Source organism: Marinagarivorans algicola, assembly GCF_001292705.1.
Taxonomy (GTDB): Bacteria; Pseudomonadota; Gammaproteobacteria; order Pseudomonadales; family Cellvibrionaceae; genus Marinagarivorans; species Marinagarivorans algicola.
In genome coordinates this window covers 1-57671 of record NZ_LGAK01000005.1, presented here as the reverse complement: position 1 = coordinate 57671, position 57671 = coordinate 1, and the positions used below count along the sequence as shown (strand labels likewise).

The 57671-nt window shown below is 43.7% G+C and carries 36 protein-coding genes (1 of these 36 running past the window's edge); 14 read left to right on the top strand and 22 right to left on the bottom strand.

Annotated elements, in window-relative coordinates; translation table 11 throughout:
* The 3 genes from AC438_RS02620 to AC438_RS02610 all read left to right on the top strand — a co-directional run.
* Nucleotides 1-1569 carry the 3' end of a response regulator gene (locus AC438_RS02620; RefSeq protein ID WP_053979729.1) on the top strand. Its footprint begins 2043 nt before the window's first position, so the window shows 1569 of its 3612 coding nt (coding positions 2044-3612); its start codon lies beyond the left edge, outside the window; the stop codon is at nt 1567-1569.
* 46 nt (nt 1570-1615) lie between these two features.
* A complete protein-coding gene (locus AC438_RS02615) occupies nt 1616-4594 on the top strand; it encodes a hybrid sensor histidine kinase/response regulator (protein ID WP_162230681.1) in 2979 nt (992 codons plus the stop codon).
* A gap of 184 nt (nt 4595-4778) precedes the next feature.
* Nucleotides 4779-5231 carry a response regulator gene (locus AC438_RS02610; protein WP_053979727.1) on the top strand — a complete coding sequence of 151 codons (453 nt, stop codon included), beginning with the start codon at nt 4779-4781 and terminating at the stop codon, nt 5229-5231.
* A gap of 62 nt (nt 5232-5293) precedes the next feature.
* On the opposite strand, the gene AC438_RS02605 is transcribed toward AC438_RS02610, so the two are convergent.
* From AC438_RS02605 to rnr, 5 genes are all read right to left on the bottom strand, one after another.
* The gene (locus tag AC438_RS02605; protein ID WP_053979726.1) at nt 5294-5626 is read right to left on the bottom strand and encodes a DUF4870 domain-containing protein; all 333 of its coding nucleotides are present in this window, start codon (nt 5624-5626) and stop codon (nt 5294-5296) included.
* Complete coding sequence (locus AC438_RS02600) at nt 5623-6258, bottom strand: YceI family protein (RefSeq protein ID WP_053979725.1); 636 nt, start codon at nt 6256-6258, stop codon at nt 5623-5625. The genes AC438_RS02605 and AC438_RS02600 overlap by 4 nt, the downstream gene beginning before the upstream one ends.
* Before the next feature lie 37 nt (nt 6259-6295).
* Nucleotides 6296-7579, bottom strand: coding sequence for a GNAT family N-acetyltransferase (locus AC438_RS02595; protein ID WP_053979724.1), 1284 nt, complete (start codon nt 7577-7579; stop codon nt 6296-6298).
* Between the two features lie 125 nt (nt 7580-7704).
* Nucleotides 7705-8442, bottom strand: a complete 738-nt coding sequence (gene rlmB, locus AC438_RS02590; protein ID WP_053979723.1) for a 23S rRNA (guanosine(2251)-2'-O)-methyltransferase RlmB — start codon at nt 8440-8442, stop codon at nt 7705-7707.
* Between the two features lie 228 nt (nt 8443-8670).
* Nucleotides 8671-11250, bottom strand: coding sequence for a ribonuclease R (gene rnr / locus AC438_RS02585; RefSeq protein WP_420798144.1), 2580 nt, complete (start codon nt 11248-11250; stop codon nt 8671-8673).
* A gap of 378 nt (nt 11251-11628) precedes the next feature.
* Between rnr and AC438_RS02580 the strand changes: the two genes are divergently transcribed.
* Nucleotides 11629-12426, top strand: a complete 798-nt coding sequence (locus AC438_RS02580; RefSeq protein ID WP_053979721.1) for a TSUP family transporter — start codon at nt 11629-11631, stop codon at nt 12424-12426.
* Nucleotides 12427-12487: 61 nt separating this feature from the next.
* Here the strand turns inward: AC438_RS02580 and AC438_RS02575 are convergent, their stop codons facing one another.
* The 8 genes from AC438_RS02575 to AC438_RS02540 form a co-directional block, all read right to left on the bottom strand.
* On the bottom strand, nt 12488-12820 hold the full coding sequence (locus AC438_RS02575) for a hypothetical protein (RefSeq protein ID WP_053979720.1): 333 nt from the start codon (nt 12818-12820) through the stop codon (nt 12488-12490).
* On the bottom strand, nt 12813-13451 hold the full coding sequence (locus AC438_RS02570; RefSeq protein ID WP_156316973.1) for a hypothetical protein: 639 nt from the start codon (nt 13449-13451) through the stop codon (nt 12813-12815). The genes AC438_RS02575 and AC438_RS02570 overlap by 8 nt, the downstream gene beginning before the upstream one ends.
* A 140-nt stretch (nt 13452-13591) precedes the next feature.
* On the bottom strand, nt 13592-14275 hold the full coding sequence (locus AC438_RS02565; protein ID WP_053979718.1) for a PspA/IM30 family protein: 684 nt from the start codon (nt 14273-14275) through the stop codon (nt 13592-13594).
* A gap of 3 nt (nt 14276-14278) precedes the next feature.
* Nucleotides 14279-14707 (bottom strand): DUF2170 family protein, encoded by a 429-nt coding sequence (locus tag AC438_RS02560; protein ID WP_053979717.1) that lies wholly within the window; start codon nt 14705-14707, stop codon nt 14279-14281.
* Between the two features lie 316 nt (nt 14708-15023).
* Entirely contained in the window at nt 15024-18644 is a 3621-nt protein-coding gene (locus AC438_RS02555) for an ATP-binding protein (protein WP_053979716.1), read from the bottom strand.
* 2 nt (nt 18645-18646) lie between these two features.
* Nucleotides 18647-19345 (bottom strand): DUF4194 domain-containing protein, encoded by a 699-nt coding sequence (locus tag AC438_RS02550; protein WP_053979715.1) that lies wholly within the window; start codon nt 19343-19345, stop codon nt 18647-18649.
* Complete coding sequence (locus AC438_RS02545; RefSeq protein ID WP_053979714.1) at nt 19338-20804, bottom strand: Wadjet anti-phage system protein JetA family protein; 1467 nt, start codon at nt 20802-20804, stop codon at nt 19338-19340. Before AC438_RS02545 ends, AC438_RS02550 begins: the two co-directional genes overlap by 8 nt.
* A gap of 493 nt (nt 20805-21297) precedes the next feature.
* A complete protein-coding gene (locus AC438_RS02540; protein WP_053979713.1) occupies nt 21298-21798 on the bottom strand; it encodes a lactoylglutathione lyase family protein in 501 nt (166 codons plus the stop codon).
* Between the two features lie 95 nt (nt 21799-21893).
* Here AC438_RS02540 and AC438_RS02535 point away from each other — a divergent pair, with 95 nt between their 5' ends.
* Both AC438_RS02535 and AC438_RS02530 read left to right on the top strand, forming a co-directional pair.
* Nucleotides 21894-22772, top strand: a complete 879-nt coding sequence (locus AC438_RS02535) for a LysR family transcriptional regulator (RefSeq protein WP_053979712.1) — start codon at nt 21894-21896, stop codon at nt 22770-22772.
* A gap of 465 nt (nt 22773-23237) precedes the next feature.
* Nucleotides 23238-25172 (top strand): acyltransferase family protein, encoded by a 1935-nt coding sequence (locus AC438_RS02530; RefSeq protein ID WP_053979711.1) that lies wholly within the window; start codon nt 23238-23240, stop codon nt 25170-25172.
* Nucleotides 25173-25203: 31 nt separating this feature from the next.
* Here the strand turns inward: AC438_RS02530 and yghU are convergent, their stop codons facing one another.
* Complete coding sequence (yghU, locus tag AC438_RS02525) at nt 25204-26070, bottom strand: glutathione-dependent disulfide-bond oxidoreductase (protein ID WP_053979710.1); 867 nt, start codon at nt 26068-26070, stop codon at nt 25204-25206.
* Nucleotides 26071-26167: 97 nt separating this feature from the next.
* Entirely contained in the window at nt 26168-26908 is a 741-nt protein-coding gene (locus AC438_RS02520; RefSeq protein WP_053979709.1) for an SDR family oxidoreductase, read from the bottom strand.
* A 191-nt stretch (nt 26909-27099) separates the two neighbouring features.
* Between AC438_RS02520 and AC438_RS02515 the strand changes: the two genes are divergently transcribed.
* From AC438_RS02515 to AC438_RS02490, 6 genes are all read left to right on the top strand, one after another.
* Nucleotides 27100-27753: a TetR/AcrR family transcriptional regulator gene (locus AC438_RS02515; protein WP_053979708.1), complete on the top strand. Its 654-nt coding sequence runs from the start codon at nt 27100-27102 to the stop codon at nt 27751-27753.
* A gap of 214 nt (nt 27754-27967) precedes the next feature.
* Nucleotides 27968-28615 carry an adenosylmethionine decarboxylase gene (gene speD, locus AC438_RS02510; protein ID WP_053979707.1) on the top strand — a complete coding sequence of 216 codons (648 nt, stop codon included), beginning with the start codon at nt 27968-27970 and terminating at the stop codon, nt 28613-28615.
* Between the two features lie 9 nt (nt 28616-28624).
* Entirely contained in the window at nt 28625-29629 is a 1005-nt protein-coding gene (locus AC438_RS02505) for a hypothetical protein (RefSeq protein ID WP_053979706.1), read from the top strand.
* A 150-nt stretch (nt 29630-29779) separates the two neighbouring features.
* Nucleotides 29780-30658 (top strand): DUF350 domain-containing protein, encoded by an 879-nt coding sequence (locus tag AC438_RS02500; RefSeq protein ID WP_053979705.1) that lies wholly within the window; start codon nt 29780-29782, stop codon nt 30656-30658.
* Nucleotides 30659-30681: 23 nt separating this feature from the next.
* Nucleotides 30682-32394 (top strand): polyamine aminopropyltransferase, encoded by a 1713-nt coding sequence (locus tag AC438_RS02495; protein WP_053979704.1) that lies wholly within the window; start codon nt 30682-30684, stop codon nt 32392-32394.
* 57 nt (nt 32395-32451) lie between these two features.
* Nucleotides 32452-33363, top strand: a complete 912-nt coding sequence (locus AC438_RS02490; RefSeq protein WP_202904690.1) for a DMT family transporter — start codon at nt 32452-32454, stop codon at nt 33361-33363.
* Between the two features lie 58 nt (nt 33364-33421).
* Here AC438_RS02490 and AC438_RS02485 read toward each other — a convergent pair whose 3' ends face one another.
* The 3 genes from AC438_RS02485 to pulA form a co-directional block, all read right to left on the bottom strand.
* Complete coding sequence (locus tag AC438_RS02485) at nt 33422-34468, bottom strand: D-alanine--D-alanine ligase family protein (protein WP_082353897.1); 1047 nt, start codon at nt 34466-34468, stop codon at nt 33422-33424.
* A 407-nt stretch (nt 34469-34875) separates the two neighbouring features.
* A complete protein-coding gene (locus AC438_RS02480; RefSeq protein WP_053979702.1) occupies nt 34876-36537 on the bottom strand; it encodes an alpha-amylase in 1662 nt (553 codons plus the stop codon).
* A gap of 207 nt (nt 36538-36744) precedes the next feature.
* Complete coding sequence (pulA, locus tag AC438_RS02475) at nt 36745-42681, bottom strand: pullulanase-type alpha-1,6-glucosidase (protein WP_053979701.1); 5937 nt, start codon at nt 42679-42681, stop codon at nt 36745-36747.
* A gap of 752 nt (nt 42682-43433) precedes the next feature.
* Here pulA and AC438_RS02470 point away from each other — a divergent pair.
* Nucleotides 43434-44093, top strand: coding sequence for a DsbA family oxidoreductase (locus AC438_RS02470; protein WP_053979700.1), 660 nt, complete (start codon nt 43434-43436; stop codon nt 44091-44093).
* A 66-nt stretch (nt 44094-44159) separates the two neighbouring features.
* Here AC438_RS02470 and AC438_RS02465 read toward each other — a convergent pair whose 3' ends face one another.
* Nucleotides 44160-50702: a PKD domain-containing protein gene (locus AC438_RS02465; RefSeq protein WP_053979699.1), complete on the bottom strand. Its 6543-nt coding sequence runs from the start codon at nt 50700-50702 to the stop codon at nt 44160-44162.
* Between the two features lie 815 nt (nt 50703-51517).
* Here AC438_RS02465 and AC438_RS02460 point away from each other — a divergent pair.
* Nucleotides 51518-52450, top strand: a complete 933-nt coding sequence (locus AC438_RS02460; protein WP_162230680.1) for an MbnP family copper-binding protein — start codon at nt 51518-51520, stop codon at nt 52448-52450.
* Between the two features lie 90 nt (nt 52451-52540).
* Here the strand turns inward: AC438_RS02460 and AC438_RS02455 are convergent, their stop codons facing one another.
* The 3 genes from AC438_RS02455 to AC438_RS16925 form a co-directional block, all read right to left on the bottom strand.
* The gene (locus AC438_RS02455) at nt 52541-54235 is read right to left on the bottom strand and encodes a M66 family metalloprotease (protein WP_156316972.1); all 1695 of its coding nucleotides are present in this window, start codon (nt 54233-54235) and stop codon (nt 52541-52543) included.
* Between the two features lie 355 nt (nt 54236-54590).
* On the bottom strand, nt 54591-56510 hold the full coding sequence (locus tag AC438_RS02445; RefSeq protein ID WP_053979695.1) for a putative bifunctional diguanylate cyclase/phosphodiesterase: 1920 nt from the start codon (nt 56508-56510) through the stop codon (nt 54591-54593).
* Between the two features lie 247 nt (nt 56511-56757).
* Nucleotides 56758-57671 (bottom strand): tetratricopeptide repeat protein (locus AC438_RS16925; RefSeq protein ID WP_338011120.1); only part of this gene is annotated, 914 nt, incomplete at its 5' end.

Below are 57671 nucleotides of genomic sequence, written 5' to 3'. Positions count from 1 at the left end.
GCTATAACATTATGCAAAAAAAATAATGTTAATGTTGTTTTATTACATATTGAATCATCATTGATCGAAGCTAATAGTATCAATATTTTTATAGAATCTGTCAGAGGTGCATATAGCTGTAATTATCTTAATCATCTAATAGGTGTTATTGCTATATGTGATGATGCTATCGATATTAAATTAAAAAATCTTAAAGTAAAAGTTGATTCAATAATCACTCGTTTATCAGTTGAATCGGTGTTATTACAAAAAATAGCGGCTTTAACGCCTGATCATTTATTAATCACGAATTATAATGATTCAATCTTATTTGATAGCGTTAACGTTCTCTTAGTAGAAGATAATAGAGTTAATATTAAAATTGCCAAAGAAATATTGCAGAAAATTGGGTGTGAGGTATCGGTATGTAATGATGGTAAATCTGCTTTAGAAAAATATAAAACAGATAAATTTGATATTATTTTCATGGATTGCCAAATGCCAATCATGAACGGTTTTGATAGCTCATCTAGTATTCGCCAGTATGAAAAATCACATAATATTAAAAATATTCCCGTAATAGCATTAACAGCCAATGCCTCAAGAGAGGATAGAGAAGAATGCTATAAAGCGGGTATGACAGATTATGCTACCAAGCCTATAAAGCGTGAAAATTTATATTCGCTATTAAAAAAATATATTAGTACTGAAAAAATTAAAATAAAAAAATATGATACGAATGATTTCAATATTTCAACTTTTGATAAAAATATAATTAAAATTAGTGGCGTTAACCCCCATGATTATTTAGATGATATTGAAAAAAATATCATATGTTTAATTGGTGAAGATGATTTTGATTGTCTAGAGGATATAGAAGATAGAATTAAGTTTATTATTTCTTTATGCGAAATTTTTCATTTTAATAAAATATTATTTTTTGTCACTAGGTTACACAGGAAATTATTGGGCTTGCATAATGAAATGATTAATCCTACGTATATATCAAAATCTATATTGCATGATGCCCTTTTAAGTATTGAAAAAACAAGACACTATCTTATTGATAATAATATTGTAGAATCTTCAGTTAGCAAAAAAAATAATTTTACAGAAGAAGTTATTTTGGATTTACCAAATCATTTTGATGATGGAGATCATAATAAATTTATTAATAAGAAAGAAGAAAGTTTAAATAACAATATTAGAGAAAATGGTAGTTGCATCGAGTCAAATAAAGGTGTCGTTGATTTTATGATTTTTAATGAAATTAGGTCAATATTTAAAAATAAATTTAATGATGTCATAACCGATTATCTCGAAGATTGTCTAGAGTATATTGATAAGATAAACAAAGGTATAGAAGATATTAATTATGAGATGATAAGAGAAAGTGCGCATCCATTGAAGTCATCATCTAATACATTAGGATTTACAGGTCTTGCTATAATATCAAAAAAAATTGAAATTTTATCTAAAGCTAAAGGATCAATAAAAGAAATTATCAAAGAGCAGGAAGAGCTTATAAATTATCACAATGAAGTATCAAATTTTTTAAATGATTTTTTATCGGTTAATTCTTCAAAATGAAACTTAGATATCCAAATATAATTTTTGGTAACAATAGATGTTATTTTTGAAAACTACTGATAGTAAAAATATTTGGTCAAATGTGATAATATTATTAGTTTTGACTGCAGTTTCTATCGCATGTGTTTTTTTGTCTTCAGCTTTTGATGATATTGAAAGTAAAAGGAGTGCTGATTTTATTTATAAGATAAGTCAGCAAAAATCTATTATTGAACATGTAGCTGTATTGTCTAAATTTTTTACCGTAAATAATAAAAAAGAAATTAAAGATTCAAATGACGAATCATTAAATAATCATAAAAATAAAATTTTTGAAATATCGCACACGCGAAGTGAAATTAGGGATTTGGTGAGTCATTTAGATCTATTAAATAAAAATTTAATAGATAATATAGATTTTTTACCAAAATCTTTTAATAAATTATATTTCGGATTTGAATTTTCCGACGATATCAAAAGCTTTAAAGTTAAAGGCTATAAATTTTCTCAAGATTCTGTTCATTATAAAATAAGAAAATATATTGATTCGGCTAATAAGTTATCGCAATTGTCACAAGATGAAAATAAAAGAATTTCTTATAATGCAGGTTATATTGAATCAATAGTACGAGAATTGTCTATTTCTCTCGATAATTCAGTGACACTTTATTATCAGTATTTAGTTGATTCAGTGCAAGATAAAACAGATAATCACTGGGTGTATGTTTTTTTTATTCTTCTTTTTTTTGTTGTGAGTTTGGTTTTATTTGTTATTAATCCGGTTCAGAATAGTCTTAAAATAGCTTATGAAGAGGCTGCTTTAGCAAATCGTATCAAAACAGAATTTTTAACCAGTGTTAGTCATGAAATACGTACACCTATGCATGGCATTATTAGCGCTAGTGAGAATTTAAGTACAACGGTATTAAATGAAAAACAATCTAGTTATGTCAAAACAGTACTCTCTTCTGCCGAATCTTTACTTGATGTTATTAACGATATTCTAGGTTATTCTTCACTCGAGTCTGGCGATACAATTGTTGAAATTTCACGTTTTAATCTTTATGAATTAATTGGTGATTTAGTTCAAATGATGGAGGAGCGAGCTCAACTTAAGAGTGTGGATCTTATTTTGCGCTATGAAGATGGCGTACCTCATGAGGTCGGTGGCGACTCCTCGCTAATTAGACAGGTATTTTATCATCTTATCAGTAATGCTATAAAGTTCACTGAAGCAGGCTATATCGTTGTTACGGTGGATTCATGTGATGCAATCGATGGCTCTGATTTTTCTTTGAAGTTCTCTATTGAAGATACAGGTATAGGTATATCAGAAAAAAACTTATCGTTAATTTTTGAGCAATTTGTACAAGGTAATGGTGGTACAACAAGAATATTTAGCGGTACAGGTTTAGGTCTTTCTATATGCAAAAAAATGGTGGCTTTAATGGGAGGCACTTTACGAGTTGGTAGTGTATTAGGTGAAGGTTCTACATTTTCATTTATATTGCCGTTAACTTTTGCAGATGATACTCAGCATAGTAAAATTTTAAAATCTATCGACTTACCAGGATCAATTTTATTTATTTGTGATGATGATGAATTAAAATCTGTGGTACTAGCAGAGCTTGGTATGAGTGGTATGCAAATTATCTGTGTAAATTCAATTGAATTTATGGGTCGCTCAATAAAATATAATAATATTGTTTTAATTGCAGTAGATTATTTCGTGAAAAATGGCTCGCCAATAAAAATTAGCCAGTATGTGAAATCTAGTGACAGTTTTTTAGATATACCTTTAGTATGTATTTCTCGAAAAAAAGATTTAGTGCTGACTCAGGAATTAATGACTCATGGTTTTTTAGAGTTTTTTCATTTTCCTAAAAATTCTTCACAATTTAAAGATTTTGCATTATCAATATTTAATAAATCTTCTGAAGATAGTTTTAACATTAATAATGCTAACCATAAATCATACGTAAATAATAAAAATAATATTAATTATTTAGAGGGTTCATCTATCTTGCTTGTTGAAGATAACCGTATTAATGCGACTTTAGCTGAGGATATGCTAAAAGATCTTGGTGCATTAGTTACTCATGCTGAAAACGGTAAAATAGCCGTAGATTATATTAAGAGCGGCATGCCATTTGATTTAGTACTGATGGATTGTATGATGCCTATTATGGACGGATTTAAAGCGACACAAGAGATTAGAAAATTATCACAAACAGTAGGAAAAACACTGCCTATTGTAGCGCTAACGGCAAACGCAATGGTAGGAGATAAAGAGCGTTGTTTAGAGGCGGGTATGAGTGCTTACCTATCTAAGCCTGTACGAAAAAAAGATTTAAAAATCATGCTGGGAAAATGGTTAAATCATCGCGAATTATACAATCAAGAAACCTCTAATATAGGCACATTAGAGCATAATCTTATAAAGTCTAAAAGTCTGAAATCAGAGCTAAATAAACCGTTAGATACTCACTCTCATAAAAAAGGCCATAAGTTTCTCACAGATAATATTAAGAGCAATAATGGCGCTAATGAACCTAGTATCGATGGTGTCAATACACAACACCAAATAGACTCAAAAAAATCCTCCCAAGCTTCTATTGATAGAAATTATATCAATGATAGTCATCAGGTCGCAGTAGAAATTGACGAGAAAAAGTCTTTAGATAATCTAAATGCATTACAGTTTTTAGATAAAGACGTTGTTGCTAAGGCGCGTAAAATGATGAAGCGCCGTTTTCCTACAATGATTGAATATTTTTTAGAAGATACGCAAGACTACATTGATCAAATTAGGGTAGGGTTAAGCCAGAAAGATACTAATTTGTTGGTGGTACCTTCTCATACGATTAAATCATCAGCACGACAAATGGGCGCATTGGAAGTATCTGATTTGGCAAAAGAGATAGAAATGCTCGCTCGCACCGAAGATATTCATTTAGCAGATATTTCAGCGTTACTTGATAAACTGCAAGAGCAATTTGATTTATCTCGTATCGATTTTAATAACCTTTTATCGGAAGTGGTGTAGTTGCTTGGTATTTATTTTATAGCCTAGCTAAACTAAATATAAGTGATTTAGATACCTTTCATTGCCAATTTATTTTATTGTTTGATAGTGTCATTAGTCAATAATGTTATTCATTGATGTTTTTAATAGCTAAATTTTATTTAATTGAAATAATTATTGTGAGAATAGTATACAAGGTGCTTTTATGACGGTTCACAAACATTATATGGCAAAAATACTGATCGCGGAAGATAATCGTGTAGAGGCTGCCTTAATTGAAAACATGCTAGAGGACTTTGGTTGCGAGGTCTTTAAAGCGCGCGGACTCGATATTGTGGATAAACTTGATACCCCCTATGATCTAATTTTTTTAGATATTAATATGCCGGGAATTAGTGGTTTTTATATTGCTAATAATTTAAAAAAATCAAGTTCATCTCCAACGTGCGCACCTATCATCTTAGTATCTTCCGAGCCTTATACAGAGGAAATTAAAGAGCAATGCGTAGAATCTGATGTCGATGGCTATGTACAAAAGCCAATGACACAGGCATTACTTGCCACTATTTTAGACGAATATATCCCAGAAAAAGAAACATCTTTGCTTGCTACCGGCAAGGAAGAATCAAAGCTTTTTTTGCGCAAGCGACATACCTAAGTGAATATCTTGAGCATAAGAATTTCTATGACGAACCATAGAAATTCTTATGCTCTATATTTTTACATATAGCCAATCAGTAACACCGCAATACCACTAACAACAGGTAGTCTGAGTGGTTTACCTATAAAAGCAGTGACAATCTGTATAACCCATACCGCAATCATTAAGAAGGCTACGAGCCTTAGGGCTAGGGGCCCAATGATGGGCAATATTTGCAAGAGCATACCAAGTAGGCTACACGTACCAAAAAAAACAACCGATTGAGCGGCATGAAATTTTACAGCGCCACTACTCTTCTCAGAAAATAACATAACTAAACCACTTAGCCACCCAAATACATAGCAAGCGACATTCGCAATATTTTCGGGTAAGCCGGTCGATGAATGACTCATAGTGCCTTCTTATTGTTGTTAGAGGGTATTTTTTTAAGATTTAAGATGGCCGTTACAGGTACGCTGCTAGCAATTGCTTTAAGGCCAGCGAGCTCTATTAATTTTGCAATACCGCCTTCTAGGCCAAAATCTTTAGCATGAAGCATAATGGGCTTCTCAGTAATGACGTTTAGCGTATTGTCGGCTTGTTGTGTAATGGCAACGTCAGTATTGAGTATGACTTTTTTGCCATGTAACGTTATGGCAAAAGAAACATTAGATCTCAAGCTTTGGCCTACCTTAAGATGGTTATAATCAATGTGGCGGACGTTGGCGGTAATCGTTGCAGTGGCAAATTGACCGGTTTCAAACAAGTAATCTTTCATCCGTGTATTGCGAATTTCAATACCAGTTTCAACACTGGCTAAGTCAATATCCACCAATAGCTGCCCGTCTTTTAGGCTACCTTGAAGCGTTTTAAAATGATGTACTTCACCAACGCTACTATTTTTAATGCTAACAAAATTAACACTGGAATTATCGGGATTGACTGACCAATCTGCCTTACCGTGAGCTAGGGCAGGTAAAGCCAGTGTACTAGCGAGTACGAGTGCTGAGGCTGCGCTTGCAGGCTTAAAGGTTTTAAATATCATAAAATGTCCTCGATGAGCTTTTGTGATGGTTAATATTTTAGGCATGCAAATTAATGAGGCAATCGGGTTTTTGTAATACAGAATCTTCTTTAAAGGGCAGGTTTTTGCGTGCGTCTTGGCAGTAGTTTTCAATATGCTGTGCCTCTTCTTTTAAAAAGTGGGTCATTGCATGGCTAAATTCGCGGTGGCGAAGATAGTGATAGGATTGTGTGAGTACTGGTGTAAAGCCTCGTGCAATTTTATGTTCGCCCTGTGCGCCAGGGTCAAAGCGTTGTAAACCTTGCTCAATAGCAAATTCAATACCGCGATAATAACAGCATTCAAAATGCAAGCCGTCGAGTTCAGCGATGGCCCCCCAGTAGCGCCCATAAAGCGTATGGCTATCATAAAAGTATAGCGCTGCTGCAATGGGGTGTTGAGTGGGGCTTTGGGGCTGCGAGTTTTCGTCGGTGTCTTGTGCGTAGGCGCGTATAAGCAATGTTTGCTCGGGCAGTGCTTGGCCCATTAAGGCAAAACATTCAGCACTTAAATAACCGGTATGACCGCTGCGTTTAAGGTAGGTGCGTTTATAGAGCTCATAAAATTCGGCCCAGTCTTTGGGTTGCAATGCGCTGCCTTGAGTTGTGGTGATACGCACATTATGCTCAAGTACTTTAGCGCGCTCTTTCTTGATATTTTTACGCTTACGTGAAGAAAAACTGGCTAAAAAGTCATCAAAGTGGTTGTAGTCATTATTAAACCAGTGAAACTGACAGCCTAGACGCTGTCGTACAAGATCTTGCAAGCCCTGTTCAAGGGTCTCTTTCTGGCTACTCGTTTGTAGCAACGCGCGCTGCGATGATGATGTATAACTGGCGTTGATGAGCGCTGTGTTGTGCTGGCTGTTTGGGAACAAGCTATGAAAGCCAGAAAATGTAGATTCTTTAAGATGCGCTTGGAGTACTGTTAATAACTCGGCCTGTGCGCGTGTATCGATTGCTGCAAAGCGAGGGCCAGTGGCGGGTGTAAAAGGAATTGCGTTGACGAGCTTAGGGTAATAGTCTATCCCATGCTGCTGATAGGCATCGGCCCAACTCCAATCAAAGACATATTCACCGTAAGAGTGGCTTTTAATAAATAATACCATAGCGGCGGTGAGCTGTTGCTGGGTATTGCGTATTAATAAATGATAGGGCTGCCAGCCCGATGCGGTGCAGGTGGCATGGCTGTCTTCAAGGGCGCTTAAAAAGCCATGTTGAATAAAAGGGTAATCAGATTGCCATAAATCCGCCCACTCTTGAGCAGATACCTGAGCAATACGGGTAATAAATTCATACGACATAATGGCCTCCTTATTCATGCATATAATACGCATAAGAGGCCGTTACTGACTATCTTATTATTTTGTAACTATACACAGCTACTGATGATAACAGCGCTCTGGATACGTGATAGGCTAAAAATAGTTTAGCTGCTACGTTGTCTAATAGCTTCAAATAAGCAAATACCGGTAGCAACAGAGACATTGAGGCTACTCACTGAGCCAGCCATAGGGATATACGCTAAATGATCACAGTGCTCACGGGTTAGGCGGCGCATGCCGGTACCTTCTGCGCCCATCACAATAGCGAGCGGTCCGGTGAGTGGGGCTTGGTAAATATTCATATCCACTTCACCAGCGGTGCCTACAATCCATACCCCAAGCTCTTGCAGCTTTTGCAGGGTGCGCGCTAAGTTGGTTACAGTAATTAGCGGCACACTCTCGGCGGCGCCGCAGGCCACTTTACGTACAACCTCGGTTAAGCCTACAGAGTTATCTTTGGGGACGACCACCGCTTGCACGCCGGCAGCGTCGGCCGAGCGCAGGCAAGCCCCTAGATTATGCGGGTCGGTCACGCCATCTAAAACCAGTAAAAAAGGGACGTTTTTATCGTCTTCGACCATGGTGTAAAGGTCATCTTCTTGTAGCGCTTTGGCGGGCTTGGCTAATGCAATAATGCCTTGATGGTTACCATCAGCCATGGTGTCGAGTGTTTTACGGGGTTTTTCACTCACGCTAATATCGTGCATGTCGGCAATGGCTAAGATGCTTTGCATGCGCTGGTCTTGGCGGCCTTGTAAAATAATAAGCTCTAATATGCGCTCGGGCGTGTTGTCCAAGACCGATTGTACCGCGTGTAAACCAAAGAGTACTTGCTTCTTCATAGTGGATGACTTCAAAAATAATAGTGAATGACTTCAAAACAATTGCTGGGTGATTGTAAAAATACGCGCTAAAAATGACTGGCAGCAAACCTAAAATTGTCACAATAAAACAGTGAGAGTAGGCCCATGGTGTTCATTATTCATAGGCCTATCGCATTGCGAGCGCTTACCCAAAAAGGGTAAAGGGAGTCGCTGTTTTTAGTCTCAGTAAAAATGGATAAAGGCGGCTTAGCGCTTCTTGCCGACTTTCTTTTTAATGACTTTTTTAGCGCCCTTTTTTTTACCGACAGACGATTTATCTGAATTTTTAAGTTTTTTAGCATGCTTGGGTTTGGGCGTTACCTTTTTGCTTTTACTTTGCTTAACGGCCAGCTTGTCTTTGGCAAATTGCTTGGTGCTTTTGGTTTTTTGCAGGCGCTTTGGCTTCTCGGGGTCGAGTAGTACATCGTCGGGGTTGATTGGTACCTGCGTGTCACCCGCTTTAAACGAAAAAGTTTTTTTATGACGACTTGCTGGCGGAGTATTTGAATGGTTATGGCTGGCTACGCTCGTTTTGCTGGTACTTTTGGCTTTGCGTTTTCGTGGCTGCTTGGCTTCTAGTTCAAAGTCGACTTTGCGTTCATCGAGGTTTACGTTGGCAACACGCACTGTGATGGTGTCACCAAGTCGATACATTTTACGGCTATTTTCACCGACTAAGCGATGATGCGCCGGTTCAAAGTGGTAGTAATCTTGTGGCAAATTGGTAATGTGCACTAAGCCTTCGACGTATAGGTCTTTAAGCTCTACAAACAGCCCAAAGCCTGTCACCGCAGAAATAACCCCCTCAAACACATCGCCAATACGGTCGTGTAAAAATTCGCACTTGAGCCAGTTCATGACGTCGCGGGTAGCTTCGTCGGCGCGGCGCTCAGTGAGCGAGCTTTGCTGGCCAAACGCAAGCATCGCATTAACATCATACGGATAAGATTCGCTCGCGTTTTGCTGGCGGGTTTGATCATGGCGCTTAACGCGTTTTGACTCTGCACCGCTGCGTATCACACTGCGAATAGCGCGGTGAACGAGTAAATCGGGATAGCGACGAATAGGCGAGGTAAAGTGTGCATATGCAGGGTAGGCTAAACCAAAGTGGCCTTTGTTTTCGGGCTGATACACCGCTTGGTTCATACTGCGCAACATTACCGTCTGAATAATCTGCGCATCGGGGCGCTCTTTGATGAGCTCCATCACTTGCTGGTACTGTTGCGGGCCAATTTTACCACCTTTGCCGGCCGCTATTTGAATGCCTTGAGCGCCCAAAAACTCCATTAAGTTATTGAGTTTTTGCTCTTTAGGGCCTTCGTGTACGCGGTACAGTGTGGGGATTTTATGGCTATCTAAAAACCGAGCGGCACACACGTTAGCCGCTAACATGCATTCTTCGATCAGTTTGTGAGCGTCATTGCGGTGTACCGGTACAATGCGCTCAATTTTACGGTTTTCGTCAAACACAATACGGGTTTCGACGGTTTCAAAGTCAATGGCGCCACGCTCAGTACGAATACTGCGTAACGCATGGTAAAGGTTGTGTAGCTCATCAACATGCTTGACGACATGCGCGTATTGCGTGCGTAATGGTGAGTCGCTGAGTGTCTTTTCGGCGAGCATTTGGCCTACCTTGGTATAGGTTAGGCGTGCGTGGCTATGCATGACGGCTTCATAAAATTGATAACCGCTGATACGGCCGTTGGCGCTAATGGTCATTTCACACACCATACACAAGCGATCGACTTCAGGGTTTAGCGAGCATAAGCCATTTGAAAGGCCACGCGGTAGCATCGGGATGACATGATCAGGGAAGTACACCGAGTTACCTCGGACTTGCGCTTCTTGATCGAGTGCATCGTTAGGGGTCACGTAGTGCGAAACATCGGCAATAGCAACATATAGACGCCAGCCGCCACTGCGTTTTTTCTCGCAGTATACGGCGTCATCAAAATCGCGGGCGTCTTCGCCATCAATGGTCACTAAGGGCAATTGGCGCAGATCAATACGGCCAACCTTATCGGCTTCGTCAACGTCGGTACTGAGTTGACTGGCAAGCTGCTCAACCGCTGCGGGCCACACATGGGGAATATCGTGCGCGCGAATGGCTACATCGATTTCCATACCGGGCGCCATATGGTCACCGAGCACTTCTTTGATAATGCCTTCAGCGGCGCCAAACTTATCGGGCTGGCGGGTAATTTCTACACTCACAAACTGGCCTTCTTTGGCCACTAAGGTATTGTCTTTGCTGATGTAAATATCGGCCGCTATGCGAGGGTTATCGGGGCGAATACGCGGGCTACCAGGGCCTGTGACATAGCGCCCAACAACATGTGTGGTATTGTGGCTCACTACCTCGGCAATGCTACCTTCGCGGCGACCCTTGACGTCGGTACCTGTCACGCGGACTAAGACTTCGTCACCATCAAAGACTTTGCGCATTTGGCGGTTAGCGAGGTAAACATCATCGGTATCACCGGGCACTATTACAAAGCCATAGCCATCGCGGTGGCCACTGACGCGCCCTCTGACTAAGTCCATTTTGCTGATAGGACCATATGCACCGCGACGGTTGCGCATAATTTGTCCGTCACGCTCCATTGCGATTAGGCGTCGGCGCAAGCCTTCGGCTTGATCTTCGCCTTCAATGTGGAGTTGTTCGGTGAGTGCATGCTTAGACAGAGGCCCTTTGGCTTTTTCCAGTACGGCAAGAATAAGCTCGCGGCTGGCAATGGGGTTGTCATAAGTGCGAGCTTCGCGCTCGGCGGCTGGGTCTTTCATAGGGGGTTTTTGCGACAAAAGAGGTGTCCTTTGAGACGTCTTGATTAATTAGCTAAAGAGTATACCTCTAATAGCGTTAAAGTTTAATGGCGGTGTTACTTTACTCGGTTGTGATCAAAATGTAACGGTAATGGCATTGCGTTGATGCACCGGTAAAATTGAGTAGCCAGCTATTGCGTTTTATCTTTACCGCTTCTAGCAAGGTTAACGTTACTGCTATTTAACTTTACTGCTATTAAAGTGCAGATGTGCGACCCTGTGCGGGTTTTGGGTATTCGCTTGCCTAGTGCAAAAAACTACGGCATTTTTGTACGGTGTATAGGTTTCTATGTACCTTCAGTGCTGTCGATTAATATATTTCACGATAAGAGACAATCCATGGAATTAGTGTTTTCAATTGAAACGATCATCATGCTCGCGGGCATTGCTTTTATGGCAGGGTTTATCGATGCCATTGCCGGCGGCGGTGGTTTAATCACTATTCCCGCTTTACTGCTGGCACAAATGCCGCCGGTGTTGGCTTTGGCTACAAATAAGTTTCAGGCTTCGTTTGGCGGTTTTGCTGCGGCCACCACGATGGTACGCAAAGGCAAAGCAAACTTAAGTGATATGAAAGTGAGTATTGTTATGTGTTTTGTGGGGTCGGTAGTGGGTACGGTAGCTGTACTTATTTCACCGCCACAGTTTTTAACGGTGATTATTCCTTGTGTGATTGCGATAATTTGCGTGTATTTTTTATTGGCACCAGCACAAAGCAGCGCCGAGCAAAAACCGCGGGTATCGTCATCAACTTGGCATTTTTTTTGTGTTCCTGGGCTGGGGTTTTATGATGGTTACCTAGGCCCTGGAGCAGGCATGTTTTATACCTTGTGCCAAGTAACCTTACAAGGCAAAAACTTGCTAATGGCTACAGGCGGCGCCAAGGTACTTAACTTTACCAGCAATATTGCCTCACTCATTGTCTTTATCTTTAGTGGCAAAGTCGTTTGGATTGTGGGTGGCGCTATGGCCGTGGGGCAAATATTTGGGGGTTATTTAGGCGCACATACCGCCATCAAAGGCGGGCATCGTGTGATACGGCCTATTATAGTGATCATTTGCTTGGCTATGCTAGGGCAATATGTTGTGGAAAATTGGGCCGTTATGCTGGAGTGGTTTGCAGCGGTTTTGCAATAATTATTTAGAGTATGCAGATTCTGTTGTGTATTAGCTATGTGCATAACGGAGGCTTTAAGTATTATTCATTTTGATAATATTCGTGAATTGTTTGTGCTGCGTTGCGCATCCAGGCTTTTCTGTCTTTTGGGTCGGCATTGTAGTGGGCAGCGAGCTTTTCTATTTCTTCTTGGCTGAGCGATACCCCTAAACGCGGGCGTACTGGCGGTGATACAGATAAGCCCAATACACGCCGAATAATATTACTGGGGCTTTCGCCGCTTTTGGCGGCTTCTATGCGTATTTGCTGATCTACATTTTGCGCTAATTCAAAAGAAATCTGCACTTTTTTAAGGGCTGCTTTTTGTTTTTCCCATTTGGGGTTGGTGTGTGTGCTGGTGCCTTGATCAACCATTGGGCCAAATCTCCTCAATCACATTTAGCGGTACCGATTTTTGTAAAAAAACATTGGTGGTGCCATCTTCCCAAATCTCAATATTCAGGCTAAAGTCATCGGGTGCGCCTTCGCATTCGTGGTAGCGTAGCTCTTCGCTGTTATCGTCGGTTTCTACATAATCGCTGACACCGCTTGCTCTTTTATCGGCTTTGTAAAAGTAAGCGGTAGCGTTTTTAATCGCTTGTGTATAGTGCGGCGCAACCCAAGCGCATAAGGCTTCATCTATATTGCCTGTATGAGTATTTAGCTGTGCGAAGTTATCACCAAACAGCTCAGCAAATTGGTCCATATCAAACAGTTGCTCAACTTGTTCACGGCTAATTTCTTTTGATAAAACTAAATATTCATCGCCTTCTTCTTCTAGCATAAAATGAAAAGTGTCGCCGCTGGGTAGGCGTGCCTCAAACTCAGGGGCTAAGCCTTCAGAGTATTGATAGCTTTGTACGTTTTTAATGGTGACGGTTTGGCCTTGAAGCTCTGGCGGTAAAATACTGCGTGGCTTAAAAGAAAGTAAATCGCCCGGTAATAATTGCTTAGGGTGAGTGAGCTCACGCGGAGGTGTTTTTTTACCTTTAAAAAGACCAAACATAATGATGCCAAAAAGTGAAAGTGGATAGAGCATAAAGCGCACAACGCTAGGCGGCTTTTATCGCATAGCATTGTGCTGATTTATGGTGTTGCACAAAGTTTTTAGGTGGGTTCGAACAGCTTGTGCACAAGTATGGATGATTATTTCGCTTCTAGCTGCGCTAAAATGTCATCGGCACTGGTTTTACTGCTGTCTAGGCCTGCGGCAGCAATTTGAGCGTCCAAATCATTACCTTGTTCTAAGTCGTTAAGCCATTGGTCGGCCGACATTTGATTTTCGGTATCGGCTTGCTTTTGTTTAACACGGTCTAATGCACGCTGTACGCGTTTAGCGCTAGAGTCATTAGTGGGCATGGCGGCGGCAACGGCCACTTGGGTTTTTTGTAAATCTTCGTAAGTTTTGGCTTTTTGCAGCTCTATGCGATTTTTGTCTTTTTGTTTTTCGCGCACTTTAATGACTTGGTAAATTTTATTAACCTGTGCTTCGAGTGCGTCATGTTGCTCTTTAAGGTCAGTTTTAGAGCCGGTCAGTTCGGCAATTTTCTCGGCAATAGTACGTGCCAAATCGCGTTTGTCAGCGGCTAATGCAGCGCGCGCTTTTGCGGTGTAATCTTCTATATCGACGTCGATTTCGTGAATTTGCTTAGCGAGACCAATCTCTTTAGCTTTTAATTGCGATAAGCTTATTTTAGCTGTGTTAATAGCGGCATCGGCATCGCGAATTTCTTGCTCTAGAATGCGTAGTGCTTGGCTATCAACAACGGCTTCGCCGGCTTCACTGAGGCCACCGCGAACGGCAGTGACGATATCTCTTAAAAATCCCATTGCTTAAACCTCCACGGTTTCTTGAGTTGTTTCAAAGTAGTCGGTTAAAGCCACTAATACATCGTTGTAATTGTCGGCTTGGCATTCGAGCTCGTGAACAATATTATCAAATGTGCTATCGACCGGCATGGCGCCAAACAACACGCAGCTATCGTCTTGTAAACCGATGCTCGACAAGGGGATAACCGGTGAAATGCGCAATAGCGTTTCGTAGAGCTCGGCTTTGTTTTGGGCTTGCACTTCGTTGAGTTTAAATAAAGGCGTCACCGATAAAATTTGCTCATCCGACTTCACGATAAAAATCATGGCCTCAGGGTTTATGTCGCAACTCACTTGTAAAATTTCGGTATCCGCCGAGTACTCAACGGTAAAGCGCGTGCCTGCTGGAGACTCAATAGTATTTAGCTTAAAGGCCAAGTCTTCTAAGTACATTACATATCCTCGTATGGAGTGGTGTGCGACATATTATGTCGAGTAAATTCACTGTATGCCATATTATGTCGAATGGCAAGCGTATTTTATAAAAACTTTATGCGGGCGGGTATGCGCTTTAAAAGGGGGGACAGAGGGGTAAACCTGGGGCGTAAGGCAAGCTTTGGCGCGCAATACAATATTCGGCGCATAACACTACGCCCGGCGAGCAGATTAGGGGTAAAACGGCCGAGTCAGCACCAGAGCGCGTGAGGGAGGAGGTTGGAGGGTAATAAGGTTAACGTTAAGCGATATCGCTTAACGTTAACGGTTTGGGTTAGGCAATGCCATCCATAAAGTCTAGTGTTGCTTGATGCCTGATTGTACGCCGGTGTTTGGCCCACAGGTCTTTAATTTTGTCGGGGTTACAGACTTTGCGATCAACCAATACACGGGTGTTCAGCTCGCCTACAGGCTCGGTGGTAGGGCATTTACTAAACACCACTTGATGGCTAATTAGGTCCATAAAAGGGCCCGATTTGCTTGAGGGCATAATAAAAATCAACTGCAAGCCCAGTGTCTCGGTTAGGTAGTTAATTACCTCGCGCGAGCGGGTTTCATCCATTTTAGAAAAGGCCTCATCCACTAGCACCATGCGACAATGGCTTTTGCCTTCGTTAAATTTAAAAGCAGAGGTAATCGCGGCCGAGCGAATAATATAAGCTGGTGTTTCTAATTGCCCGCCCGAGCCTGTGCCGTAAGTGCTGAGTGCAATAGGCTGCTTGCCCTCGGGTTCTTTAAAAATTTCATAATGCCGATAATTGCGATAATCACTAATGCGGCGTAGCTCGGTCAGTGCGTTATGCTCGCCTTTATCTAATAGCATACTTAATAGCTTGTCGCGTACCACGGCCGATTTGTCACTGAGTTTAGAGTTAAATAAATTGGCACCTTCGCCAAGTTCTGGCGAGTTAATAATTTCTTTAAAAAAGCCCCAGTACTCTTTAAATTCGGGCACCCATGCGTAATCAAAATAAAAGCTTTCTCTATCGGCACCAAAGCGATGGTGCTTGAGCTCTTTATTCAAATCATCGAGTGTGCGCTTACCATCGTTGATTGACTGATAAATAGAGTGGCATAAACTTGTTACAAACGTAGTATTAAAGCTGTCTTTTAGGCTGACGAGTTTTTCATAGCGGCTGACTAACACATTATTTTTTAAGACACTGTAAATGCGTCCTAGCTCTTCTTGTATTTTTACAATAAAAGCAAAAAACTGTGCATCGTGTTTATATTGCGAAATAGGCGAGTAGCTAATCGCGTTAAACTCGGCACTGGTACGGTTATGCTCTACGATATGCTCGTACAGTTTACGCTCGCAAGTTTCTGAACGTTGAGCGCACTGTGCAATGGTCACTGCAAAACTATTTTTGCCTTTGGCTTCGTCGTCGGCATGCTTTAGCGCGGCTTCGGCATTAAAGTCAGCATAGATTTTGGCAATAGCATGTACTTGCGCTTCGCAGGTTTCTTGCTCGGCATGCAGTGCGTCTTTTTCGCTGGCAAGGCGCTTGATCAGACGGGCGTTTTGCTCTTCGCGTGTACGCAGGCTACCAAACTCTTCGCTGCAGGTTTTAGCTTCGTCTTCTAGCTCTTGCAGTGTGTTTTTTAAGTCCTCTAGGCGCTCTTCTAGTGCGGTAAAATCTTTTAAATCTAAGCTCGCTAATTGCGACTCTACTTTTTGTAATTGCCGGTAAATATTGAGCATGTTTTTGATGGTGGTCGAGCAATTGACTAATTGAATGTCACTAATGCATTGATGCAGCTCGAGTAGTTGCTGGTATTGCAGTGCTAGTGTGTTGGCTTGCTTTTGCAAATTTTGCAGCTGAGTTTCTTTGGCAATTAAAGCGCGCTCGCGTGCGCCTTGGCCAAACACTAAATCGGCCTCATCAATATCACAGCGAAACAAACTATAGTTGCCCGAGCCAACGCCTTCGGCAGTTAAGCCGCGCGCTGTATTTTTGAGTGCCGCATTATCTTTAACTCTAATTACCGCACCGTAGCTGGCGCGAATATAATATTCAACAATTTTGTGGTCAAAGCGCATCACATCGACAATGCTGTTTTTAGGCAGCGTTAATTTGTTGGCATCGTGTTGTGCTTTAGCGCCTTGCAATACACGTGCGTTGCTTCTTCGCCCCGGTAGCGCGCGCACAATATTAATGGCTTCGGCTTCCCAGTCGGGGCTAACGACAATACTAAACCGAGCGCCGCCTAGGTAGCCTTCAATAGCCATTTGCCATTTGGGGTCGGTCACTTCAATAAAATCACACAATACCGCAGGTTCTGCCTGCGGGCATTGATCGGTAATAGCTTTAATGGCTTGTTCGACTTGTGCTGGGTAGCTGACTTTTTGATGTTGCAGCCTTTGTACTTCTAGATTTTTTTGATTGGTTTGCTGCTTTATTTTTTCAAGTTGTTCGGCTTTGCGATGCTGCATTAAATAGATTTGATTGGCGGGGCTGTTTTCGCCAGTGTGCAGCCAGTCGGCTGTTTTATTGTGGTGCGCCTCTAACTCTACAATACGGCCGAGCTTCTCCTCTAATGCTGCGTTGTTGACCCAATCTTTGGTTTGTAGATTATTGGCATCAATACCTGTATTACTGCCTATTTTTAACACTGGCGCTAAAATAGGGTTAATTTTTTTGGATGCTAGTGCAGGTATATCAAGCTCCGAGGCTTGCTGGCTGAGGTTGCGGCTTAATCGCTCTGCGGCGTGCACGTTTTTAGTAAACTGCGCATCTTGTAGCATCAAATCAGGAATATAATCGGCAAGCTGAGTATTAAGCTTGCTAATATCGCTTTGCAATTGGTCTTTATCTTTTAGCGCACTAATGCCCTGGCGTTGTGCTAATAGTTCAATGTGCTCTTGTTGCAAATCAGTTTTTTTGTCGGCGACTAATAAGCGGTGTAGCTGGTTGTCTTTAATGGTTTGGGCAATAGTACCTTGCTCTTTTTTAGCCGCTAAATAGTCATTTTGTTTAGCGTTAAATAAACGAGCTTGCTCGGCATATTGTGCCACACAGCCTTCAATCCAGTTGTCAATGTAAATTTGCGCTTGCTGATTACCCTCCGATAAATTTTCGACCGCTTCATTCACATGGCGTGTGTCTTCTTCCATTGAGTGAATGGTTTTCATTAATTCGCTTACTTGGCGAATATCATCGGTTAAATCTTTAGGTTCTAAAATTTCGCGTGCTACAAAATCGGTAATACTCTTTACCGGTTTATAGGCCATAAAATTAGAAAAAGTACGTGCGGCGTGTTTGGCTTCGCGATCGGGTACGGCATCTTTATCGTTGCGGAATATGCCATACAAGCGGCGCAAATACGGGCCTTTTTTGTCATAAACTTCGACACTACTGTGGGTGCTAAATTTCTTTTTCAGCAAATTCGGCAAATCGTTCATTGGTACAATATATTTACCGGCGGTATCTTCGCGCACAAAATCATCTAACGCTAACGTTTCGTTAGGAATAATCAAAAACTGAAGATCTTCTTGCCGTGCTTGGCGGTTGCTACCGGCAGTATCGAGCGAGGCGCGAATGCACATTACCGCCGTAAAGGGATCGGCTGTTTCGCCACTGGTAGGGTGGAATATACCAGCAATATAACCATCGGTTGTGCGCAAACGGGCATAGCTGCCATCATCACAACCTAAGACATAAGAGGCGAGTGTGCGCACTTGCTTGCCGCCACGGCCACGCTGAGTGGTTTCGTCTTGGCCTGGGTTATAGTTAAATAAATTTTCGTGGGCGGCGGTCATTAATGACTGCAAGGCATCGGCGGCGGTTGTTTTACCCGAGCCATTCCCCCCAGACAGCAAATTAATAGGACCAAAGTCAATTTCTTGTGATGGAATATTACCCCAGTTGACCAATACTAAGCGTTTACAAAACATATTTATTGATCCTCTGCTTGGTCTTGCGTTAGCGCGTTTGTGCTTGCTTGCTGAGTGTCTTGGTCCTGCTCATCATCTTGCGGATGCAGGCTTTGCAATACTTCATCGGTGACAAAGCTTGTAATTGAGGGTTGAATACTCATCCAGCCTTCATCAAGGTTTAAATCATTGTCGCTATTAAACTGAATTAAACGCAATTGGCGAATTCGCTTAAATAAGGTGCTGCGCTCGGAGCTTTGCTCGGGCAGCGAGCGTTTGAGTAGATTTTTCATGGCAAAGGCAATGCTTTCAAAAGACACCAATACGCACCCCGAATCATCCAATAAACCTTCGCGTAATGATTTTTCGTATTCTACGCGCAAGACTAAAATCAACGATACCTCTTGCTGAGTCGGGCGGTAGCGCATCCCTTGGTTAAAGGCGCTGTTGTCGTCATCGGGTAAACCTGGCACTTGAGCACTCGGGGGGAAGACTCTAACAAAACAAAATTGCCTGTCGTGTAATAAGCGAATATTTAAAATACTCAAATAGTCCTCGACCAGTTCGGCGCATATCATGTAGCGGTCGTACAATTGGGCTTCTACTTGGCTTTCTTCGCGGCTAATGACACCGTAGTCGAGTAAGCGAATAAGCAATGCCGAAAACTCTTCTAGCGGAATATTTAAAGTGCTTAATTTGGCTTTTAAAACGTCATCAATCATTCATCGTCTCAACTAAATTAGTTGCCTCTACCAGTTCAATGGTGAACTCATCAGAGCTACTGTAATATTCATTAAAATTGTCTTTTTTACCTTGCCACTCCACATGGAAGCGCAAGTCAGAATCTAAATTATTGACGCTGCCCACTTCAATCACGTGCGCTAGCGCTAATAAATCTAACGCATTGGTAATGGGTAGCTCGCGCGTTGATACTTTGCGCTTGTCTTTAAAGGCATCGCAAATATAGGTTTGTAATTGCTGGCGGTTAAAGACAAAAGCGCGGTCGAGTAGCTGCTGTACCATCAACTCGGTGCGGGCACCTAAATCAATATCGCGCTCTTCATTAATACTGGTGTCCACAGGGCTTTTGCGTTTGCGCTCAATTAAACGCACTTGTTTTGGGTCGATCAGCCCCAGCTTCATCACCGCCATCGCATTAGAGGCATTATTGAGTCGCTCTTGATATTGTGCAGGCGGCAGGGCGGCCAGCGTTTGGCAAATATCTAAAAAGTTATCGTTTTGATGGGAGTTAAGATAACTCAGTTGGCGTATCACAATATCGGCGCGTTTGGTAAAGCCATGCAAAGCGCGGCGCAAGGCCGGCAGCATGATGTCGGCGGCATTTTTCATGCGTAGCTCAATGGTATCGAGTACATACCACAGGTAGCTTTGGCTCTCGTCACACAAGCTTGGAATACTGGCGCGCAAACGCATTTCGGCGGTGCGTTTAAATTCGGTCGATTTACGTCTTAGCCCGTAAATAACGCGGCTAATATCATCGCGATACTTCTCGACACTATCGGCCGATAACCTCACCGAAATATCTGGCTGAAAGCGCTTTTCCATATAGTCAAAAAACTGGTCAGTGGCTTTGCTGATGAGCTGCTGCGATTCGACCTCTTTTACTAGCTCGCGCTTGCGCTCTTCAAGCTCGGTGATAATGTCGGTAAAGTCGGTAATAATGCGCTCGGAGTACTCAAAGGCATCGAGCAGGTCGTACGCATCACCACGCCCAGCAAAGGCCTCCAGTGCATTAAGGGTATTGCGGGTGTTGCGGTGGCGAGTGCGAATATGACTATGATCGGCATCAAGCAGCGCCTGCGCAAAAATGCGCCCCATCCGCGAAAACGGATAAGTAGATTGGAAGGTGGCCGTATCAACCTGCCGCTCGACCCAGCCTGCTTCAATCACGGCTTTTAGCACGGCATTGGCATGCTCGCGGTGGTTTTTAAAGCGCGGTTCGTCACTGCCCTCGGTGGCATCATCAAAAACGGCATCTTTGGTGCGAGCCAAGGCCTCCTCAAACAGCTCCACTACCTGCTCACGCCGCAAAGACTGCCCATAATCGGCATTGGCGCTGTACTGGCGCTGGTATAGCAGCCCCAAGCACTGCGCAATTTGCTCGCGGTACTTGCTCGTTAAGGGCTTAAAAAAATGAAGGCGATCGTCAGTAAAAAACATGGCTGCTCAGCGAATATTTGGCGCGCCACACAACAGCGACGCAAAAAGGGTGTTTAGTCGAACGGTGGCTTGTAAATAGGGGGGCGGATGGTAGCAGAAATGGGATTGGGTGGCGATGGTTGTAGGCTGAGTGCTATGGGTGTGCGGCTTGACGGGCTGTGTTGATGAGTTTGGGCTGGTGCGCATTATGCTGGTAAATGCAGGGTGGTTTTTGTGAATAGGTTGCGATCTATCTCGGTAGCCAGTTATTCATAGCTTGTCTGACTCTCAATGCTTTAGTCAACTGTTGTGGCAAGCTCAATCTGGCCACCCATTAAAAGACATTAACATCGCTTCACTGCTAAAAAGATGCGCTATGAGTCAGTGCCACCTCGATATGATGCTGACTTGCGATTGAAGGCCGCGTTGTTGCCTAGATTGGGTGATGAAGGGCATTGCGGGCTATTTTTTTGAGTGGCTTGATGTGGATGTTATTGTCTTTTCCTAATATTTTTTAGTACGCACCTTCGCTATAAACGAGTTCATAGCTATGGCTATAAATTTCTAAGATATTTCCAAAAGGGTCTTCCATGTAGATCATGCGGTACGGTTTGCGGCCTGGGTAGTAATAACGCGGTTTTGCCATGCGTTTTTTACCTCCTGCGGCTACAATCTTTTCGGCTAACTCTTCAACATTGGGGTCTTGAACGCAAAAGTGAAAAACGCCTGTTTTCCAATACTCGAAATTATTATCGGGGTTAACCTGCCCTTTAAATTCAAAAAGCTCAACACCTATACGATCCCCCGTTGAAAGATGTGCAATGCGAAATTTATCCCAGTTATTGCCAAATACGTCTGTACACATTTCACCAATTGGGCTGTCATCTTCAACAATTTCAGTGGGTTGCATAATTAAATACCAGCCCATGACGTTTGTATAAAATTTTACGGCAGCCTCTAAGTCAGGCACTGATATGCCTATGTGTGAAAAACTACGTGGATATGATTTGCTCATAACTTATTGCTCTGTCATTGATGTTGTAAACAGATTACAAAACAGGCAGTATTAAGTGAAATTATCATTTGGAATGTATATGAGTACAAAATGTAATGATTAATCCTGTTTGGTTACGCAGTTTTTGTACACTTGTCGAGATTGGCCATTTCACACGCACTGCCGAGCATCTTCATATGACGCAGTCAGGTGTTAGTCAGCATGTGCGCAAGCTCGAGGAGTACTTGGGTCAGCCGCTTCTTATTCGGCAGGGTAAGCGCTTTACTTTGACGAGTACCGGTGACCGCTTATACCAAGAGGGCCAGAAGTTAATTCTTTCCTTGACTGACCTAGAGCTGCGAGTCGGTTTAGACCCCGCGTACGAGGGTATTGTAAAGATTGCATCACCGGGGAGTGTAGGGCTTAAACTGTATGCTCATTTTTTAGCGTTACAAAGGCAGTACCCTGCGCTGGTTGTTGAATATCGATTTGCACCTAATGAGGACGTTGAGAGGTTGATAGCCGAGCATAAGGTAGATATTGGCCTTATGACGCGCTTGTCAACGATGAGTGAAGTGAGCCTTAAACCTATTGCGCAAGAGGAGCTAGTACTGGTTACGCCCTCTGGTATTTTAGAACCTACGTGGGAGCAGTTAATTAAGCTAGGGTTTATTGGTCACCCTGATGCGGCTTATTATGCAGGTCAGTTATTGCGCGCTAATTTTCCAGAGTTCCAAAATAGCCATCAATTTAAAAGGTCGGGCTTTTCAAATCAAATCAATTTAATTTTAGAGCCTGTGAGTATGGGGCTAGGTTTTACCGTACTACCGAGTCACGCCGTAGGTGCTTTTAAAGAGCGTGAAAAAGTGGCAGTTCATCGGCTAGCTCACCCAGTGAATGAGACTATATATGTGGGTGTTCATGCGCATAAATTTAAACAAAATAGAGTTAAAACAATCATCGCCGAAGCCAAAAAATGTCTCAATACCCTGTAATACTTATACAGCGCAAAAATGTGCCTACTCATGGTCTATTGATTCGGTAATACCTGTTTAGATAACAGGTAGTTCAATACCAACGATCTCGATAACGCCTGCGCGGATATAGACTTTTATTGTAGTCACTAAGGTGCGTTTATGACTTACTGTAATAAAGTTGTGTTATGTTGTGTATCTTGTACGGGTGTGCTCTCAACGATACTCTAAACAAAATTATAGGGTCTGTGAGGCGATATTATTAGTAGTGTGCAATCTTAAGATAGTTAGGGATTGCGCTATAAGTTATGCCACGTGTGTTTTGTACTTACGAGCCAAAAAATAACAGCTTTAGGTATATGTAAGGTTTTAATAGCCGTATCATTTAAATATTTCATTTGGTAAGTCGTTTATTGGTACATCATTATTATTCTGCCCTTAATTCGTATAGAATCCTGATAGTTTTTAATTGATTGAGTATGTACTTTGCAATTTAGAAAAGATATTAATGGGCTTAGAGCTATCGCTGTTATAGCCGTTGTGCTATTCCATTTTTCAGCAGTGTGGATGCCGGGTGGCTTTGCCGGGGTAGATGTTTTCTTTGTTATTTCTGGCTTTTTGATGACAGGCATAATATTTAAAGCCATAGAGCAAGAGCAATTTTCGATAGCGAAGTTCTATATTGCGCGCGCTAACAGAATAATTCCTGCGCTGGCGGCATTGTGCGTGATATTACTGTTATTTGGTTGGCTGTATCTTATTCCCTCAGATTACAACACTCTAGGTAAGCATATAGCCGGTAGCCTGACCTTTGTGTCGAATATGGTTTATTTCAAAGAGGCGGGTTACTTTGATGCAGCCTCTAACCAAAAATGGTTACTCCATACTTGGTCGTTATCGGTAGAGTGGCAATTTTATATCGTGTACCCACTCATCTTGATGGCGATGAGCAAGTTTATGACCCTTAATTCGATGAAAATGACAGTGCTTATAGGCACTGTTTTGGGCTTTATATTATGTGTTGTTGTGAGCTACCAATGGCCTAATGCAGCTTATTACTTACTGCCTGCACGTGCATGGGAAATGTTGATAGGTGGCGTGGCATATTTGTACCCTATGGCAATAAAAGAAGACTATAAAAAGAGGCTGGAATGGTTGGGCTTTGCCTTGATTGTTGGCGCTTATTTTTTTATTTCTAAAAATAACCCATGGCCGGGTTATTTGGCATTGTTACCTATTGCTGGAACTTTTTTGATTATTCAAGTGCAGCGTAACGATAGCTTGCTAACAGGTAATGTTGTCTTTCAGAAATTAGGCACATGGTCTTACTCAATATACCTTTGGCACTGGCCAGTGGTTGTTGCTATTTATTATTTTTCGCTTAGTGAATCGTTTATTTATTTGGGGCTAGGGCTATGTGTATTACTCGGCTTTATTAGTTATCAATACATTGAAAAATACAGATTTAACAACCACTTTAGCGGGCTGCTCAGTTATTTAAAATGTCAGCCTCTCTATATGGTATTAGTGATTGGTGCAATCAGCTTGGCAGTATATCACTTTACTTTAAATGGGTATCGCTATCAAATACCGAAAAGTGTTTTAAGCTCTTTTAAGCGCGGTGATTATGAGTGTTTTAATAAAGATAATCTACACGCTAAAGTAGATAATTTTTGCACCATCACTGAAGGGCAAAAGAAAGTATTTGCCTTTGGTGATAGCCATTCATATTCCTCCTTGCCTGCACTTGAGTTATTTGCCAAAGGAAATAATTTTGCACTAACGTATGCCAGTTATAGCGCATGCCCACCTTTAATAGGAGTGTTTCCAAAACATGCGAATACAATTGACAAAAATTGCCAATTATTAAATGATAAAGTCATTAATTTTGTGATTGATAATCGCTACGACTTTGTTTTTTTGGCTGCCCGCTGGACATATTATACGCAAGGCGATTATACCGATGGGGCGATGCAATACATCGTGACTAAAAAAGATGAGCCTGCTAGCCAATTAAACTCTATAGCCGCGTTTAAAAAAGGTTTAGCGGAAACTTTTAAGCGTTATTCCGATAGTAAAATAAAAGTGATTGTCATGCTGCAAGTTCCCCAGCAAGAGATCGATTCAAAAAAAATCTACTACAATGCGCTGGTATCTAATCAAGTACAGCAAGTGTTACTCAATAAAAAAGCGATCAGCCTACAAAAGCATATGGCGTTTCAACAAGCAACGAATAAAATGATTAGGGATGAAGCCAAGCGCTATGACAATATAACGGTTGTAGACCCGACGTCATCATTGTGCGATAGCAATATATGCGCTGTTGGTGATGAGGCGGGTTCTTATTATTTTGATGACGATCATTTATCGGTTTATGGTAATCACCAATTAAAAGACTTTATTACCTCCTCTATTCAATAATTTCAACGTTTATTGAATAGAGGGGTGATGGTTACTGATCAAAGTCAACGGCGCTGTGGCGCTCGCGTAATTGCTTGGCTTCATCGCCCCAAGTTAAGTTAACGCGGCGGCCGCGTTTTACCGCTGGGCGCTGGGCAATGGTATTGGCCCAGCGTAGTACATGGGTATAGCTTTTAACCTCTAAAAATTCAGCGGCATCGTATAAATCCCCCAATACTAAGCAGCCATACCAAGGCCAAATAGCAATATCGGCAATCGAATATTCATCGCCAGCCATAAACTCGTTGTGCGCTAGGTGTTGGTCTAATACATCGAGCTGGCGCTTAACTTCCATTGTAAAGCGGTCAATAGGGTATTGCATTTTGCTGGGCGCATAGCTGTAAAAATGGCCAAAGCCGCCGCCTAAATAAGGTGCCGAGCCCATTTGCCAAAATAGCCAGTTTAATGCTTCGGTGCGCTTGGCTGGCATTTGGGGTAATAGCTGGCCAAATTTTTCGGCGAGATACAACAAAATAGCACCCGACTCAAATACGCGCGTAGGCTCAGTTGTTGAGTGGTCTACTAATGCGGGTATTTTGGAGTTGGGGTTGATCGCAACAAAGCCACTGGTGAATTGATCGCCCTCGCCAATATTAATCGTGTAAGCGTCATACTCGGCGCCTTGCTCGCCTAGCGCCAAAAGCTCCTCTAGCATAATGCCCACTTTTTGGCCATTGGGTGTCGCTAGCGAGTGTAACTGCAAAGGGTGCTTGCCTTTTGGTAGGGCTTGCTCGCGGGTTGCGCCGGCAATGGGGCGGTTAATACTGGCCCAATTACCGCCGTTTTTTTGCTCCCATTGCCATACTTTAGGGGGCTGATATTCGTTGCTTACTGATTCGCTTTTTTGATCGCTCGACATAACAGACTCTTACCTGAAAGGATTAGTATTTGATGTGACATGCAGCTTTTAAGACTGACGCTGCATGTGATAAATAACCAGTACGCGAACCGGTCATTTATTCACCACCTAGATCAGCACTAATGATATTAGTTGCATAGCTTTGGTATTCGCCTTCAAAAAGTTTTGCCATGGCATCGGGGAACAAATGAAAGTCGCCGGCCTTGAGTGCCGTGACTATGCCTTCAGAAACACTCGTTACCGTATCGGCTTCGTCAAAACCGGCTTTAGCGGCCATATCGGTTTTAATAGGACCAGGGTGCACGCTCAGTACTTGAATGTTCATGGGGGCAAATACATCTTTTAAGCCTTGTGTCACCGAGTATGACGCCGCCTTAGAGGCAGAGTAAGTGGTAAAGGGTGTAAAAGTTTTTATTGAGGCGACCGAGTTTAATTGCACAAACGCTGCGCCATTATGCTTTGCCAATACCGGTGCAAAAGCTTGGGCCATGCGCATCAGACCATAGACATTAATATTCATTTCATGCTCTAGCGCGGTAATGGCATTGCTGGCTAACGGGTCAGCCACCTCAAGTATACCGGCATTATTGACCACCACTTGTACATCGGGTGCTGCTGTAGCTAATGCTTTAATCGACGCGGGATCAGCAGCATCAAAGGGTAAAACAACAACCTTATCGCCATAGGTTTGGCTCAAGGCTTGAGCGCTGCCTGGATTGCGTACGGCTAAATAGACTTTACTGGCGCCGTGGCTAATAAAAGATTCTACAATCGCTTTGCCAATACCGCGGTTTGCGCCGGTGATTAATGCCACTTTCCCTTCAACTGAAAAACTCATGAGAGCCCCTAAAATTTTAAATATGAATGTGCCCGATCACTTAGCCATAAAATAATAAACAGCGCTGGCGTCAATACTTTACGAGGCCGCCTTTGCCTATTAATTATGTACCGATCGGTAAATTTGACCTATTGTGTACCGATCGGTATGATTGTGTCAACAATTTGTTGTAGCATTTTTTAGCGCTACGTATGCAGTACCTTTTTAACCGCCCACAAATAGCAGGGCACGAGGCCAATATGGCAAGCGGCAGAAAATTAACGTTTGATAAGCACCAAGCTCTAGAAGCAGCGATGTATGTGTTTTGGAAAAAAGGCTACGGTGGGGCATCATTAGCTGAGCTTACTCATAGAATGGGTATTAATAAGCCTAGCCTTTATGCGACGTTTGGAAATAAAGAGGCTTTGTTTGTACAGGCGACCGACTACTATGCAGAGGTAATAGGCGCAAAGCACAATGCTTTTTTAACGCAAAAAGATACACCGCTAAGTATGCGTCTTAAGCTTTTTTTAACGTCTATTATTAAAGGCCAGTGCGATAAAAATAACCCCAAAGGGTGTTATATTTCATTGTGCGCCGCCGAAACTGAAAGTGAAGATATTCCGCAAGCGGCACAGCAAAAAATACTGGAAGTGAGCGAGCTAACATACAAGGCGCTGGTTACATTATTTAAAGAAGATGTCGAGGCCCAACACTACAAGCTCGATACTCAAGCCCAGCACCACGCCTGTTTTTTAATGGCCACCATACATGGTACAGCCGCTATGGCGCGTGCTGGCAAATCTCAAAAGGCACTGATGCCTGTTGTCGACCATGCTATTGAAGGGCTGGGATTGGCGCTGTAGTACATCTTTTAGGTTTTATTTGAGAGTATTGAGATGCCGTTTTGCATCTGCACCATCACTCACATGAGGCTGAGTAAGTTTAGCTTGTTTTAATTAAAAATAATTGCCCGCATAGCGACCTACGCGACATCTAGCGTAGCAATAAATGCTTATGTTATTTATAGTGTATGATTCCTTTATGACGGCGGATTAGCCCTTTTTAGGTAATACATACATGAACGGATTGCATGCCATTATTGAGGCGCATGGGCCTATTGCTCATTTAAGCGCGACTGAGCTTGTTACTCTGATGTGCAAGGCGGCGCAGGCTGCTGGGGCGACGGTGTTACAGCATTATGTCCATGAGTTTGGCCCGAGCTTTGGTCATACCGGTGTGGTACTACTGGCCGAAAGCCATATTAGTGTGCATACCTGGCCCGAAACCGATTATGCCGCCTTTGATATTTTTATGTGTGGCCAAGTGAGCCTTGACCATGCCATGAATACTCTGCGTGCCGCCTGCCCAAATAGCTTATTGCAGACTCAAATATTGCTCCGTGGCCACATACCCACCCGCCTACCCCAGCAAGCGCCTGTAGTGTTGGCGCGTATATTGTTGCGCAATCGCATGCTGAGGCAGGTATGGTTGGCACACACATCAATACAAGAATACGAGCTAGAGCCTGCGGTCACCGAGCTGGTTAGATTTTTGGTACGCTGCTCGCAAGCCAAAAAAACACTTGAGCCGCCACCGCGCGTTAAAGCATTGTGGCGTGAATTTGTACTGTGTACGCAAATCTACGAGAGTTTTTGTTCGCAATATCTATCACACTTCGTACACTATTCTAATACGCCACTTACCACCTTAATAAGCCACTCATAAAGGATAATTATGCAGTTAACACGTCTTGTCATTTTCGCTATGTTATCGGTGATGCTGCTCGGTTGTACATCTGATGAGCAGAGGCTAGCCAAAGAGCTCGAGTCATTTCATGGCCATGTTGCTAGTCAAATTCAGCAACTTAAAACGCATATTAATGCCGGTCGTGTGCGTAATATTGCTTTATTAAAAAGCTATGCCGATGTTTTAAGTGTGCAAAAGCCCGAGCTTAAACCGATTATTAAGGCGCTCGCCAAAGATGCGACTTTAGAAGGCCCCATATTTACATCATTGGTGAGCCGTTTACACGATGCCAAAGTGCAAATACCGGTAGCAGCTAAATCACCCGCTACCGCGAGAGCTTTAATTGATGAATTTAATGCGATTAATACAGCGGCTAAAAGTGATTATTTTAATATGGCCTTGAGCGACCCGATTAATGTACTCGCCGATATGTCAGAGGGTAAGTTGGCGTCGGTTAATAGTGGTGCTGGGCAGGTCAGTAGTCATACGCAAGCATCAGGTAATCAACTAGTGGGTAATCCTAATTACGGGCAGTGGCAAACTGATAATTCTGGTACAAGTTTTTGGGCTTGGTACGGCCAGTATGCGTTTTTTTCTAGTTTGTTTTCACAACCAGTACGCTATGCCGATTGGTCGCGCAATAGGCGTCCTTCTTATTATAATGATTACGGTTACAATGCGTATTCATCGCCTAAGCAAAAACAGCAGTATCAAGCGACCGAACAAAAAGTACGCAAAAAATTTGCGAGTGAAGGCAAAAAATTTCAAAGCCCGTATGCTAAAAAAACAACCACTAATATAGACTTTTCTAATACACCAAAAGTGAGTGCGCCGGGTAAATTTAAAAGTGCCTATGCGTCAAAACCTACACATCAAAGTGGCTCAAACAATAAACCCTACCAAAGCTCTTTTGCTAAAGCGAATAACCAGACCTATACATCACGCACCAAAAATACCAGCGGCTCGCGCAGTTATGGCTCTGGTGGTAAATAGCGCTCCCGACGCTTAAATGCCCAGAAAATAACCCATCAGCATCCTGTTAAGAGATTTTTTGGGTTCGGCTGAATAGTTACGAAAAAATTTAAACTGTTCAAATCTGCCCACAAAAATAGCAGGTTTACTTACGATACAAGAGGAATGGAAATGTTAATTTGGCAAATAGCGGTAGTATGCATTAATGTTGTATTGGCGTTAGCGGCACTGATTGGCTTGCGCTATGGTATGAGCGCTTTAATTGGCGTGCACGTAAAAGATGAGCTCGATAAAAAAGACAACATAGCCTTTGGAATTATTATTGCTGGGGCTGTACTGGCTTTAATGTTGATTATGTCGGGTGCAATGTCCGGTGATGCTCATGCGTCACTCATGCAAGAGGCACTTAATGTTTCAATGTATGGTGTGCTGGGTATCGTATTACTTAAAGTCGGTTTTTTAGTACAAGATAAACTGCTCCTGCGAAAAATTTGCATACGCGATGAAATCAAAAAAGGCAATAGCGCCGTTGCTATTGCTGCTGCCGCCAATCTTATTGCAGTAGGTGTTGTAATCCGCACCTCGATTACCTGGGTAGAAGATGACAGTGTTAATGGTTTATTGCCTGTAGCATTGGTATTTATTGCCTTACAAATCATATTAGCGGCGGTCACTTTATTGCGTACCGTTATATTTTCTAAGCGCAACCCAGATAATACTTGGCAAAGCGCCATTCAGAGCAATAATATTGCCTTAGCTATTCGTTTTTCCGCGCAAATGCTTGCTACGGCTTTTGCGCTTTCTAGTGTTGCGTATCTGGTAAATTACGCATCAATATTATTATTTGAAATTGTCTATACCTGGTTGGGCTTAGGGCTAGCGGTTATGCTTGTTGTGTGGCTGCTATATACACTGGCATGCCCTATTGTTTTAAGCAAAATTAATGTAGTCGAAGAGGTTGACCAGCAACGTAATATAGGGGTTGCAGCTATAGAAGCTGCGCTATTTTTAGGGATTGCTACACTATTTATGGGCTTTATGGCTCATTAATTTTTCTCAAAAGCACCTGTTTTATGAAGTTATTGTTCAAAAATCCCGCAGCCATTTTACGTTACAAAGATTCACTCTTATTGGGGCTGATGGCGACAGGTGCGGGTTGTGGGATGGTGTATGAGTATTTAATTGCGCATTATGCCGGTCGCATTTTAGGTTCGGTCGATACCGCTGTGTATGCGATGATTGGCTTAATGATTATGGCTATGGGTATTGGTGCTTTTTATGCGCGTACCTTTCGTTGTGCTTATACGGGCTTTGCTTGGCTTGAAGCGGCTATTGCATTGGTCGGTGGTGCGGCTGTTTTAGCCATGGCTGGATTGTTTTCGCTAGCGTATGTTTTACCTGCACAATTGCAACATGCTTTTGGCTTGCACCAAACGATTAGCCTGTCTGGTGGGCCTGTTTTTGCGCTTAAGCAAATAGCCGAAGGCTTCCCTTACCTTTTAGGGTTGTTACTCGGTATTTTAATTGGTATGGAGATCCCATTTATTGCCCGTATACGTGAAGATTTATACAAGCATAAATTAGAGCACAATGCTGGCACAGTGTATGGCGCTGATTATATTGGCGGGGGTCTTGGGGCTGCGATATGGATTTGGGTATTACTGACTAAGCCGATTATTATTGCAGCGGCACTAACGGCCTTATTGAATTTAATACTGGGTGCAATATTTTTAAGTCATTTTTATAAAAATATTAAAGGTGCGCGATTTCTAGTGGCTGCTAAAGGGCTAACGGCCATAGTATTGCTGGCTATTTTGATGAATGGTACCGGCTGGATGAATGCTATGAGTAATATGCTTTATAGCGATCAGGTGGTTTATAGTAACAATACTAAATATCAAAATTTAGTGATTACCGAGCGTATCGCCTCGCCTCATAAACCCACTATTATTGATTTATATATTAACGGTCAATTACAGTTTTCTTCGGCGGATGAAGCGATCTACCATAGTTTTTTAGTGGCACCTGTGATGCTTGCCTCTGCTAGGCAAAACAATATTTTAATTATTGGTGGTGGTGATGGATTAGCGGCTAAAGAAGTTTTAAAATGGAACCCTAAAACGATCACCTTGATTGATTTAGATGCGACTATGATTAGTACTTTTAAAGGTGAGCAAGGCGATGTACCGCCGTGGTTGAGTCAGCGTTTAACGATGCTTAATGCCAATGCGCTGAATGATCCGCGTCTGCAGTTTATTTATGGTGATGCTTTTACAGAGATCGAAGCTTTAGTGGTAAGTGAGGCTATTTACGATACAATTATTGTTGATTTACCTGACCCTAGCCATCCTGATCTTAATAAACTCTATAGTGCTTACTTTTATTCTAAAATTGCCAGTTTACTCGCAGGTGATGGTGCTATGGTGGTGCAGTCTACGTCGCCTTATCATTCTAAAAAAGCATTTTTATCGATTGGTAAAACGCTAGCGGCAACGGGGTTAACGGTTGATCAGTACCATGCTAATGTTCCCTCATTTGGCGAGTGGGGCTGGTCGCTTGGTACCAAACGTGGTATCGGTGCGCAGCAGCGTATTACTAACCATGCTGACAGTGGCTTTGATCACGACTTTATTACCTATCCACAAATATTAGCCGCGTTTCATTTTTCTAAGTCTTTTTTTGATGAAATTAATAGCATAGATATTAATCGCTTGAGTGCGCCTACGTTATACAATTATCATGCGGAAGGTTGGCGCAAGCACGACGGTATTTATTTTGCCAAATAAAAAGGAAAAAATTTAAACTCCTGTGAATTTAAAAACTCGTGAACTTAAGAGAAGGCAGTGACTAGTCTTTGTGTAAACTCCATTAAAATGAATACATTACCAACTGCGCAGTTGATGTTGTTATTGACGGCTATATTTTGGGGGACAAGCTATGGACTAGCCAAAGAGGTGCTTTTATCTGTTTCGGTAGCAGCCTTTTTAGCGATTCGATTTTTTATAACAGTTTGCTTTTTAGTCCCTTTGTATCTCAATGATTATCGTAAAGGGCTAGCAAAGGATTGGCTTTTTGCATTGCCTACCGGCATTATTTTGTTGTGTATATTTTTAGCCGAGAGCTATGGCATCGTTTATACCACGGCATCAAACGCGGCTTTTTTAATTAGCCTTTGTATTATTATTACGCCCTTTATCGAATGGTGCGTGTTTAAGGTTTTTCCGGGGCGCGCGCTTGTGCTGCTGGCCTGCATGTGTTTGTGTGGCGTATTCCTTTTAACTGAGCAAAATTATACGCGTATTAGCCTAAACAAAGGCGACTTGTATATTTTGTTAGCAGCCTTGCTGCGTGCTTGTATGGTAGTGTGTACTAAAGTGCTGATGAAAGACAAGGTGCTTTCATCAATATGCCTGACAACACTGCAATCCGGTGTTGTTGCTGTTGGGGCTATTACGTTGTTGTGCTTAACCCCAGACTTTGCAAACTTCACACTACCGGATTCACCATCGTTTTGGTTTACCACGCTATATCTTGTTGTGTTTTGCACTATATTTGCATTTTTTGCACAAAACTATGGTGTACGCCATACCTCGCCCTCAAGGGCCTCACTACTGATGGGTACCGAGCCTGCCTTTGGCGCTCTCTTTGCTATGTATTGGTTGGGCGACACTTTTACAGTAATACAAGCTATAGGTGGTGTCATTATTGTGCTTGCCTCACTGGCCGCTACTGTATTCAATGCCGGCCGCCAATAATGCGATTACAGTGCAAGCGACAGGCAATTTACCTCGATACTTTAGAGGTGCGACGTTTTTATTGGAGATCTGAAAGCGTAATGGTGGCTCTACGCGGTGTTGTAGTGGCGGTATTTTTTTTAATGCGCGGCGCAAGCTTTAGATCAGGTTGTGCACGGCCTAAAGATTCATTTAGCATGAGCTGAATAACGTTATTGTAAGGTATTTCGTTGGCAATATTACACGCCCGCGGGAAGTAGCTGCTGCTGCGGTTCATGCCGGGGATAAGATTGGCCTCCATAAAATAACAGGTTCCATCGCTATCCATTTTGATATCAATACGCGCAAACCCTCTGGCGCCAAGGCCATTAAAAGATAAAGCGGCGATATCTTTAACTGCATTAATATCTGTAATTGTGATGGCTTTGAGTGTCTCGGTATCGTGCGCTTTGACGGCGGCGCCCAGTATTCTTAAGGTACCTGATGATACTGGAGGTACTAATTCAATAGCTGAAATACTCATGTTCCCATCATCACTTTTTATGACAGCGACGGTAAATTCTCTGCCGCCGAGGTACTCTTCAACGAGTACGGGTTGGTGATAAATACCATGTAAGGCTGCAACTTTAGTTTCAAAGTCTTGAAAGTTTTCAACAAACGATTGATCATCAATACCATTGCCGTTGGCGGCATCGGTTGGCTTGATAAATAAAGGGAATGAAAAAGGTAGCGCATTTTCGTTTTTGTGTTCGCCCGGCGTGGTTGTAAAATATTTAGCCGTTTTTATACCTAAGCTTGCAAGATGAATTTTGGCGAGGACTTTATCGGAGTCATATTTTAACGTTTCACGGCTAGAGCCAGAAAAAACAATGTGATTTTTGGCGAAATAATCAGAAAACCAGACATCTTTTTCACCGACAAGAGGCATGTATTTCGCGGCTAGAATCACCAAATCGGGACTACGTTTAACTACATCGCTCAAATCATTCATAGAGCTGCATTCGCTGACCTGTACAGTGTGCCCCAAAGCTTGCACTGCAGCCAATACATCGTTACACGCCAATAACGAGCCAAAACCTGTTTCTTTTAGTGTCGCATTGATAGGCGTGATTATTTCGATTTTCATTTCAAATTACCATATAGATGAGGTCCCATATTGGACCGAAGCGTCGGTATTATGAAATTAATTCAATGGGTAAGTGTTTAGAGCACACACTTGACAGACGGGGCGTTTGCTTATCGGTGTAGAAGGGAGGCAAAAAAGATAGGCTTTGTACCATAACACACAAAGCCTAAAGTCAGTGCATGCTTAATTTTGGTCTTGATAGGCTGCTAAAGTCGAGTGGCTAAAAAATAACATTTGAGCGTTTAATGCGGCAACGAGTGTGAGTTTTGATGAATGTGCTAAAATTTCAAAATAAAAAGGCTAATCAATAATAATTGATTAGCCTTACTTTGATACCGCTAAAGCGTTACAGTCTATGCACTAAAATATATATGCTATATGAAAAAACGAGTATACAGAGTGACGTATTAATTTAATTTTACGGCACTAATGTTTTTTTGGTTATCGTCAAATGTTAATCGATAGGTCCCGGCGCCTTGAGTAATTAAAAAGTCTTCTGCAGGGTAGGCTTCTGACCAATCATCAAAGCGAGAAATTTTAAAGCGTGGATTATCACCGCTAAAGCTTACTGTTGTTGTCCAAAGGCCGTTATCGCGTGTCATGGGTGTTGTTTGCCAGTTATTAGGGGTACCACGCAGGTAGGCGTTTTTCCAGCCATTACAGTTTGTGGTGCAATCACCGACTTTCGCACCCACATGGATCGCACTAGCATTGAGAGAGCTGACGTTAAAGCGAGCAGTACCATCACTATTTACTGTAATAGTTTCGCCTTCACAGGTTTTGGTCTGTGCATCAAAGTTACCATTGATAATATCGCAATATTCACCACTGGGCATGCCGGTTTGCAAGGTACGATTAAGATTACTCCTGTCTTCTCGGTTAATGGCAACAAAGCCTTTATCACCACGACTAAACGCAATTTGGTTGTTGCCATTGTCCCACCAGTTATTGACTGACCAATCACTCACGGTATAGTTGCGGAAGTTCACCATGTTGGCGATACCACGCCAGCGATGTTCGCAGACCCAGCCCTGTCCACAGCCGTCGCCAGAGTGAACGCCATTATCAGGTCGACCTTGGTTATAGCTATCAAAGAAGTAACTAGACATAACTTTGGGGTAGCCATAAGGGTAAGCGAGCATAAAAATTTCGCCAATATAATAAAGCCCAGAGGTATCTTTATAGGTGAGTGTCCTTTCGGGGTGTTCGCGCTGATCATCGTGATTAGAAACAAAAACCACTGATTGATCACTAGGTAAAACGTTATCCCACTGACTGAGGTAGCGCAAATTTTTAATTGGTACTTGCCCTTTAAAGTGACTGCCTATGGCACGTTCAAACGTAAACTCCGTGATGTCTCCGTTAGCACTATATTCTTCAGGTTGTACTGGCTCATTGGCGCGAATCACTTCTTGGAAAATATATGGATTACCGCGCACGCGCCGCAAAATAGCACCAATATCAGCCGCAGGAATATGTTTGGCACCATCAATACGGAAACCTGCAACACCCATATCAACCATTTTGTTCATATAATCTGCAATTTTTTGCTGTACGTAGGCGGATTCTGTTTTTAAATCACTTAACCCTAATAAATCACAGTTTTGAATCTTCCAGCGGTCTTGATAATCAATAGGGTCTAAGCAATGGTGGAAGTCATTATAGCCATAAGGCACCTCTGGGTGGGAGAAGCCTTTATTTTGCATATGGTTAATGACAGCATCAACATAAATCCCGACCCCTACATCTGCGCAGCGGCTAACCATACTTTTAAATTCAGCTTCGTTACCACTTCGGCTATTTAATTCGTAATCGGTCGGTTGGTAGCGGCGCCACCATTCATCACCCTCTGGTGCACCTTGCGGTGGCGATACTTGTACGGCAGCAAAGCCCTTTGGCCCTAAAACCGTTTCACACTCTTCGGCAATATCATTCCATGACCATTCAAATAAATGAACAAAAGCAGTTCTCGCTGGTGGCTCAGGTATTTGGGCATGTGTAACACCGGCACCACTGGCCAATGCTGCAAGCATCCACGTTGTTATTTTTTTGGGGATCGTATGATTCATAAATCACTCCGGTTTTCAGGTTATTATCTATGTTGTAGTTTGTAGTTTATTAAACGAATGTGCGCAGTTTTAGCCTGCGACGATGCCACCCCTTGTGGTATGGGTCATGCTTTTCCTGTAGTTATATTTTCATGGTATGCATAGCCTTAGTAGTGATAACTATGAATGGCTATGCATTTAATATTTTAATTTATATGACTGTATTGTTTAACAAGAATGCCAGTTGTCTTCAATACTGTAACAACTATCTTGATCGATAAATAAGTCAGGTGTTTGCTCGCCGCTGGCTTCGGGTGTGCCTAAATCGTTAAAAATAATTTTAGTGGATCGCACACCTCGTGGCATGGTTACACGAAAAACACCATCAGCTTCAGTCATTAATTGACCGGGCCACTCAAGGTTTTGATCGCTGCCATTTTCCCAGCTGTAAGCTCTAATATTATTAGACCAGTGCTCGGGCTTTTTAAATGATAGGGTGATACCGGGTAAGTCACAGTTAGCTTGCCAAGCATCATCTGAAATATCAAAGCAGCCATCGCCTTGGCGATAAAGATCTGCTGTTTGATTTCCATTGCCATCATTTAATATGAGGTTTGCCTCATTAACGTCAGCGGGCAAGGTGTAAGAAAACCAATTCTCACCAATGCTTTGCATTGTATTACCCGGCCATTGTGTTTCGGTTTGTTTTGGTAAGGTGTCCCAAAAATGAATATTAAGCGGTAGGCTCCATTCGGTTGGTGCTTTGGCATAAATAGTGATGCCTGGCGTTTGGATAGGAGTTTGCAGTGTGTTGCATGGCAATGCAGCGGCGCTACCTTTAGGCAAGACAAAAACACTGGGGCTAATGGCAGGCAGTGTAAAAATGCCTGTTTGTATATCAAAGCTGCCGGGATTGATATTTTGTAATGGGTGGACTTCAAAGGGAAGTGTACTGAGCGTATCATCTTGCCATTCAATGGCTGTTGCATCGGCATTAAAAGCAATTAAAATGCCGTCATATTCAAATGTGCGGTCTTGGCTGGTATTGCAATCGCTACCGCTAATGGACATCACAATTAACCCACTTTTTTGATCGGCGCCAGTATTCCAAAATTTAAGACGCTTGTTAACGTCGTCTGCATTATTTAGGCGTAGCAGTTCAGTGCTATAGCGTATTTTTAGCTGCTCTGTAAAACCTTGATGGGCTTGGCGCATTAAAGCTGCATCGACTTGGATATTATTGTTGTCAAAAAGTGTTTTTATAATCTCCCAGCGACTGCTATTACTTTCGGCTGGCGGTAAACCTTGCGCCCAGTTATTAGTGATACCTGAGTCGTTATTTTCACTAAAGTCAATGCGGTTAAACCAGTCGCCAGAATCAAAACTATTGCGATCCATAGACTTTGAGCGGAGTAGGTCGGTACCCATCTGGTGAAAGGGAATACCTTGTCCATAGTTAACAAACGCTTGGCTTAATAAATGAACGGCAACACGTTCTTGTGCGCTAAAATTGGCGGGCAATTTAGGCTGGGTATTGTCCCAAAGTGTTTCGTTATCGTGCTTATCAACATATAACACGTTTTCGAGCGGAGAGGTGTTGTAAGCAATATTGTTTAACCCTTTGCCCGTGTTTTGTTGACCGGTATGGTCTATAAAGGTGTAATTAACCAAATTACCAGCAAGTCCAATACGAATCGCATCGGCTTGTGCTTGAGCGGTTGTTGTGGTGCTTTGCGGCTCACTATATACCGCATTGCCGCTGGCAAAACCGGCGGCCAAACCGGTATCGGTAAAATTACCACCGCGTACGCCATCGCGTAGGCGGTCATTAAAGGTACCTATTAAGGTGCCAGTTAAGCCTGTTTGACTGGCTTGTGCAAATCGTTGATTGGCAGATACTTCGCCAAAGTCCCAACCTTCGCCATAGAGATAAATGTTGGCGCCATCAACACCATCACGCTCGAGTGTTAATGCGTTAAGCGCTTCGCGAATCGATAACATAACGCGCTTGGGGTGGTGGCCCATCAGGTCAAAGCGAAAGCCATCAATTTTGTATTGTTTTGCCCACAACACCACCGCATCGCGCATGAGTTTTTCCATCATGGTGTGCTCGGCGGCGGTATTGTCGCAGCATGTGGAGTTGGCAATGACACCGGTTATGGGATGGCGACGATGGTAGTAGCCAGGCACTACTTTATCGAGTACAGATTGGGTATTTAAACCCGACGCGTAAGTATGATTAAAAACAACATCGACAACGGTTTTTAAACCAATAGTGTGCAAACTACTGACGGCATTTCTGAGCTCTAAAATACGTTGAGGGCCTTGGCTATTTGTGGCATAGCTACCTTCGGGGACTAAAAAGTGATAGGGGTCATAGCCCCAGTTAAAAGCGTCGATACTTGGGAATTGCTCGGTGCGTGCAAAACTAATAATATCTTGTACGTGGGTATTGCTAGGGTCTTGCTCGGTGAGTGTTGTCATTAACTGCTGCAACGTCATCTCACTGTAATCGTCGCAATAGGGTGTTAATTTCTCAACAATATTGCGATCACAGACTTCTTTGACGGTATGCTCAAGTGTTAACGGCGCTGTGGTTAATGTTTCTTCATTGATGGTGGCAATGTCATTCACCGGCAACAAATGAAAATGAGTTAGGCCTGCATCGGCGAGATTTTTAAGATGCTGCATACCGTTGGATAAAGGCGCGGTAATACCGTCATAGGTTAGAGCGTTATAGCGGCCTTGATCGGATTTTTTAATATTCGCTTCTTGGGCGCTAAAATCGCGAACATGGCCTTCATAGATACTAATATTTTGCCACGGCGGTAATGCTTTTTTAAGCGCTGACCAATTGGCAGGTTGCAAGCTGGCATCATTTAAATCAATGATTTGGCTGTATTGGCTATTACTAGACAGGCTAATACTGTATGGATCGGTGGCACTGTATTGCTCTACCTGATCGCTGGCAGGGTGATAAGCTTTGATCGCAAATTGATAGTATTGCCCATACCATGTGCTATCGCCAACAAAATGGTAAACACCTTGGTTATCGGGTGTAGCGGTGTGGCTTTGCAGTAATGTAAAGTCGCTATCAAATCGTTGTAGTTCTAAACTTTGTACATTAGGTGCCCAAACAGAGATGGTCGGTGCATTGCTTTCATTGTGTACACCGAGTGGACCGGTATAGCTAAACTGATCATCGAGCACTAGGGCAGTTTGTACATGCGTTGCCGCTAGCAATTTATTGTCATCATTGAATTGTGCAACAACTAATTGTGACTGAATGAGTGAGCGAAGTGATGGCGCTGTACTGTTGTTGGTATTGTTGTTGGTACTATTACTGACAGTAAAGGCTGTACCTGTGGCTAGCGCTTTGTGAGTGTCTTTTAGGCGCTCGCGCTGTGCTTCGGTGAGCTCGGTGGGCGTTAGCGTAGCGATTGATTGCGCACCCTCAAGTTGGCTGTCATTAATAGTAATGCCGGCTGCCATACTTGCTTGCAATTGCCATTGTGTGGCTTTGGCATTGGGCTGCATTAAAATAAGGGTTGTCTCATCAATCCAGTGGGCACTCGCGCCTTCAATGCCGACAAGGTTGGTGAGATCACACGCTGGGCTCCAAGTGTTGTCGGCGATATCAAAGCATTGGCCTGAGGCGGTATTTAAATTATCGGTTTGCGAGCCGTTGTTATCATGTACCACGATATTAGCTTGAGTCGCGCCTAGCGGTAAGGTAAAGCGATACCAGTTGCCGCCTAAATCAAGCATGCTCACGCCAGGCCATTCGGTATTGGTTGCATCACCTGCATCCCAATAATGAACATACAAGGGCCCTTGCCAATTGGCAGGCTTTTTAACAAAAATAGTTTGGCCTGGTGGTGGTGCATTACAGTCTTGAGTTTGCCATTGACCGTCGATATAGCAGGCGCTTTGGTTTTGCGCTAAATTTTCGGTTTGTTGATTACCATCATTAAAAATAATATTGGCAGAGCTGATACTGGCTGGGAATTCAAAGCTATACCAGTTATCGCCTGTGGGTGTCATAAGTATGCCGGGCCAAGCAGGCTCAAATGAACTGAGCTGTGTGTCCCAAAAATAAATATTAACAGCATCGCTCCAGTCGTCTGGTTTTTTAAATTGCACACGCATAGGCTCAACTTGGGTTGTTGTATGGTTTAGCGTAACGCTTTGCTCGATCGCGCTTTGGCCTGTTGCTGTGCTATAGCTAATGATCGCTTTGAAGGCTGTTGTTTCATCGAGTGCGTTAGCATCAATAGTAAAAGTATAGGGGAGTGTTTGATCTTGTAGTAAGGTTTTAAAGCCTTCTTTGGTGCTTTGTTCTTTAGTACTTTGTTGCAAGGTGACTTGCCCGAGTATCGGTAAGCCGGATGCGTATTGTGCTGTTGCTGTTAATAGTAATTGGTTGCCTGCAGGCTCGGCGGTCAAAGTAATGCTATCAAAAGTTTGTGTATCGGTGGCTTGGCTTTTTAAAATGGTAAAGCTATAAGCTGGGAGCGTGAGTATACCTTCGCTATGAGTAGCATCATTGTATGAATAGAGTGTGGTGTAAGTTGGTGTGTTTTCGGGTGTACGGTTATAAAAATCGGCGCCGCTTAATGTGTGAGTTTGCGTATTATAACCGGTGTTAAACGCCACAACATATTCGCTATATGTATTATTATCTTGGCCAAAATGACTGTAAATGAGCAGGCCCGTGTCGCTGCTTGCAACGTTAACTAATGTTTGACCTTGTGCTAAGGCGCTATGCCCTTGGCGCAGTGTTTGTAATTCTTTGAGAGCTGAGTAGACCGGATGTTGGCTGTCGAAGTTATCATCGGCGGTGGTGGCGCTACTGCCTAGATTAGTTATTGTATTAAGTGACTCTACTTGGCTGGCAAACATATCATCGCGCGCACCTTCGTACTCACCGGTACCGATAAAGCCTTGCTCATCACCATAATAAATAATGGGTGTACCTCTTACGGTAAATAAAAAGCCATAAGCCTGAATAAGTCGATCGAGTTTTTCTTGCGGGGTTGCTTGTGTTTGGTGCTTATCAATAAAATAGCTTAAGCGGCCGACATCATGGTTACTGATAAAAGTTTTTAAGGTTTTAGGTTCGCTTTGTGTATTGTAGTTATAATCAGCTTTTAATGTATTAGCAATTCTTTGTGGGCTTTCGCCTTTGGCAAATACATCATTAATTGCGTAATAAAGACCAAAATCTAAACCACTTTTTAAGTGTGAGTCATGCAAATAATTGGCGATATTTTTAGGGTTGCCATCAAAGACTTCAGCAAAAATATCTAAATTAGGATTTGCCATTAAAATATCAGCTTGCCATTGTTGCCAAAATTCGGGTTCTACATGTTTGGCGGTATCTATTCGATAGCCTGCAATATCAAATTGCGTAGCCCATTGGCTATAAATATCAACAAATCCCTTGAGTACTGCGGGGTCACTGGTTTTTAAATCATCAAGTCCCGATAAATCCCCAGTTATTGCTTGGCTATCATTGGTAATATTACCTTGTAAGTGGTAGAGCGCGCTATCATTTAGCCATGCAGGATTTTTAATGGTTTTGTACGTATCGGCAATAACGGGCGTATAGGGCATGGCTGAAAAATCACAATTTGTGCACTCACTGTATTGAATAACATCGGCGGTATGGTTAGTGACAATATCTAAAATAATGCCAATATTATGTTCTTTGGCTTTTTCAATGAGTGTGCGAAGTTCTTCTTCGGTACCAAAGTTCGGGTCTAGTGCTGTGAAATCGGTAATCCAATACCCATGATAGCCTGCTCGATCATTGATCATTTCATTTTTAAAAATAGGCGTTAGCCATATATCGCTAATACCAAGGCCCGATAAATAATCTAATTTTTGTGTGATACCGGCAATATCACCCCCATGAAAATGACGGCTTGATTTTGGGTTAAACCCCGTTGTTGGGGTGCCGTCGTTATCGGTATTGCCATTGGCAAAGCGATCGGGCATTAAATGATAAATAAGAGACGCTTTATGCTCGTTGGCAGGCGGTGCGCTACTGGAAGACTGTGATGTTGTACTGTTGTTATTATGTGTGTTGTTGGTGTTATTGCTACAAGCGGACAACCCCAAAACAAATATAATAATGCAGGAAATGTATATGGCTTTTTTCATTGTATATTCCAGTGCCTAATTATTATTGGTTGGCTATTATTTTTAGTGATAATTATTTTTAATCGTAAATTATGATTGTTAAAAAATAGACGACAAAATTATTAAGCGATTTAGAAGAGGTACTCTATTACGCTCAGTTTACTCGCCTAGCTCAATAAAAATATTGACGAGCTTTTGGCAAATTTGGGTGATAATTTTTAACAAGAGTGTAGCGACGAAAAATCGCCTATATTGACAAGTAAAGCGGTATTTTTGAGCTATTATTTAATTATTTTTATAATGTTTTGCTAATAGAGGCTTAGGTTAGGCCTTTATACAAACAGCAGCAATACTTTGCATACGTATTCATGGAAGATTAGCTGCGCTAATAATGTTGGTGTCATAAAGAGGGCTTTTAAGTGGCATGATTGCATTATCAATATACTTAAATATTTATGAGGCAGTATCTGCACACTTAATAAGTGTGGTGTTGTGGTGGAATGTAAAAAGTAGGGTGTAAGTCTTGTTACCTTGGGCGACCGTTTTTTTGGTGACAAGGCTTTGGACAGTGTCGACTTTCAATTATGTTTTTACGCCATGCAATGACTCTATCCATAAAAGCCATAACCGGTTGCGTGAGTGAGTGGCTGAATAGCTAAGCACCTAATGTATCCATTAAATGCTTAGCTTGATAAGCGCCAAGCAACCCCTATATATAGGCTACTATTCATACTATTTTTAATTTTATTACAGCCTTTATAAAAGGGATAAATATGAGAAATTTTAAAATTGATATTGTTTCTGATGTCATGTGTCCGTGGTGTGTTGTCGGTTATAAAAACCTTGAAGCTGCGCTAGCGGAGCTAAAAGATGATATGAGTGCAGATATCTCATGGCACCCTTTTGAATTAAATCCTGAGATGCCTATTGAGGGGCAAAATTTAAATGAACACCTCATGCAAAAGTATGGTTTAACCGAAGAGCAAGGCGATGAAAATCGGCAGCGTATGGCAGAGGCTGGGCAGCGCGCGGGGTTTACGTTTAATTTTGATGACGCGCGCATCATGATTAATAGTTTTGATTTGCACCGCTTGCTTATGTGGGCGGGTGAGCAAGGCAAGCAAACGGCTTTGAAACTGGCTTTTTTTGAAGCGCACTTCACCGATTTAAAATACCTAAATCAAGAAGAGGTATTGCTTGAGGTTGTTGAGCAAGTTGGTCTTGATAAAGAGCAGGCGCGCAACATTTTGCAGTCAGATCAATACGCACAAGCGGTGCGCCAAGCGCAAGCGCGCTTTAAGCAGCTGGGTATTAGCTCCGTGCCGACCTTTATTATTAACGATAAATATGCACTGAGCGGCGGCCAGCCGAGTGAATCATTTATACAGGCGTTGAGGCAAATTAGCGAAGAAGAGGCCAAAGAAGCTTCTTAATAAAAAAAGGGGTTGCATTGCGCAACCCCTTTTTGGTTCACGGCCTACTGAGCGCCTAGGTTCTGTTTAGGGAGTTTGTGTGGTGTCTTTTTTGATCGAGTAATGAGGTTCTTTGATCTTGCCATACTCCTTTAGCCACAACGCCTCAAAGGCAATCCAGTTTAAGTCAAAGCCGCCTTGCAGCATTTTTACTTTGACCGTGTATACGCCTTTTTTCACATTTATGGGCTTGTTGAGTGTATAGGTTTGCCACTCGGGTGGAACACCTGAGCCACTCACATAAGCGGTAACGGCTTGTCTGGCGAGCTTAATTTGGAAGCGACCGCCGCCATTGATGGTATTGAGACGAGCGCTGAGCTCATAAACCCCCTCCGATAGCGCAACAGTGTATTCAAGCCACTCACCATCTTGTATGCAGGTTAGACTTTGGCCCGCGATGATGTCTTGTGCGTCACTGCTAGGGATTAAGTCAACGCCAGGGCCACAGTTGGCACCTTGTTGCGTGTCTTTATTTTTGACGCTTTGCTTGTCTTTATCTTTGAAATTTTGAAAGTGCTCGGCTTCAATTTTGGCGTAGGCCACCAAGGCGCAGCCTTGTGCATTGACCAGCGCGTTGCTCGGTGAGCCTAGGCAGCTATCGAGTCTATCGATGACACCGTCGTTATCTTCGTCGCCGTCGAATACTTGAATGCTGACCATACTTTGATCGAGCGCTTGCTGCATTAGGTGAATACGCTCGGGTAAAAAGAGGTTTTTCATGGCGGGTTTGACCGTGTAGCGCTGGCCGTCAGGCCCCGCTTCTAGTTGAGTACTTAAAAACTCGACGGTTTGGTTATCTGTTTTTAATATTAGTGGCGCGCCAAGCTGATCGCTGTGCTGGTTATGGCAGCCGGCGCAGGTCATTGAATGAACACGCGTGATAATATTGGTGGGCGTGAGTGTAGAGCCTGCCTGGGCTAGTTTGGCGGCAATCGCCGCTTCAAAGGCGGGTGACATTGCCTCGATAACACCGGGTGTTTGCGCTAGGCCGGAATGCTGACGACCTAGGTAACTGCTAAAAGGTAGTGTGGTATCCAACCTGCTGACCGTATTAGCGAGTAGTCCTTGCCCTGGGGTATGAATGGCTTTTAATACGGCTTGTTGAAAGGCGTCGGCCTTAGCTTGTAATGCCGGTTCGACAATACCAGCTAAGGCAGGGAAGGGCGTATCTTTGAGGCCCTCTTGCGCCACGCCCAAGGTGCAACTCGGAGCGCAATTGTCAGCGATTTGCGTGCGAAACTGCATAAAGACCCAGTTATTGCGTTGATCGACGCGTGCATTTAAGCGGATAGCACCGCTGCCACGGTTTTCGCCGGCAAAGTGATGAGCGCTAATAGCGGGTGCAAAGTGCTTGATGCCTTTAAAAAAGAAGGTATGTAGCAAGTTGGCGCGTGTTTGCGGGTCGCGTTCTTGGCTAAGATTGGCCCAGTACTCGACGATGGGGCGACAACCGGCTAAGCCGAGTTGTGGCTTGGGGTTGGGGAGGCGCGCTTCAAAAATAAAGAAGTTAATACGTGGGCTTAAATCGTTACCCGCGTAGGCAATACGGTACTCGCCGCAATCGCTACCGTCATTATTGGCGAGATCGTAGCGATTGACCAAAGCAATAGGCCGGTAGTAGGTGAGCTCGGTATCGAGGCTGGCGAGAAAGCTATCCATACTAGCCCCTGGTGAGCTACAAAAGCGTGGTCTTGCCGAGTTGTCGGCTTCTGGAAAGCCATTGAAAGTGCCGCAATCTTGGCGTAAGTCGGCGAGTGCTAGCATAATATCGGCGGGTGATTGCTGGTGGTCGGCGCTGGTCTTTAGCATTTGCTCGAGTACTGACTTGAGGTCAAAGTGCTGCAAAATGCTCTTGTCGGTAATCATGAGCGATTGTGCAGGGTTAATACTGCGCTTGTTGGAGCTGAGTTGACCGTCGCTGGCAGTCAGTTTAAAGACATAAGTGCCCGGTAATGCGGGTGTGAAGTGTGTATTTGCTTGTGTAGCGTTATCGATGGTGGCGGTTGGGCCACTGAGTTGTTGCCAGCTAAAGCTCAGTACATCGCCTTCTGCATCAAAGCCTTTACCGTACAACGCCGTGCTAAAGCTCGCTGGTGCACGTGAGGCAGCACGGGCTGTTACCTTGGGTGCAGTATTCGGTACAGGTACAACTTTGAGTGTGACAGTGCTGGCGAGCGAGGTCAGCTCACCATCAAAGACAAGCAGCGTAAAGCGCACCTTACCCAGTGTATCGGCTGTAAAGTGAGGTGTGGCAGTCGTGGTATCACTCAATGTGACAGGGTTACCGCTAATTTGTTGCCATTGATAGGTGATGGTGTTGGGGCCGCCGTCTGGATCGATAGAGTTGCTACCATCAAGTGTGACAGTATCGCCGAGGTATACGCGCCTGTTTTGACCGGCATCGGCGGCTGGGGCAATATTGGGCTCTTTGACGGTCACTACTACTGTGCTGGGGAGTGAGCTTTTATCGCCATCGTTTACAACCAAGCTAAAAACATAACTGCCAGCAATAACGGGGGCAAACGATGGTGTGGCGGTTTGGCTGCCCAGCAAATTAACACTGAGGCCACCGGTTTGTTGCCATTGATAACTTAAACGAGTGGGTAAGTTGTCAGGGTCAAAAGCTTTACTGCCATCAAGCGTCACGCTACCGCCTAAAATAAATTGCTGGTCAGGGCCGGCATTAGCGATGGGTGCCTGATTGTCTGGCGTTGTAATCAGTAGCGTTACCGTGTCAACACTGGAGCTTAATTCGCCATCATCAACTGTGAGCGCAAAAGTGTAGACACCTGCTTTTGTGGGGGTGAATGTAGGGGTTGCTGTATGGGCATTTTGCAAGGTGATAGCGGGCCCTGCGGTTTGCTCCCATACATAATTCAGTGCAACATTACCGGTAATCAGCGTATCGGGATCTTGTGAGCGAGTACCATTTAAAGTAATGGGCTCAAAGGCCATTCGCGTTTTATCGAGTCCAGCATTGGCGACGGGTGCTGAGTTTTCAGTGCTAGCACTGTCAATCAGTACAGCGTTATCGAGCCAAATATCGGTATTGCTGCTGTTACCAAAATAAAAGCCAATTTTAACGTTACTATCATCTGTGGTTTGCGGCCACTGAATAAAAATGGTTTGCTCGGTATTGTCTGTATCTAACTCAAAAACTTCATTAAAGTAGGCGTTCCAAGGTGGACCAAAGTGCTCAACCACAAAGCGTATACTGCGCGGTAGCTCTTTGGCAGAGGCGTCAATTTTGAGGGTGTATTTTTTACCTGCCTCGAGTGCTAACGTTTGGTACAGTTGTAGTGACCAATTATTGGTGCCGCTATCAATCACATTGACGTTGATTTTGCCCTCTGTGGGGGTAAAGAGCGCGTCGGCATCATCGATCACTAAACTTTGCCAATTTTCTAGCCCTTTGGCAAAGCTCCCATTGGCGAGTAAATTTTGCGTTTTGATGTCGGCAACGGTTACTGTGACTTCGGCAAGAGGTGAGCTCAGATCACCGTCGTTGACTACCAAGCCGAAGGTATAGCTGCCCGCTTGCGTCGGTGTAAAGTAAGGTTCGGCCAGTGTCACGTCGTTAAGGCTAACACTGGGGCCCGTCAGTTGCACCCATTGGTAGGATAGCGCAAAGGGTGCGGCATCGGGGTCTGTGGAGGCGGAGCCATTGAGCTTGACGTTACGCCCTAAGGCTTGGGTAAAGCTGGCGCCTGCGTCGGCTTGCGGCGGTATGTTAAATAGTTCGCTCATGGTAACGCTGACGGTATTGGTATGACTAAACTCGCCATCGCTGACGGTGAGTGCGAAGGTGTATAAACCTGGTTCACTGGCAATAAAAGAGGCTTTGGCTTGGTCGGTATCACTTAAAATAACGGGTAAGCCTGCGACTTGCACCCAGGAGTAGGTGAGTGTGGGGACAGTACCGTTGCCTAAGGGAAGCCCACTGTTGGTGGGGTAGGCATAGTTAGGGTCGTAGCTTAGGCTGCCATCAAGGCTGGCGGGGAAGTTCATATAACCTTGACTATCCGGCCCAGCAATGGCGATAGGAGGAAGGTTACCGGTATTACCACCGCTTAAAAACACGTTATCTAACCAAATATCGCCGAGGCCGCTTGCGCCAACATGAAAGCCGACTTTAGCGTTATTAGTGGTGACAGGTTGCGTCCATTGTAGGGTGAAGTGCTGAGTTTCTCCGCTGATTTTCCCTGGCGTGATTTGCGCATTGAGTTGTAAATCACGTGACATGTAAGGTATCCAAGTGCCTATTTCTTCCACAACAACGCTAAAATCACGACTAGGTGCATCACTTTGCATATCAAAATCGAGTGTATAGGTAGTGCCAGCAACGAGGTTGATACGTTGCATAACTTGCACCATCCAACGCGCTGGACTGTCTCGTGTTACATGAATGTGAGCACGTCCATCGGTATTGCTAAAAGCGGCAGTGCCTGTCTGCGCCTCGCCCTCCCAATGCAATATGCCGGCTTCACCAATGCCATCTTCAAAGGTACCGTTCTCGAGCACATTAAGGGCGGTAACCACGGTGACTGTGATACTAGCGCTGTCGGTAAATTCGCCATCACTAACAGTGAGGGTGTAGAGATAATCGCCTTCAACTGGCTGGCTTACGTGTAGGATGGGTACGGTCGCGATAATGTTGCCATCGAGTGACCATGTATAGGTTAGTTCCTGTCCATCAACATCTTTAGAGGCCGAGCCATCGAGTAAAAATGATTGATTAATCGCGGCGAAAAAGTCGATGCCGGGGTTGGCTTGCGGTGGGTTTAGGCCCGGCTCATCAGTCGTTACGCGGAGCGTGTCACTGGTGCTTTCGTTGCCATATAAATCGCGCGCTACGATGGTAATAGTGTAATCGGTCGATGAGTCGAGGTTGTACAGTGTGCTCGCCGGCGCATTGACGGTTTCTATAAATTCACCGTTGAGATACACGCTATAAGAAACCACTTGAATATTATCGGTTGACGCCGGCCAGCTTAAGGCGAGTGTTGTGGGGTTAATAGGGGTTACGTCAATATCGGTCGGCGGACTCGGGGGCTCAGCATCGCCAAATTTCACCATGGTGGCCACAGAAGGCACGCCATCGGCTAGCACAAATAGCATGTAATGGCCGGGCTGAGCACGATTGGGGTCACTCGGCGCATTAATCGTCAAACCTGTGGTATTGGGCGTAAAGCTTAAGCGATTAATACTTTGGGTTTGGTTAAACGCATGGGTCGTGGCGCCAAGGCGTATAAAGTGTACGGCAGTAATAGCCTCTGGGTTAACCGCTGAGGTATCGAGCGCGACATCAAAGCGATCTCCAAACGATAAGACGCTCGGCGCCTGTGCAATCACAGGGCGGGTACCTTGAAATAAATAGGGCGGTGAGTAAATTTCGAGATTAGGGTTTTCGATGCCACCATCGGCGGCTGGGCGCCCTCCCCCGCCTATTTGAACGCGACCATCGGGTAGTAAGACAGCATTGGAGTGATAGGCGCGACCGTGAGTTTGGGCGGCAACTTCCTCCCATGTGTCGGTGGCGGGGTCGTATATTTCGGCAATCGTGACAAGGCCATCGCCATTATTAAAGCCTTGGGCGCTGGTGCCACTGGTGACGAGTACTTTGCCGTCGGCCATGAGTGTTGCATTTAAGTGTCGGCGGGCGTGATGCATCGGAGCCACGAATTTCCATTGAGGGTTTTCGTCGTTAAGATCGATAATTTCAGCGGTATTCGTGGGTGGGTTATCGGCTCCGCCCATAACCAAAATTTTACCCTCTTCAAACATAACGGCACTGCCGTAGCCTCTAAAACCTTCAAATTTCATGTCAGGTCCACGCGTCCATTGACCGGTGCCTGAGGTATCTAAAAACCACGTATCGCGATCGGGGCCGGCTTTAAATACTCGGCCATCAGGGGCGACAAACATGCGTGGGTAAAAATCGCGGCCAGTCGGCTCGGAATCTTCAGCGGTAATCAGATTGCGCCATGTGTTGGTTTGAAGTTGCCACACTTGAGGCAAGTCGTTTTTATTGTTGTAACCGTCGATAGCTCCGTTAAGTACCAACACATCACCATTGGGCAAAATAGTATTGGTGGCATACCAGCGCCCAGCATTCATATTGGGTACTGAGGTATCCCAAGTATCGCTAAAGGGGTCATAAATGGTTGCGCGTGATTGCCCGTGGGCATCGGCTTCATCGTGACCACCTTGAATAAATACACGGCCATCAGGCAGTACAGAGTGCCCCGAACAAAATAAGTCATAAGGTGGTAGTGTCGGCGTGGTGAGCGTTTCTTCTACAGGGTCCCAAATGCGTATTTCTTCTATCATGGGTCGTCCTTGACCGCCCTCGGCATAATTTAAAACTTTGCCATCGGGCATGACTATCATGTGAACAGCGACAATGTCGCCATCATAAACAGGGCTCCATTGACCTGCGATATGAGGCGGGTCCAGTGGGCCGGCTTGGGTTGGTGTGCTCGTCAATGGTAAGTTAACGGCATTAACAGCCAGTGCCAAAATCGCCAAGCGCAGTTGCTTGATGAATTGTTGCTTGATGCATTTTCTCATGATTAGTCCTTTCATAAATATCAGCAAGGTAAGCCTTGCGAGTGCTGCAAGTTGAATGTGCGCTTATTGTGGTAATCAACCGCTTGCCTTTGAGGTACTTGACTTAAGGTGACAAAGCAGCGGTGACAAGGTGTTTAGGCTGTATACCGCTCAGTGGTTGTCTCAACGTCATTACCCAGGCATACCTAACGTGGGTTTCATGAATGATTGACTGGCCTTTCTATGCTCAGAAGATAATTCATCAGCACCTATTAGGTGAAGTTTGTCAGTGCGGCTGAATAGCGATGTATCAGTTAAAATAAGACACGCATTTATTTAAGCTTACGCGCAAAAGCCTAAAATAGTGGATGTCTTAGAAACTGGGATGTTCTTTTACATGACAAAAAGAGAGGTAGGGCCTATATTAATGCATTCATTAGTATTGATGCGTGAGCGTAGCGTTGATCTTTGTGCTAGGAAATAGCCAAGTGATAAAAATACCTTTTATGGCATTATTATGATTTGACTGTCGTCGCCCTAGGTACCCTATATAAAAGCTTCGCATCTTTTAAATGCCATGTTCACTAAATAATACATTGTTTTGATCACACACTTTTAGACCTACTGCCCTAAAGAAGGATTAAGCTTTGCTGTCTGCGCAAGAAGCCATATAGAATGGCACGTAAATCTTAATTAATATTAAAGGTTGCAGTGGGGAATGCTCTGAATCCTTGGTGCAGATGGCTGTACCAATGTACATGCTATTTGAGGTGATTATGGCTTCAGGAGGTGGGGGTGTTAACCACATAAGGGCAACTGTTTTTGGATATGAAAATATGTTATGTAATCAACAAAAAAAGAAAGGAATTGGGCACCTAGCAAAAAGACTTGCGCTGCTAGGTTGCGTGGGCTTGCTAGGCGGTTGTGTTGAAGATGATGCATCGCCAGAAACACAAGTAGATCAGCCGCTTGTCCTGAATTTTAAAGGACTGATTGGTAATGAAAAGTTTTTGTGCGGTAAAACGTACGAGGATGTCGGCGTAGGCAAGCACGATTATCGTGTCGAGGGCCTGCGCATGTATATCAGTCGCCTTCAAGCTTTACTCGATGATGGTACGGCTGTTACAGCTTCACTTACAGAAGACGGCATGTGGCAGCATGATAATGTGGCATTGCTGAATTTTGGTGCTGATTGTAGTCGCGGTGAAGAGCGCGAGTTGAATATGGCGGTAGATGCCAATGTGCGTCTGTATAGTACACGTAGAGTGACGGGGGTGTGTTTTGATGTGGGTATTCCTTTTGACCGCAATCATCAGCGCGCTGAGGGCGCATTGCCGCCACTGGATACAACAGCGCTGTTTAACAGTGTTCAAAATGGGCGTACGTTTTTACGTTTAGATGGTACGGCTAACCCTGAAGACAAACCACAAACATTTAATGTCCAGCTGAAAAGTACCGGCTGCCTTTCGGAAGATAAAAACCGTCGCCCTTCGGTGGCTTGTGGCTCGCCCAATATTGCGCAGGTATGTGTGGATATAGACACTCAAGAGCAGGCGATTGCGTTTGATGTGAAATCTTTGTTGGCAGGCGTGGACGTGTCTAAAAATAAAGACGCTGAGCTAGGTTGCTATTCGGCCAAAAATGACAGTGAATGCACCACGATTGTGCCGGCGTTGGGGATTAGCTTTGAATTTATTGAACCTGAAAAAGGCGCAACCAGTTTTGTGCCCGTGCAGCAAACCGTGTTTAGGGTTGTGAATATGAATTAGGCCGCGGGTATAAAAATAATTTAGGATTACAGCCGAGGAGTAAATCGATAGGAGTGCCCAATATTGGCACTCCTGCGTAGCTATATGGCTTTACTTTTTATTGCTTGATGCGACGTCAAATTCCCCGATTATAATGCTGTTATGACGAATAATGTATCGCGTAGCGAGTGCTTGTTTTGGGTAACTTAGGCTCACTGAAAAGTGTAAATTGTCGCTGTGATCGGGTGAATAGGGCGTGAAATAAGCGCGGCTTAAGAGCTCACCATTTTCATTATAGGCTTCGGCGCTGTAGGCGCTTGTACTGGGTGATGTTAGCGCTTTTGGGGTGGTGACGACGTGCTTGATAGTGGCGCTACTGTTATTAATGCTTCCGATTAATGCTGTTATTTTTTGTGCAGGAGCATTCTGACTTGACGAGTTAGTGAGTGTGGTTTTTTGTGAGCCTGTGACGTGTGCGCTGGCTGTATTTTTAACGGTAATCGCACTTAGCATACCTTCATAGGTGTAGTCGCTAATCCATGCGGGATTACAGTAGCTCATCACATCTTCGTTGCCTTCTTTTAAGACAATACCACTGTTGCGGGCCGAGTTAAAAAAACCATAAACACCCAGCTGACCATCGGGATAAGGGTAGTTGCGGTCGGGGCTGGCAGGTCTACCGCAAGGCGCGTGCTCACGACCAAAATTATGGCCGAGCTCATGGGCAATGGTTGAGGGATAAGGCAGGCTCACCATGGTTTTGAAGCCAACATAACCATAGCCGGCAGTACTGTCGTTGGGGTCGAGGCTGAGCGGGTGGCCGAGTAGGCCTACGTAATAGCGATCGCGTTCGCCATTGCTAATTTGTAGTGTAGATATTGCTTGCAGCAGTTCGTCCCAGTCGCTGCCGTCATAAACATAAGGTTCTATGATGTCCAGAGTGTAGCTGGGGATCGGTAAAATATCCAAGCTAAAATTGAAGGCTTTCTTCAGTGCATCTGCACTAGTGTTGGGGCTCACACCTCTGACCACGACTGGTACAAGCACAATATCCAGCGGCTTTACAGTAGCGACTTTAAGGGGGGCGTAGCCTTGCTGTGGATAGCGGTTATTCGATTCATTACTTTCAGGTATGGCATTATTGGAGTCGACCTCTATGTAATATTCGGTGCCAGGTACAATAATATTCGCAGGAATTTTAGCGTTAAAGGTTTGAGTTAAATCGGCTTCATTGATACTTTGTGGAATGGATGCTGGACCCTCGAGACGAAAGCTCCCTGTGCGGCCTGTCGCTAATTTGTAATAAAAAGTGACGGTGCTGTTTAAGTCGGTGTTTGTCGAAGCGTGATCGTGGCCCGTCACAAAGGTACGCAATATGGCTTCGCGATTGGCCACCAATGCCACCTGTTGGTTAAGGAGCTGTGCAGAGTCGCCCTGAGTGATGCTTTGCATAAAATAGTTGCGATTAATTACGATATCAATCGTGCTTTGTGAGGTGGTAGGTGTACTTGAGCTTGATTGGCTTGAGCTGGGTGTACGTGAGCTAGATGCTGTGTTGTCGTTGGATGTGTTGCTCGATACTGCGCTCGATAGACTGCTGGCTGCTAGTTCACTGGATGTTATCCCATCAGAGGGCGGTTGGCTTGAGGTGACTTGCTGGCTGATCGATGTAGTTGATGATTGTGCGATAGTCGATGGCTCTGTCGTCGGAGTCTCGGTGCTCTTTGTTCCTGTACATGCCCATAGCAAACTGGCCAAACTTAATAGTAATCCCAGTCTCGATACTTGGAGGAGTGTACGCAGCATAACTTTCTACCTCTTATTACAGCCATTTCTTCAGTGCGATTTTTCAAGTATCTTACTCTACGCGGCTTTCTGAAAAAGCGCTTTAAGATCGTGCTTTGACTGTAAATAGTTGCCAACTGTTTCGCGCTTTAACCGCTCATTGAGCAAATTATTCGAGCTGTGTTGGCAATGATTGGGCATGATGCTGCGTAAAATTTTATCTTTATCTTTATCTTTATCTTTATCTTTATCTTTATCTATAACGATGCGCTGCTGAGCCTGATTGTACTTTTTTACAGGGCTCGGTGCTTATAATGCCCAGCTAATCACTTACCAGCAGCTCATCGCGTGAGATATGTTAGCTTGGTTTGAAAGCTTACGATAAAAATAGCTCATTATTGAGCGATGTTGTGTGCGGCTCTTGCAGTAGGTGTATTAAACATTCAATGGCAACAGGGCGTGACCAAAAGTAACCTTGGCCGTGCGTAATGCCCAACCGCTTTAAAAAGTCGAGTTCACAAGCGTGCTCGACACCTTCGGCGACAGTACTCATGATTAGGCCATCGGCAATATTGTGTACGGCTCGCACAATCGCTTGGTTGTCTGAGTTGCCTTGTATGCCGTGTACAAAAGAGCGGTCTATTTTAAGCTTAGAGACTTTAATTTTTTGTACATAGCCTAAATTGGAATAACCGGTTCCAAAGTCATCAATCGCTAGACTAATGCCCATCGCCTTAAGCTGAGTAATCGCTTCATCAAACTCAGCAGAATCCGAGAGGAGTTCGGATTCTGTAATTTCTAGCTCGAGCGATTGCGGACTGATAGGGGTTGAGGCCAAAACGTTCTCAACGCGTTTTTTGAAATCGTCGCGCTTGAGTTGTAAAGTTGACACGTTAACGGCAACGTAAAAATCGGTGGCATGATGATGTTGGAGGCCGGCAATATCATGACAGGCACGCTCGAGTACCCATGCACCAATATCGACAATTAAGCCAGATTTTTCGGCTAGTGGAATAAACATGTCCGGTCCAATGATGCCCCGCGTAGGGTGTTGCCAGCGCACCAAGGCTTCGGCACCGACCATTTTGCCGGTGGCCAGTAATACAATGGGTTGGTATTCGACATACAGCTCATTGTTTTTAAGTGCTGTACGTAGATCGTCTAACAATTGCATGCGATCGAGGGCATCAGAGTTCATGGATACGCAATAATAATGAAAAGTATTACGGCCCACCTCCTTAGAGCGATACATGGCGATGTCGGCTTTTTTAACCAGTTCGTTATAGCGCTCGCCATCATTAGGGTAAACGGAAATACCTATCGATGCACTGCATACCAGTTTATGTTGACCGGTAATTACGGGCCGCGATATGCGCTTTTGAATCGCACCAGCGACCAGCGAGGCATCGCGTTCATGGTCGAGCCCTTCGAGAATTAATAAAAATTCATCGCCGCCTAAGCGACAAACTGTATCGCGTGGGCGCGTAGCATCGCGTAAGCGTTCAGCGATAGCTACTAAATAACGATCGCCGGCTGCGTGACCTAGTGAATCATTGATGGTTTTAAAATCATCAAGATCGATAAACATGAGGGCAATTTTTTTGTTGGAGTGGCTAAGCGTTAAACGCTGTACGGCTTCTTGAAAGCGCTCATTGGCTAAAGTACGGTTAGGTAACTCGGTTAAACTATCGTGATTGGCTAAAAAGGCAATAGCCTTTTCGGACTCTTTGACTTTGGCATTTTCGCGTCCTAGGCGGCGTATGGCGTGAGTATAATCCTTAATTAATAAGCGCATTGAGAAGCCAGAAACGCCAATTATGATAATAGAAATTATTGGGCGAGTTTTTTCATTTGTGATATGGCTAAAGACAAAAATGCCGCGACTGTGCAGGTAGCCCATTAAAGCAATATTCAACGAGAAAAGGGCTAATATGGCGCCAAAACTGGAACTGGTGCCCAGCATGGCGGCAAAAATAAGAATACAAGGTAAAGCTAAAAGCCCAGCATTAAAAAAACCATTGCTTAGCCAAAGTATCGATAGTAATAAGAAAGTTAAGGTCCAGATAAAGCCCTCTGAAGAGAGCTTGGTGTGTTTTTTATGCGCCAGATAAAGGCAAAAAGACAAAGGCGGTACACTACTGATTAAAAGCTGGCAGATAAGAATGTCACCCTCTAATAGGGTGAGTACGGCACATAAAAAAACAGCAAGGCAGGAGATAGCGATTAACTGGAAAGCACGCCGTTCTAAAACATTATTGATGCTTTGGGCATCATCGTGAGCGTGAGTTTTTCTCATAAAAAGCAATGAGCTCTGGCATGTACATGAAGTAGGGTTCAATAATTTATGTAATTTAGTGCGCTTGAATCATTTTCTTGGCGTCATTTTTTTGCATTAGCTCGTGATTCTAACGAGTTAAGAACTTAAATGAGTCAACCGTAAATATCAAGTGATGAATTGACGAGCTGCCAAGGATTTGATTGGTGATAAAATGGGTGCAACTTTAATACTACAGTGTGTTATCTCGGCGGTGCGATCTAAAGTGCTACACAGACTGCAAAAGTGTGGGATAAATTTTGCTGAGTTGTTTTTGAATAAAAGCAAAGCGTTTAAATTGCTTGTGATCTGACTTTAAATCGCCAATGGCTCGTAGACAGCGACGGCAAATTCTTTCGTGATCGTGATCGGCACCGTTTTGTTCGTCATTGGCGGCAATTGCCTGCACTAAGTTGAGATTCAAGCCAATATGTTTAGGGTAGGTAGCAAGGGCTTTTTTAAACACGTCAATTGCTGCGTCAAAGTCTTTATCATCGTAAGCGCTAATGCCTCTTTTAGTTAATTTGGCAGCAAAACCTTTGCCTTCGTCGCTAATGGGCTCACCGGTAATCCCATCAATAATCCGTAATAATTTAGTATCGTTAGGATGAGTGGCTGCAACCGAGGTTAAAATGGCGCGTGCCTGCTCTTCATCATCCATCGCATACAGTGTACGAGCAAACTCCAAACTTGAATTGACAGAGGGCGAGCGGACATTGTTGTACAGTTTGGTCGCTTTGCTCATTAATGCTTTGGCTTTTTCGGTTTGGCCTTGGCTTATGCCTAATTGTGATTCGACCATTAAAGCTTGGGCTTCTATTTCGGGAGTGCTTCCGTAGCGCTTGCGCGCGCGATCTAAAAAAGTATTGGCCTGCTTAATGATTTGCTTGGCTTCACCACTGGTGTCGCCTGCGGTACTATCAGCAGCCTTGCGGACGTAATTAAAATAGTCTTGGGGCGATTCATGGCAAGAATTACTGCCCCACTTGATGGCGCTTTGATGGGCTTTGAGTGAGACTTCGTCATCGTGGTTAATATCGGCGAGCTCGGCGAGCTCGCGGTGACGGGTGACCGATTTTGGGGAGATATAAGTGGCGCGCTCCATGGCTTTTTGTGCACTGAGCATGTCGTTGCGCTTGGTGT

What these genes read in the sequence shown, in the direction of transcription:
- AC438_RS02500 (WP_053979705.1), top strand. Translation starts at nt 29,780, where the DNA reads ATGTTAATTTGGCAAATAGCGGTAGTATGCATTAATGTTGTATTGGCG.
- AC438_RS02460 (WP_162230680.1), top strand. Translation starts at nt 51,518, where the DNA reads ATGTTATGTAATCAACAAAAAAAGAAAGGAATTGGGCACCTAGCAAAA.
- rnr (WP_420798144.1), bottom strand. Translation starts at nt 11,250, where the DNA reads ATGAAAGACCCAGCCGCCGAGCGCGAAGCTCGCACTTATGACAACCCC.
- AC438_RS02520 (WP_053979709.1), bottom strand. Translation starts at nt 26,908, where the DNA reads ATGAGTTTTTCAGTTGAAGGGAAAGTGGCATTAATCACCGGCGCAAAC.
- pulA (WP_053979701.1), bottom strand. Translation starts at nt 42,681, where the DNA reads ATGAAAAAAGCCATATACATTTCCTGCATTATTATATTTGTTTTGGGG.
- AC438_RS02480 (WP_053979702.1), bottom strand. Translation starts at nt 36,537, where the DNA reads ATGAATCATACGATCCCCAAAAAAATAACAACGTGGATGCTTGCAGCA.
- yghU (WP_053979710.1), bottom strand. Translation starts at nt 26,070, where the DNA reads ATGTCGAGCGATCAAAAAAGCGAATCAGTAAGCAACGAATATCAGCCC.
- AC438_RS02550 (WP_053979715.1), bottom strand. Translation starts at nt 19,345, where the DNA reads ATGATTGATGACGTTTTAAAAGCCAAATTAAGCACTTTAAATATTCCG.
- AC438_RS02465 (WP_053979699.1), bottom strand. Translation starts at nt 50,702, where the DNA reads ATGAGAAAATGCATCAAGCAACAATTCATCAAGCAACTGCGCTTGGCG.
- AC438_RS02505 (WP_053979706.1), top strand. Translation starts at nt 28,625, where the DNA reads ATGCAGTTAACACGTCTTGTCATTTTCGCTATGTTATCGGTGATGCTG.
- AC438_RS02600 (WP_053979725.1), bottom strand. Translation starts at nt 6,258, where the DNA reads ATGATATTTAAAACCTTTAAGCCTGCAAGCGCAGCCTCAGCACTCGTA.
- AC438_RS02555 (WP_053979716.1), bottom strand. Translation starts at nt 18,644, where the DNA reads ATGTTTTGTAAACGCTTAGTATTGGTCAACTGGGGTAATATTCCATCA.
- AC438_RS02595 (WP_053979724.1), bottom strand. Translation starts at nt 7,579, where the DNA reads ATGTCGTATGAATTTATTACCCGTATTGCTCAGGTATCTGCTCAAGAG.
- speD (WP_053979707.1), top strand. Translation starts at nt 27,968, where the DNA reads ATGAACGGATTGCATGCCATTATTGAGGCGCATGGGCCTATTGCTCAT.
- AC438_RS02470 (WP_053979700.1), top strand. Translation starts at nt 43,434, where the DNA reads ATGAGAAATTTTAAAATTGATATTGTTTCTGATGTCATGTGTCCGTGG.
- AC438_RS02485 (WP_082353897.1), bottom strand. Translation starts at nt 34,468, where the DNA reads ATGAAAATCGAAATAATCACGCCTATCAATGCGACACTAAAAGAAACA.
- AC438_RS02610 (WP_053979727.1), top strand. Translation starts at nt 4,779, where the DNA reads ATGACGGTTCACAAACATTATATGGCAAAAATACTGATCGCGGAAGAT.
- AC438_RS02580 (WP_053979721.1), top strand. Translation starts at nt 11,629, where the DNA reads ATGGAATTAGTGTTTTCAATTGAAACGATCATCATGCTCGCGGGCATT.
- AC438_RS02575 (WP_053979720.1), bottom strand. Translation starts at nt 12,820, where the DNA reads ATGGTTGATCAAGGCACCAGCACACACACCAACCCCAAATGGGAAAAA.
- AC438_RS02540 (WP_053979713.1), bottom strand. Translation starts at nt 21,798, where the DNA reads ATGAGCAAATCATATCCACGTAGTTTTTCACACATAGGCATATCAGTG.
- AC438_RS02515 (WP_053979708.1), top strand. Translation starts at nt 27,100, where the DNA reads ATGCAGTACCTTTTTAACCGCCCACAAATAGCAGGGCACGAGGCCAAT.
- AC438_RS02445 (WP_053979695.1), bottom strand. Translation starts at nt 56,510, where the DNA reads ATGAGAAAAACTCACGCTCACGATGATGCCCAAAGCATCAATAATGTT.
- rlmB (WP_053979723.1), bottom strand. Translation starts at nt 8,442, where the DNA reads ATGAAGAAGCAAGTACTCTTTGGTTTACACGCGGTACAATCGGTCTTG.
- AC438_RS02455 (WP_156316972.1), bottom strand. Translation starts at nt 54,235, where the DNA reads ATGCTGCGTACACTCCTCCAAGTATCGAGACTGGGATTACTATTAAGT.
- AC438_RS02605 (WP_053979726.1), bottom strand. Translation starts at nt 5,626, where the DNA reads ATGAGTCATTCATCGACCGGCTTACCCGAAAATATTGCGAATGTCGCT.
- AC438_RS02570 (WP_156316973.1), bottom strand. Translation starts at nt 13,451, where the DNA reads ATGTTTGGTCTTTTTAAAGGTAAAAAAACACCTCCGCGTGAGCTCACT.
- AC438_RS02565 (WP_053979718.1), bottom strand. Translation starts at nt 14,275, where the DNA reads ATGGGATTTTTAAGAGATATCGTCACTGCCGTTCGCGGTGGCCTCAGT.
- AC438_RS02535 (WP_053979712.1), top strand. Translation starts at nt 21,894, where the DNA reads ATGATTAATCCTGTTTGGTTACGCAGTTTTTGTACACTTGTCGAGATT.
- AC438_RS02560 (WP_053979717.1), bottom strand. Translation starts at nt 14,707, where the DNA reads ATGTACTTAGAAGACTTGGCCTTTAAGCTAAATACTATTGAGTCTCCA.
- AC438_RS02545 (WP_053979714.1), bottom strand. Translation starts at nt 20,804, where the DNA reads ATGTTTTTTACTGACGATCGCCTTCATTTTTTTAAGCCCTTAACGAGC.
- AC438_RS02495 (WP_053979704.1), top strand. Translation starts at nt 30,682, where the DNA reads ATGAAGTTATTGTTCAAAAATCCCGCAGCCATTTTACGTTACAAAGAT.